The organism is Sphingopyxis sp., assembly GCF_036675685.1.
In the GTDB taxonomy this organism is placed as follows: Bacteria; Pseudomonadota; Alphaproteobacteria; order Sphingomonadales; family Sphingomonadaceae; genus Sphingopyxis.
Genome location: NZ_JAKFEM010000016.1, coordinates 1 through 57,671, shown reverse-complemented (window position 1 = coordinate 57,671; position 57,671 = coordinate 1). Strand labels below are relative to the sequence as shown.

The 57,671-nt window shown below is 65.2% G+C and carries 44 protein-coding genes (1 of these 44 running past the window's edge); 24 read left to right on the top strand and 20 right to left on the bottom strand.

Translation table 11 applies throughout. The annotated features are described in order from the left end of the window. On the top strand, nt 1-57 hold the final stretch of the coding sequence (locus V6M50_RS07210; protein WP_332817874.1) for a hypothetical protein. 549 nt of this gene lie to the left of the window's left edge; the window shows 57 of its 606 coding nt (coding positions 550-606); its start codon lies off the left edge, out of view; its stop codon occupies nt 55-57. A gap of 49 nt (nt 58-106) precedes the next feature. Here the strand turns inward: V6M50_RS07210 and V6M50_RS07205 are convergent, their stop codons facing one another. Beyond that, nucleotides 107-499 carry a DoxX family protein gene (locus V6M50_RS07205; protein WP_332817873.1) on the bottom strand — a complete coding sequence of 131 codons (393 nt, stop codon included), beginning with the start codon at nt 497-499 and terminating at the stop codon, nt 107-109. A 68-nt stretch (nt 500-567) separates the two neighbouring features. Here V6M50_RS07205 and V6M50_RS07200 point away from each other — a divergent pair, with 68 nt between their 5' ends. Continuing rightward, nucleotides 568-720, top strand: coding sequence for a MerR family DNA-binding transcriptional regulator (locus V6M50_RS07200; protein WP_332817872.1), 153 nt, complete (start codon nt 568-570; stop codon nt 718-720). Nucleotides 721-732: 12 nt separating this feature from the next. Continuing rightward, nucleotides 733-1,032 carry a redox-sensitive transcriptional activator SoxR gene (gene soxR / locus V6M50_RS07195; RefSeq protein ID WP_332817943.1) on the top strand — a complete coding sequence of 100 codons (300 nt, stop codon included), beginning with the start codon at nt 733-735 and terminating at the stop codon, nt 1,030-1,032. Nucleotides 1,033-1,063: 31 nt separating this feature from the next. On the opposite strand, the gene V6M50_RS07190 is transcribed toward soxR, so the two are convergent. From V6M50_RS07190 to V6M50_RS07180, 3 genes are read right to left on the bottom strand one after another with little or no spacing between them, the layout of a single operon-like run. Beyond that, complete coding sequence (locus V6M50_RS07190; protein WP_332817871.1) at nt 1,064-2,653, bottom strand: MDR family MFS transporter; 1,590 nt, start codon at nt 2,651-2,653, stop codon at nt 1,064-1,066. A 36-nt stretch (nt 2,654-2,689) separates the two neighbouring features. Beyond that, entirely contained in the window at nt 2,690-3,793 is a 1,104-nt protein-coding gene (locus V6M50_RS07185) for an HlyD family secretion protein (RefSeq protein ID WP_332817870.1), read from the bottom strand. Further along, nucleotides 3,793-4,239: a MarR family winged helix-turn-helix transcriptional regulator gene (locus V6M50_RS07180; RefSeq protein ID WP_332817869.1), complete on the bottom strand. Its 447-nt coding sequence runs from the start codon at nt 4,237-4,239 to the stop codon at nt 3,793-3,795. The genes V6M50_RS07185 and V6M50_RS07180 overlap by 1 nt, the downstream gene beginning before the upstream one ends. A 125-nt stretch (nt 4,240-4,364) precedes the next feature. On the opposite strand from V6M50_RS07180, the gene V6M50_RS07175 reads away from it, so the two are divergent. From V6M50_RS07175 to V6M50_RS07160, 4 genes are all read left to right on the top strand, one after another. Then, the gene (locus V6M50_RS07175) at nt 4,365-5,012 is read left to right on the top strand and encodes a 2-hydroxychromene-2-carboxylate isomerase (RefSeq protein WP_332817868.1); all 648 of its coding nucleotides are present in this window, start codon (nt 4,365-4,367) and stop codon (nt 5,010-5,012) included. Further along, on the top strand, nt 5,009-5,758 hold the full coding sequence (locus V6M50_RS07170) for an alpha/beta fold hydrolase (RefSeq protein WP_332817867.1): 750 nt from the start codon (nt 5,009-5,011) through the stop codon (nt 5,756-5,758). The genes V6M50_RS07175 and V6M50_RS07170 overlap by 4 nt, the downstream gene beginning before the upstream one ends. A 76-nt stretch (nt 5,759-5,834) precedes the next feature. Further along, nucleotides 5,835-7,658 (top strand): M2 family metallopeptidase, encoded by a 1,824-nt coding sequence (locus V6M50_RS07165; RefSeq protein ID WP_332817866.1) that lies wholly within the window; start codon nt 5,835-5,837, stop codon nt 7,656-7,658. Continuing rightward, nucleotides 7,655-8,488, top strand: a complete 834-nt coding sequence (locus V6M50_RS07160; RefSeq protein WP_332817865.1) for an arylamine N-acetyltransferase family protein — start codon at nt 7,655-7,657, stop codon at nt 8,486-8,488. The genes V6M50_RS07165 and V6M50_RS07160 overlap by 4 nt, the downstream gene beginning before the upstream one ends. A gap of 13 nt (nt 8,489-8,501) precedes the next feature. On the opposite strand, the gene V6M50_RS07155 is transcribed toward V6M50_RS07160, so the two are convergent. After that, nucleotides 8,502-8,831 carry an ArsR/SmtB family transcription factor gene (locus V6M50_RS07155; protein WP_332817864.1) on the bottom strand — a complete coding sequence of 110 codons (330 nt, stop codon included), beginning with the start codon at nt 8,829-8,831 and terminating at the stop codon, nt 8,502-8,504. Nucleotides 8,832-8,878: 47 nt separating this feature from the next. On the opposite strand from V6M50_RS07155, the gene V6M50_RS07150 reads away from it, so the two are divergent. Next, on the top strand, nt 8,879-9,361 hold the full coding sequence (locus V6M50_RS07150) for an SRPBCC family protein (RefSeq protein WP_332817863.1): 483 nt from the start codon (nt 8,879-8,881) through the stop codon (nt 9,359-9,361). A 78-nt stretch (nt 9,362-9,439) separates the two neighbouring features. Here the strand turns inward: V6M50_RS07150 and V6M50_RS07145 are convergent, their stop codons facing one another. Beyond that, complete coding sequence (locus V6M50_RS07145) at nt 9,440-9,877, bottom strand: winged helix-turn-helix transcriptional regulator (RefSeq protein WP_332817862.1); 438 nt, start codon at nt 9,875-9,877, stop codon at nt 9,440-9,442. A gap of 71 nt (nt 9,878-9,948) precedes the next feature. On the opposite strand from V6M50_RS07145, the gene V6M50_RS07140 reads away from it, so the two are divergent. From V6M50_RS07140 to V6M50_RS07120, 5 genes are all read left to right on the top strand, one after another. Then, complete coding sequence (locus V6M50_RS07140; protein ID WP_332817861.1) at nt 9,949-10,755, top strand: SDR family NAD(P)-dependent oxidoreductase; 807 nt, start codon at nt 9,949-9,951, stop codon at nt 10,753-10,755. A gap of 873 nt (nt 10,756-11,628) precedes the next feature. Further along, nucleotides 11,629-12,159: a hypothetical protein gene (locus tag V6M50_RS07135; RefSeq protein WP_332817860.1), complete on the top strand. Its 531-nt coding sequence runs from the start codon at nt 11,629-11,631 to the stop codon at nt 12,157-12,159. 152 nt (nt 12,160-12,311) lie between these two features. Further along, nucleotides 12,312-18,239, top strand: a complete 5,928-nt coding sequence (locus tag V6M50_RS07130) for a hypothetical protein (protein WP_332817859.1) — start codon at nt 12,312-12,314, stop codon at nt 18,237-18,239. A 101-nt stretch (nt 18,240-18,340) separates the two neighbouring features. Further along, a complete protein-coding gene (locus tag V6M50_RS07125; protein ID WP_332817858.1) occupies nt 18,341-18,721 on the top strand; it encodes a hypothetical protein in 381 nt (126 codons plus the stop codon). Between the two features lie 19 nt (nt 18,722-18,740). Further along, complete coding sequence (locus V6M50_RS07120; protein WP_332817942.1) at nt 18,741-19,271, top strand: OmpH family outer membrane protein; 531 nt, start codon at nt 18,741-18,743, stop codon at nt 19,269-19,271. A 217-nt stretch (nt 19,272-19,488) separates the two neighbouring features. Here V6M50_RS07120 and V6M50_RS07115 read toward each other — a convergent pair whose 3' ends face one another. From V6M50_RS07115 to V6M50_RS07105, 3 genes are all read right to left on the bottom strand, one after another. After that, nucleotides 19,489-20,973 carry an AMP nucleosidase gene (locus V6M50_RS07115; RefSeq protein WP_332817857.1) on the bottom strand — a complete coding sequence of 495 codons (1,485 nt, stop codon included), beginning with the start codon at nt 20,971-20,973 and terminating at the stop codon, nt 19,489-19,491. Nucleotides 20,974-21,064: 91 nt separating this feature from the next. Next, a complete protein-coding gene (locus tag V6M50_RS07110) occupies nt 21,065-23,920 on the bottom strand; it encodes a TonB-dependent receptor (protein WP_332817856.1) in 2,856 nt (951 codons plus the stop codon). A 183-nt stretch (nt 23,921-24,103) separates the two neighbouring features. Beyond that, the gene (locus V6M50_RS07105) at nt 24,104-24,586 is read right to left on the bottom strand and encodes a peroxiredoxin (RefSeq protein ID WP_332817855.1); all 483 of its coding nucleotides are present in this window, start codon (nt 24,584-24,586) and stop codon (nt 24,104-24,106) included. Between the two features lie 130 nt (nt 24,587-24,716). Here V6M50_RS07105 and V6M50_RS07100 point away from each other — a divergent pair, with 130 nt between their 5' ends. Further along, entirely contained in the window at nt 24,717-25,280 is a 564-nt protein-coding gene (locus tag V6M50_RS07100; RefSeq protein ID WP_332817854.1) for a YqgE/AlgH family protein, read from the top strand. Here V6M50_RS07100 and V6M50_RS07095 read toward each other — a convergent pair. After that, a complete protein-coding gene (locus V6M50_RS07095; protein WP_332817853.1) occupies nt 25,277-25,678 on the bottom strand; it encodes a hypothetical protein in 402 nt (133 codons plus the stop codon). The two genes, V6M50_RS07100 and V6M50_RS07095, sit on opposite strands and share 4 nt — an antisense overlap. Before the next feature lie 142 nt (nt 25,679-25,820). Here V6M50_RS07095 and V6M50_RS07090 point away from each other — a divergent pair, with 142 nt between their 5' ends. The 10 genes from V6M50_RS07090 to trxA all read left to right on the top strand — a co-directional run bounded on the left by V6M50_RS07090 (nt 25,821) and on the right by trxA (nt 42,599). Further along, nucleotides 25,821-25,967, top strand: a complete 147-nt coding sequence (locus V6M50_RS07090) for a hypothetical protein (protein ID WP_332817852.1) — start codon at nt 25,821-25,823, stop codon at nt 25,965-25,967. A 112-nt stretch (nt 25,968-26,079) separates the two neighbouring features. Continuing rightward, nucleotides 26,080-27,495 carry an adenosylhomocysteinase gene (gene ahcY, locus V6M50_RS07085; RefSeq protein WP_332817851.1) on the top strand — a complete coding sequence of 472 codons (1,416 nt, stop codon included), beginning with the start codon at nt 26,080-26,082 and terminating at the stop codon, nt 27,493-27,495. 214 nt (nt 27,496-27,709) lie between these two features. Beyond that, nucleotides 27,710-30,844: a TonB-dependent receptor domain-containing protein gene (locus tag V6M50_RS07080; protein ID WP_332817850.1), complete on the top strand. Its 3,135-nt coding sequence runs from the start codon at nt 27,710-27,712 to the stop codon at nt 30,842-30,844. A 236-nt stretch (nt 30,845-31,080) separates the two neighbouring features. Beyond that, nucleotides 31,081-33,438 carry a PAS-domain containing protein gene (locus tag V6M50_RS07075; protein WP_443030493.1) on the top strand — a complete coding sequence of 786 codons (2,358 nt, stop codon included), beginning with the start codon at nt 31,081-31,083 and terminating at the stop codon, nt 33,436-33,438. Continuing rightward, a complete protein-coding gene (tsaE, locus tag V6M50_RS07070) occupies nt 33,435-33,887 on the top strand; it encodes a tRNA (adenosine(37)-N6)-threonylcarbamoyltransferase complex ATPase subunit type 1 TsaE (RefSeq protein WP_332817848.1) in 453 nt (150 codons plus the stop codon). Before V6M50_RS07075 ends, tsaE begins: the two co-directional genes overlap by 4 nt. Further along, nucleotides 33,884-34,855, top strand: coding sequence for an aminoglycoside phosphotransferase family protein (locus V6M50_RS07065; protein WP_332817941.1), 972 nt, complete (start codon nt 33,884-33,886; stop codon nt 34,853-34,855). The genes tsaE and V6M50_RS07065 overlap by 4 nt, the downstream gene beginning before the upstream one ends. Then, nucleotides 34,852-35,583 (top strand): nucleotidyltransferase family protein, encoded by a 732-nt coding sequence (locus V6M50_RS07060; protein ID WP_332817847.1) that lies wholly within the window; start codon nt 34,852-34,854, stop codon nt 35,581-35,583. Before V6M50_RS07065 ends, V6M50_RS07060 begins: the two co-directional genes overlap by 4 nt. Nucleotides 35,584-35,702: 119 nt before the next feature. Next, nucleotides 35,703-38,714 carry a double-strand break repair protein AddB gene (addB, locus tag V6M50_RS07055; RefSeq protein WP_332817846.1) on the top strand — a complete coding sequence of 1,004 codons (3,012 nt, stop codon included), beginning with the start codon at nt 35,703-35,705 and terminating at the stop codon, nt 38,712-38,714. Further along, nucleotides 38,711-42,214 carry a double-strand break repair helicase AddA gene (addA, locus tag V6M50_RS07050; RefSeq protein WP_332817845.1) on the top strand — a complete coding sequence of 1,168 codons (3,504 nt, stop codon included), beginning with the start codon at nt 38,711-38,713 and terminating at the stop codon, nt 42,212-42,214. Before addB ends, addA begins: the two co-directional genes overlap by 4 nt. 64 nt (nt 42,215-42,278) lie before the next feature. Beyond that, entirely contained in the window at nt 42,279-42,599 is a 321-nt protein-coding gene (gene trxA / locus V6M50_RS07045) for a thioredoxin TrxA (protein ID WP_332817844.1), read from the top strand. 104 nt (nt 42,600-42,703) lie between these two features. Here the strand turns inward: trxA and argJ are convergent, their stop codons facing one another. The 10 genes from argJ to clpA form a co-directional block, all read right to left on the bottom strand. Then, nucleotides 42,704-43,930 (bottom strand): bifunctional glutamate N-acetyltransferase/amino-acid acetyltransferase ArgJ, encoded by a 1,227-nt coding sequence (gene argJ / locus V6M50_RS07040; RefSeq protein WP_332817843.1) that lies wholly within the window; start codon nt 43,928-43,930, stop codon nt 42,704-42,706. 110 nt (nt 43,931-44,040) lie between these two features. Beyond that, the gene (locus tag V6M50_RS07035) at nt 44,041-45,477 is read right to left on the bottom strand and encodes an aldehyde dehydrogenase family protein (protein WP_332817842.1); all 1,437 of its coding nucleotides are present in this window, start codon (nt 45,475-45,477) and stop codon (nt 44,041-44,043) included. Between the two features lie 176 nt (nt 45,478-45,653). Next, nucleotides 45,654-46,973, bottom strand: a complete 1,320-nt coding sequence (locus tag V6M50_RS07030) for a M20/M25/M40 family metallo-hydrolase (RefSeq protein ID WP_332817841.1) — start codon at nt 46,971-46,973, stop codon at nt 45,654-45,656. Between the two features lie 56 nt (nt 46,974-47,029). Continuing rightward, the gene (locus tag V6M50_RS07025) at nt 47,030-48,511 is read right to left on the bottom strand and encodes a PQQ-dependent sugar dehydrogenase (RefSeq protein ID WP_443030492.1); all 1,482 of its coding nucleotides are present in this window, start codon (nt 48,509-48,511) and stop codon (nt 47,030-47,032) included. Nucleotides 48,512-48,610: 99 nt separating this feature from the next. Further along, complete coding sequence (locus tag V6M50_RS07020; RefSeq protein WP_332817839.1) at nt 48,611-49,129, bottom strand: SRPBCC family protein; 519 nt, start codon at nt 49,127-49,129, stop codon at nt 48,611-48,613. Nucleotides 49,130-49,308: 179 nt separating this feature from the next. Further along, nucleotides 49,309-50,721 (bottom strand): type I glutamate--ammonia ligase, encoded by a 1,413-nt coding sequence (gene glnA, locus V6M50_RS07015; protein ID WP_332817838.1) that lies wholly within the window; start codon nt 50,719-50,721, stop codon nt 49,309-49,311. A 71-nt stretch (nt 50,722-50,792) separates the two neighbouring features. Then, nucleotides 50,793-51,131: a P-II family nitrogen regulator gene (locus V6M50_RS07010; RefSeq protein ID WP_037518110.1), complete on the bottom strand. Its 339-nt coding sequence runs from the start codon at nt 51,129-51,131 to the stop codon at nt 50,793-50,795. Nucleotides 51,132-51,359: 228 nt separating this feature from the next. Continuing rightward, nucleotides 51,360-53,543, bottom strand: coding sequence for a PQQ-dependent dehydrogenase, methanol/ethanol family (locus V6M50_RS07005; protein WP_332817837.1), 2,184 nt, complete (start codon nt 53,541-53,543; stop codon nt 51,360-51,362). A 213-nt stretch (nt 53,544-53,756) separates the two neighbouring features. Then, the gene (map, locus tag V6M50_RS07000) at nt 53,757-54,596 is read right to left on the bottom strand and encodes a type I methionyl aminopeptidase (RefSeq protein WP_332817940.1); all 840 of its coding nucleotides are present in this window, start codon (nt 54,594-54,596) and stop codon (nt 53,757-53,759) included. A 172-nt stretch (nt 54,597-54,768) separates the two neighbouring features. Beyond that, nucleotides 54,769-57,117, bottom strand: a complete 2,349-nt coding sequence (clpA, locus tag V6M50_RS06995) for an ATP-dependent Clp protease ATP-binding subunit ClpA (RefSeq protein WP_332817836.1) — start codon at nt 57,115-57,117, stop codon at nt 54,769-54,771. Nucleotides 57,118-57,671: the final 554 nt, after the last annotated feature.

Here is a 57,671-nt window from a genome sequence, read left to right as displayed (position 1 = left end):
GGCGATACGGCGAAGATCGATGCGCTCTTCGCTGGCGCCAACTGTTTCTTCCGTTAATGCCGGTCAGCGACCGGCCGGGAAAAGCGGAGCTATTGCTTTCGACCGGTTACGAAGCTGAACGCCCTCGATTCATGTTCCGCCTGACATCCTTTGTCGTGAACCCAATGCACCCGAAGAGGAGCAGCAGAATCACGGTGGGAGCGGCTGCATGTGAATATTCACCATGGAACAACAAGGTGCCAAAGGCTGCGCCCATTATCAGGCACCCCATCGCAGAGCCGATGAGCCTTGTCGCCGGGCGAACGATGAGGATAGCGACGATGAATTCCAGCGCGCCAGTTACATAGTGAAACCAGTCCGGATAACCCCAGCGTTCATAGTCCGCCTGCACATTATCCGGGGGGAAGATGTTTCCGATGCTTCCCGCGATGAAAAAGATCACCAATGCCCAGACAGTGACGAATTTGAGGATTTTCAGGGTGTCGGTTGCAATGTGCATGTCGGCTCCATCATTGGGCGGAACAGGGTTGCTCCGTCAGACCGACACGGCGCATACAACCTCAACAAATGTTGAGGTCAAGGGGAAAGTCGATGCAGCCGGGTCGGACACTCACCGTCGGGGAAGTCGCGAGGCGAAGCGGGGTCGCGGTCTCCACGATCCACTTCTATGAGCGACAGGGATTGATCGCGAGCTGGCGGACGCAAGGCAATCAGAGGTGATACGATCGCGCGATATTGCGCAGGATTGCGATCATTCGCGTCGCCCAAAAGGCTGGCATACATCTCAAAGCAATGAAGGACTTTCTCGAAACGATCCCGGCAGGATCTACACTGAATGCAGACGACTGGCGCCGCCTTACGCTTTCATGGCAGTCGATGATCGAGGAGCGTATCGAGGCTTTGCGGCAACTTCGGGATAAGCTCGGGAGCTGCATCGGATGCGGTTGCCTTTCTCTAACGGATTGTCCGCTTCGAAATGCGGCCGACCGCTTGGGAAGGGAAGGTCCCGGGGCACGCCTGCTGATACGATAGCCGACCCCGACCTGGCATTCGACCAGCAGCCCTAATGCCCCATATCCGCCGCCGACGCCCGCGGCCCACCCGGCTTCGGCGGGCGTAGCAGCAGCACCAGCGGCACCGACGCCAGCGTCACCCACATCATGGCCCAAAAATCATCGACATAGGCGACCATCGCCGCCTGCCGGTTGATCTCGGCATTGATCATTGCCATCGCCGCATCGCCCGCAACGCCGAAGCGGTCGGCGGTCGACGGGTCGAGCAGGCTCACCGAGCTGCTGGTGACGTGCGCCGCCAGGTCCTCGTGGCTCGTCTGGATGTTCGAACCGAGCAGCGTTGTGACAATCGAGATGCCGACCGACGCGCCGAGGCTGCGAAACAGGTTGAGCAGGCTCGATCCGTCGGTGCGATATTGCGGCTCGATCGTCGCAAAGGCCATGGTGTTGAGCGGGATGAAGATCAGCCCCATGCCGAGCCCCTGCACCAGCCCGCTGATGATCACCGGCTGCATCCCCATCATCAGCGACCAGTGGCTCATCTGCCAGAGCGAATAGGCAGCGATGAGGAGGCCGGTGCCGACCAGCCAGCGCGCATCGATCTTTCCGAGCAATTGCCCGGCGACCCACATGCTCGCGAGGATGCCGACGCCGCGCAGCGCGAGTACGATGCCGGTGTCGATCACCGGCCAGCCGAACAGATTCTGGAGCATCGGCGGCAGCAGTGCCATCGACGCGAACATCACGACGCCGATCACGACCATGAATCCCATCGCGGTGACGAGGTTGCGGTCGGCAAGCATCGCGCGGCTGAACAAGGGCGCACGCGCGGTGAGCATATGAACGACGAACATCCACAGGCAGGACAGGGCGACCCCCAGCTCGATCCAGATCTCGATACTCTCGAACCAGTCCTGATGCGCGCCGCGGTCGAGCATCAGCTGGAGCGCCGCGAGCCCCAGCGCGAGCATCGAAAAACCGAACAGGTCGAAGCGGCGGGTGATCGTTCGGGCCCTGGGCAGCAGTGCCCACATCATCGCGAGGGTGATGAGGCCGACCGGCAGGTTGACATAGAAAACCCAGCGCCAGTTGGCCGACTCGGTCAGCCAGCCGCCGAGAACGGGGCCGAGGATCGGGCCGATCATGATCCCCATGCCCCAGATCGACATCGCGCGCGCATGACGCTCGGGCGGGTTGATGTCGAGCATCACCGACTGCGACAGCGGCCCGATGAAGGCGGCGCTGATCCCTTGCAGGAAGCGGAAGGCGACCATCTGTTCGAGCGACTGCGCCGCGCCGCACGCCATCGAGGTGATGATGAACCCCGCGATCGCGGCGAGGAACAATTCGCGCCGCCCGATGCGGTCGGCGAGCCAGCCGGTGATCGGCATCGCGACTGCCGACGCGAGGATATAGCTCGTCAGCACCCACGTCACTGTCTCACTCGTCGCGCCGAGCGCCGACTGCATATGCGGGATGGCGACGTTGGCGATCGTCGTGTCGAGGATCTGCATGATCGATGCGCCCATCACCGCGACGGTCAAGAGGCCGCGATAACGCACCCGCTCGTGCAGCGGGATCGAATCGTCGTCGGGCAGCGCCGCGGCAGAGGGCCGGCGGGGGACGGCGTTAGTTGCCATGGCTAGCTGAAAGGAGGGGAAGGGCGGGCATCCGGGTTATTTCGTAAACACCCGGACATCAGCCGACAGCCCGGCAATCATGTCGCGCGACGGCTTCTCGTCGAAGGCGATGCGCACGGGAACGCGCTGAGTCACCTTGACCCAGTTGCCGGTGGCGTTCTGCGCCGGCAGCACCGAAAATTCGCTGCCGGTCCCCGCGCCGATCGTCAGCACATGGCCGCGCACCTTCAGCCCCGGATAGGCGTCGAAGCTGATTTCGGCGCGCTGGCCGACGCGCATGTCGGCGAGGTCGGTTTCCTTGAAATTGGCCTCGACCCACGGATGCCCGGTATCGACCAGTGTGACCGCGGGAAGCCCCGCGACCATCATCTGTCCGACCTGCAGCCGGTCCGACTGCGCGATGCGGCCGGCGCTCGGCGCGCGGACCGTGGTGCGGCCGAGATTGACCTCGGCCTGCGAACGCTGGACGCGCGCCGCCTCGACCTGCGGATTGATCCCGCTCGACGGCCCCGCGGCGAGCTTGGTGCGCGCTTCGACGGCGGCGGCTTCGGCCTGGCGCACGTGCTCGCGCGCTTGGGCGACCGCGTGGCGCGATGCGTCATAGGCGGCTTTGGTGGTGAAGCCTTTTTCCATCAACGCCGCCTGGCGACCGAAATTGACCTCGGCAAATTTGACGTCCTCGCGCGCCGCGGCGATGTCGACGCTCGACGTGTTCGCGCTCGCCGACAGATTTCCGACCTCGACCTCGGCCGCGTCGATCGCGGCCGCCGCCTGCGCGACGGTCAGCGCATAGGGTTCGCCGTCGATGCGGAACAGGAGCTGCCCCGCCGCGACCTGTTGGCCGTCGCGCACCGCGACTTCGGTAATCCGTCCGCCGACTTCGGCCGCGACCGACACCTTGTCCATCTGGACATAGGCATTGTCGGTCGACACCGATCCGCCGCTGGTCAGCCACCAGCCGGCGCCCCCGGCGACCAGCGCGAGCGGCAGGCCGAACATCAAAAGGCGCGAGCGCCAGCTCGCCTTCGGACTGGTCTCGGTCGGGGCCGCGGGTGTCGGCGGCAACGGATCGGCCTTCGGCGCCGCTTTGGGCGGCGTCACTTCTTCGGCTTTCGGGCGGGATGGCGAGAGCTGGTCCATCAGGCGGTCTCATTTTCTTTTTGGCAGATACGGCGGGAGAGGTTGGCGCGAACGCGTTCGACCAGGTCGATCAGCTGGTCGCACTCGGCGGCGCTCAGCCCCTCGGTCGCTTCGGCGGTGAGTGCGTCGGCGGTGCTGCGCATGCCGCTGAGCAGCTCGCCTGCGCGCGCGGTCAGGTATAGCTGCCAGGCGCGGCGGTCGGCCGGGTCGGCGCGGCGCTCGACCAACTCGGCTTCGACCAGCCGGTCGACCATCCGCGAGAGGGTGATCGGCTCGACCTCGATCAGCTCGGCCATCGGGCCCTGTCTTATGCCCTCGTGGCGCTTCAGATAGGTGATCAGCCGCCATTGCAGCGCGGTGATGCCGCTGCCCTTCGTGCGCGCATTGAACGCGCGGCGGAAGAGGCGCGCCGAATCGTTGAGCAGGAAGCCGATCGTTTCACTCATATCCTATGATATAATAGCAACTGCTACTATATTCAACAGCTCGTCGTACTGCCAACAATCTCGAATATGGTGTAAAATTTCTTTACACTGCTTGCGTCGGGCGTCTTTTTGGGCAGGATGGCGGCATGAGTCTCAACGCAGACCTCTTCTGGTCCTTTCGTTCGCCGTACAGCTATCTTGCGATCGGCCGTTACCGCGCCCTTGCCGCCAGCCACGACGTGACGATCAATCTGCGCCCCGTCTATCCGCTCGCGATCCGCCAGCCCGATTTTTTCGAGCGTAACCATCCCAACTGGATCAGCTACACGATGCGCGACATGATCCGCGTCGCGCAGTTCCACGGCATCCCCTTCGGCCCACCGCGTCCCGACCCGATCGTCCAGGATATTGCGACGCGCGCGATCGCGGCCGAGCAGCCCTATATCTATCGCCTGACCCGGCTCGGGCAGGCGGCATCGCGCCGCGGCAAGAGCCTCGCCTTCGCGCACGAAACGGGCCAGCTGATCTGGGGCGGCGCGCAGGATTGGCATCTGGGCGACCATCTGGCAGGCGCCGCGCGCCGTGCGGGGCTCGACCTCGCCGAACTCGATGCCGAGGCGGCGGCGGAAGCCGAAGTGCTCGATAATGAAATCGCCGCCAACCAGGTCGCGCTGGAGATCGCCGGCCATTGGGGGGTGCCGACGCTGGTGTTCGAGGGCGAGCCCTTTTTCGGACAGGACCGGATCGAGATGGCGAAGTGGCGCATGGAGCAGAAGGGGCTGCGGCCGCGATGAGCGACCCGCACACTTTCGAAGCGCGCGACGGCGTGCGCCTCGCTTGGCGCGAGCTGGGTGAAGGGCGCCCGCTGCTGCTGCTCCACGGCTTGTTTTCGAGCGGCGAGGTCAACTGGATCAAGTTCGGCACCGCAGCGCGCATTGCGGCGGCGGGTTACCGCGTGATCATGCCCGACCTGCGCGTCCACGGGTCGAGCGACGCGCCGCACGAGGAGGAGTTTTACCCTCCCGACATACTCGTGCGCGACCTCGAAGACCTGATCGCGTATCTGGGACTCAGCGATTTCGACCTCGGCGGCTTTTCGCTCGGCGCGCGCACCAGTGTGCGCGCGGTGGTGGCGGGGATGAAACCGGGCCGGCTGATTTTGGGCGGCATGGGGCTCGGCGGGCTCGCCGGCTGGCAAAAGCGCGGGCGGTTTTTCCAGCGCGTCATCGCCGAATATGAAACGGCGAAGCGCGGCGACGACACCTGGCTGTCGATCCAGTTCATGAAAACGATGAAGGTCGACCGCATTGCCGCGGGGCATCTGCTCGATAGCTTCACCGACACCCCGCCCGAGGCGCTGGCGGCGCTGACCATGCCGGTGCTCGTCGTGTGCGGCGCCGATGACCAGGACAATGGCTCGGCGCCCGACCTGGTCGCCGCGCTCGCCGATGCGCGGCTCGCGACGATCCCGGGTACGCATATGTCGAGCGTGACCCAGCCCGAACTGGGCGAGGCGATCGCGCTTTTCCTGACGGCTTGACCCGGCCCCCGGCGCGCGCCAATCTGCTGGCATCGCGCCGAAGAGCGCAGTCAGAACATTCCAGAGGACCCACCCCATGAAAGCCATGATTTCAAGCTTGTCGCTTGCCCTGTCGCTCGCCGTCGCGGCGCCAGTCGCCGCTCAGACGGCACCTGCTGCACCCACCGCCGCCGACGCCGATGCCTTCATCGCCGCCGCCGAGAAGGACCTGTTCGATTATACGGTCGAGGCGAGTCAGGTGAACTGGGTCAACAGCACCTATCTGACCGAAGATACCGATGCCATGGCGTCGCGGATCAACGCCGTGGGCACCGAGAAGTCGGTGAAATATGCGCTCGAAGCCGCCAAGTATAAGGATGTTGTGGGGCTGAGCGCCGACACCAGGCGCAAGCTCGACATCTTGCGCACCGGCCTTGTCCTGCCCGCGCCGACCAAACCCGGCGCGGCGACCGAACTCAACCAGATCGCGACCGACCTGCAATCGCAATATGGCAAGGGCCGCGGGACGCTGAACGGCAAGGAAATATCGGGCTCGGACATCGAGGCCGAGATGGGCAACCTCAAGAACACGCCCGCGCAGTTCGCCGAAATGTGGACGAGCTGGCACGACAATGTCGGCGCGCCGATGAAGGATGACTATGCCCGCATGGTCGGCATCGCCAACGAGGGCGCGAGGGAACTGGGCTTTGCCAACACCGGCGCGATGTGGCGGTCGGGTTACGACATGTCGCCCGAGGAGTTCGCCAAGACGACCGAGCGATTGTGGCAGGAAGTGAAGCCGCTCTACATGGCGCTCCACACCTACACGCGCTGGAAACTCAACGAGAAATATGGCGACGCGGTGCAGCCCAAGACCGGCCCGATCCGCGCCGACCTGCTCGGCAATATGTGGGCGCAGGAATGGGGCAATATCTACCCGCTCGTTGCGCCCGCGGGATCGGGCGACCTTGGTTACGACGTCGGGGACCTGTTGACCGCGCAGGGCAAGACCCCGCTCGACATGGTCAAGGCGGGCGAGAATTTCTATTCGTCGCTCGGCATGGCGCCGCTGCCCGAAACCTTCTGGAAGCGCAGCCAGTTTCTGAAGCCCGCTGACCGCGAGGTCATCTGCCATGCCTCGGCGTGGGATGTCGACAACAAGGACGATATCCGCATCAAGATGTGCATCAAGGTGAATGCCGACGACTTCACCACCATCCACCACGAACTCGGCCACAATTATTACCAGCGCGCCTATAACAAGCAGCCGTTCCTCTATCTGAACGGCGCCAACGACGGCTTCCACGAGGCGATCGGCGATTTCGTCGCGCTGTCGATCACCCCGCAATATCTTGTCGACATCGGCCTGCTCGACAAGGCGAAGGTGCCGAGCGCCGACAAGGACACCGGCCTGTTGCTGCGGCAGGCGATGGACAAGGTCGCGTTCCTGCCCTTCGGCCTGCTCGTCGACCGCTGGCGCTGGGGCGTGTTCGACGGCTCGATCAAGCCCGCCGATTACAACAGCGCGTGGACGCAGCTGCGCACGCAATATCAGGGCATCGTCCCGCCTGCCGCACGTCCGGCGAACGCCTTCGACGCGGGCGCCAAATTCCATATCCCCGGCAACACGCCCTACACCCGCTATTTCCTTGCGCGCATCCTGCAGTTCCAATTCTATGAAGCGGCGTGCAAGCAGGCGGGATGGAAGGGGCCGCTCCACCGCTGTTCCTTCTATGGCAACAAGGAAGTCGGCGCGAAGCTGAACGCGATGCTCGAAATGGGCGCGTCGAAGCCGTGGCCCGATGCGCTCGAAGCCTTTACCGGCAACCGCGAAATGTCGGGCAAGGCGATGGCCGACTATTTCGCGCCGCTCAAGAAATGGCTCGACGAACAGAATAAGGGCAAGCCGTCGGGGTGGTGAGCGAGACGCCGGCGGTGGGGTTCAATCGCGAGCGCTATCTTCGCCGGATCGGCGCCGCGGCCCCGGCCCGGCCCGATCTGGCGACGCTCGGCGTCCTCGTCCGCGCGCATCTGGCGCATGTTCCTTTCGAAAACCTCGATGTGCAACTCGGCCGGGTTCCGCCGGTCACGGTCGATGGCATCTTTGACAAGGTGGTCGACCACGGGCGCGGCGGCTGGTGTTACGAACTCAACACCCTGTTCGGCGTCCTGCTTGCCGATTTGGGCTATGCCGTCACCCGGCTGAGCGGCGACGTCCGGCGCGGCGGCGACGTACCCGAGCGTCGCGGCAACCATCTGTGCCTGCGGATCGATCTCGATCGGCCCTACCTCGTCGATGTCGGTTTCGGCGGGTCGTTGACGGCGCCGCTCGCGATCGCGGCTGGAAGCTGCATCGATGGACCCTATGCGATCAGCCTGGCGGACGTCGGGGACGATGGCTGGACCTTTGACGAAATGGTCGGCGACGGTGCGCCCTTCGGCTATGATTTTTCCACCGGACCTGCCGATGAAGGCGTCCTCGATGCCATGCGATCGGCGCTGGCGCGCGAAGACTGGTCGCCGTTCGTCCAGAATCTGGTGATGCAGGTGCGCCGCGGCGATGCGCACTCGACGCTGCGGGGCCGCGTGCTCACGCATCTGACGCCCGCGGGAAAAACGAAGCAACTGCTTGGCTCGGCCGACGAGATGGCGGTGGTCGGGCGCGACATTTTCGATATCGAAATGCCCGAGATCGATCGGCTGTGGCGCCGTGTCGTCGATCGCCATGACCAGCTGTTCGGGGGCGGCTGACCGGGCGAGGGCTTCAGCTCTTTGCTTCCACGGTCTGCTTGAAGCGGGCGAGCTTTGCGCTCGCCGCGGCGGCATGGGGACCGATCCAGCGGTCGTGGATATCCTGGATCGGTATCGCGTTGAGGTGGTTCCAGCGCTCGCGGCCGCGACGCTCGGCGATCAGCAGGCCGGCATCCTCCAGCACCTTTAGATGCTGCATCACCGTGCAGCGGTCGATGTTGGCGAAGTTGCCGCACAGCGTGCCGGTGGTGAGCGGCTGGTCCTTGAGCGTGTCGAGGATCTGACGGCGGATGTGCGATGCCAGCGCCTTGAAAACACGGTCATATTCTTCGTGGATTGACATGTTATAAATATATAACATAATGACGGGGAATCAAGTGGAGAGTGTCGATGGAACTGAAATTTCGAGTCGCGGCGCGGATCGCGAAGCCGGTGCATGAGGTGTTCGAGGCGGTCGCCGACCCCGACAAGCTGTCGCACTATTTCACCACGGGCGGCGCGAAGGGCCAGCTCGAAACCGGCGCCACGGTCGAGTGGGATTTTCACGATTTTCCGGGGGCTTTTCCGGTCTATGTGATCGAGGTGGTTCCCGACGAGAAGATCGTGCTCGAATGGCAGGCGTACGAGGGCGAGGCGCCGAACCTCGAGGGCGGCGAGCTGAAGGACAGCGACTATCGCACCAAGGTGACGATGAGTTTCAAGGAGCTCGACGACGGGCGCACGCTGGTCGAGATCGCCGAGGAAGGCTGGCGCGAGAATCAGGGCGCGCTCAGCGCCTCCTATGGCAATTGCCAAGGGTGGTCGCAGATGCTTTGCGCGCTGAAGGTGTGGGTCGAGCATGGGATCAATTTGCGCGAGGGGATGTATAAGTGAGGCATAGGGCCCTCACCCGCTGCGACTAGCGAGCAAGCTCGCAAGTCTCGCTGCCCTCTCCCCCAAGGGGAGAGGGTTTCAGTCGGGATATTCGAAGCGCAGCGGGCGCGAGCCGATCGGCGCGCCGGTGTTGGCGTCGACGACCACCGGCCGGACGACTCCGCCTGTCTTCACGTCGAAGTGCTGGCTGAGCGCGCCGGCGCCATTATATTTCCGCCCCCACGCGCCGATCGCCATCAGGATCGGCAAGAAGTCGCATCCCGCATCGGTCAGCACATATTCGTCGCGCGGCGGGCGCTGGCTGTAGCGCCTTTTCTTCAAGAGCCCCGCCTCAGTGAGCGCGGCAAGCCGCCGCGACAATATGTTCGGCGCGATGCCGAGGCTCGTGCGCAGCTGTTCATAGCGGGTCAGCCCACGCTCGACGTCGCGTAGCACGAGCATGCTCCAGCGGTCGCCCACGCGGGTCAGACCGCGGTCAACGGGGCAGGTGCCCAAAATTTCTTTCTCGCCGGTCATTGAAGTCATATGGGGCAGTCACTATCATTTTGCAAGCGACCCGCTCTTGGGCCGCTTGCAGGAGCAATGACATGACTTCTCCCAACCTTGGAACGGCCCTCATCACCGGCGCCTCGACCGGCCTCGGTGCCGTTTATGCCGACCGCCTCGCGAAGCGCGGCCACGACCTCATTCTCGTCGCTCGTAACGGCGCGCAGATGGAGGAGCTCGCCGCGAAGCTGCGCGCCGACACCGGCGTCGCGGTCGACGTGATCGCCGCCGACCTCACCAAGAGCGACGATGTCACCCGCATCGAACAGCGGCTGATCGACGACGCCGGCATCGCCCTGTTCGTGAACAACGCCGGCATGTCGCTGAACGGCGGCACGCTCGAAAACAGCGCTGCCGAGGTCCAGACGATCATCGCGCTCAACATCACCGCCGCCGCGCGGCTCGCGATCGCGGCGGGCAAGGCGTTCGGCGCGCGCGGCAAGGGCGCGATCGTCAACATCGCCTCGGTCCTCGCGCTTGCGCCCGAAGCCTATGAAGGCGTGTACAGCGGGTCGAAGGCGTTCCTGCTCAACCTTAGCCTTTCGCTGGCGAACAGCCTTCGCGAACAGGGTGTGACGGTGCAGGCGGTGCTCCCCGGCGCGACGCGTACCGAAATCTGGGAACGCTCGGGCAAGGATATCGACGCCTTCCCGGCCGAGATGGTGATGGACGCGGGCGATCTGGTCGATGCGGCGCTGCTCGGCTTCGACCGCGGCGAGGACGTGACGATCCCGCCGCTCGCCGACGAAGGCCAGTGGGATGCGTATCACGCAGCGCGGCTCGCGATGGGGCCGGGATTGTCGCGCCGCGACGTCGCCGAACGTTACCGGGTGACCGAAGCGGTTTGAAATCCCATTGGGTCCCCCGTGAAGGCGGGGAACCATATCGTGGTGTCGGATTTGGGGTGGACAATCAATCGACGTTCGACGCCGCCCTGGCATCATCCACACCCCGTTTTAATTACCCATGCGGGATGCGCAGCGGTACTGGCCGCGGAGCCGAAAAGCGGCCGGCCCCCGCCACCATCCGGTCGAGATCGGAAGGGCCGGTTGGCGTATCTGACAACACATTGGAAACGATAACAAAGTGACTTTTCACGCTCGATCCAATGTGTCACTATATCATCGCTATGATATCGGTAGCGGGGCGGCTGCGATGAGATCCCGAGAATATCTGGCGCAACCTTCTCTTCCGCATTTTCTCGACCGCATTTTTTGGAATTTGGCTGCACGGCGCGCGGACGCGTTGCGATGACGCGCGCTAGGACAAGGGCGTCAGGCACGGCACCGGCAAGGCGTCGCGCCGTACAGTTTCAATCGATAGAATAATAAGGATCAAGTTATGACGTAGCTATATTTTAGATAAACATTCAGATTTTGTCGATCCTTTATATAAAGGCGATATAACTCTTTAGCACTACTAGCTAAAGAATGGGAAATCTGTATTTATAGAGGAGTATTTTAAGTATATATTAAGTATCTTTTTTAAAAAATATATTTGACGGCCCCAATATCATTACATATCTCTATCTATATGAAATATCGTGATTCGATAATTTACAAGTATGTAAATTACACTTTTTTACAATTATGTAAATAGCTTGGTATTTCAGTAAAAATAGGGGTCGCGATATGAAATATGAGAGAGAGATCTATAATAGGCAGACAGGAAGCCGGACGCTTTCGGCGCGGAAGAGGCTGCATATTCTCATTGCGGGTCTGATGATCGCCTGTGTAGCGAGCGCGCCCGCGTCGGCGGCGCCCACTGCGCCCCCGCCGGCTCGGACGGCGCCCGACGCCGTGTCACCGGGCGCGCGCGTGTTCGCCGAACAGGCAGGAAAACTCGGGGCACAGAAGTGCGCGCGCCTTTATTCGGTGCTGGGCGACTTGGTGTCCCAGGGCGCCGATTATGCGGTTCGTACCGAAACCAATAAGCAAGCGCCCGACGCGCATCACATCCAAGGGGCGGTCGGGATGACCTATAATCTGCCCGATCTGAAGGGACAGGCGGCGGGTCTGGTCTTCGCCGCGCCCGTGGCGAACGGTTGTGAAGGCCATTTCGTGCGCATCGCGCCATTTCAGAAACCTTGCCAGCAGGTCGTGAAAGACCTGCCGGCGGGGAGCGTTGCCGCAGCCAATTTGTCGGGCGTTCCGGTCTACCAGCTCGGCGGCGGCCAGGGGCAGGCGCTGATGATCGCGAGCGGCGCAAGCTGCGTGGTCGTTACCGTCACGCCGGGTAGCGAGGCACTCTAGACAGAAGCCGTCAGCCAGCGCCTGCGGGCGCTGCTGCAGAATTCTTCAATCACACATTGCGGGCTCCGGACGTGCGTCACCGCGCGATGGTTCTCTGCACCTTTTCAGCACCCGATCCATGGATCGGATCGGGCCAGAGCAGGAGAAATATCATGGGCAATATCGAGACTGCATCGAACGGACGGCGCAACGCGGAATTGGCGCAAAACTGGACGCCGGGTGCGAATGGCATGGGCTGGTCGCAGCGGCGCCGGCTGATGGCGGTGCTGCGCCGCGCGCACCGCGTGTTGGGCATGAAGCGCGACACGCTGGGGCTGGGCGCGCTCGGCGGCGGCAGCCGCGCAGCGCTGCTCTCATCGGTCGGTCCTGCCGGCCTGATCGGCGGTCTCGCGGTGATCGCGGCGGGTGGCATAGTCGCGCCGGCCTTTGCGCAATATCAGGCCGGCGGCGGTTCGGCGACGGCTCCCAACTCCATCGCCATCGGCAACGCGTCGGCATCCGGATCAGGCTCGATTGCCGAGGGCGTCAACGCCAATGCCGGCGCCACCAACGCCGTCGCGATCGGCGTAGGGTCGATCGCATCGGAGGTCAACACGATCTATCTCGGCGCGCGCACGGTGCCCGGCACGGGTGCCACGGGGCCCGGAGCTATCGCAATCGGCACGGACGTAACAGCAAGCGACTCATGGGCCGTTGCGATCGGGCTTCAGAGCGCAGCCTCAGGCCCGGGCGCTGTAGCACTGGGCCGCCTCAGCATAGCGTCAAACAGTGCCGCCACGGCCGTTGGCAACCGCGCCCAGGCGACGGGGAACAGCGCGACCGCACTCGGTGCGGAGGCCTTGGCCATTGGTACAAGCACCGTTGCCGTGGGCCAAGGTGCCGGCGCCGGATCTACCACTGGCAATGCCAGCTCCGTTGCGGTTGGCATTGCTGCCGGCACACTCGTTCAAGGCGCGCAGAATACCGCGTTGGGCGGTGGCATCGCCAGTGTGATGCGAGGCGCCGGTTCCGGCGTCACGGGGACGCGCAATATCGCCCTCGGGACCGGCGATGGCACCGTTGCCTACGATGCTAGCCTGTCGGCCTCCGCAGGCAGCCTGGTTACGGGCAGCGACAATGTCGCGATCGGAACCAATGCCGGCATCGGCGTCGCCGCCAACGGCACGACATCGATCGGCCACAATGCCCTGGCCAGCCAGACTAATGGCACTGCCATAGGCTTTGGAGCAACCGCTACAGGCGTGAACGCCGTGTATCTGGGCGGGCGCACTGGCGCCGGAACGGGTGCTCTCGCTCAAAGCGCCATTGCCATCGGGACAGACGTGACGGCAAACGTGGCCGACGCCACCGCGATCGGACGCCAAAGCGTGGCATCGGCGCAGTTCGCCGTTGCGATCGGGGTAAATTCCCGTGCGTCGGGCATAAGCTCGTCAACACTCGGTCCCAATGCAAATGCTTCGGGTAACTTCGCGCTGGCGCTGGGCAATGCTGCTGTGTCGAGCGGAATTGGCTCGATCGCGATCGGGTCGGGCGCCGAAGGTACGGACATCGCCGCTGTAGCGCTCGGCAATGGTACCCGTGCGACCCTCGCGCGATCGACCGCGCTGGGGGTTAGCGCTTTGGCGAGCGGGGCGAGCGCGCTGGCCATGGGCGACACCGCGAATGCGAGCGCCCAGAATGCGATTGCTGCCGGAACGAACGCCGTCGCCAATTCCGCGGACTCGGTCGCCATCGGCACCAACACCACGGCCACCGGCGGCAAGGCGGTGGCGATCGGCGCCGGCAACGTCGCCAATGGCGACGGTGCCGTGGCGATCGGCGACCCCAGCACCGCGACCGGCGACGGCGCGATCGCGCAGGGCAAGGATAATACCGCCACCGGCAATGGGTCGGTCGCAATGGGTAATACCAATATGGTCGGTGGCGGCGGACAGGCAATCAGCACGCCCGGCACGGCGGCGCAGGGCGCGGTCGGCATCGGCTATCAGAACACCGTCATCGGTCAAGGCTCGGTCGCGATCGGCAGCACCAGCAGCGCACTGGCGGCGGGCGCGGTGGCGTTCGGCGACACGGCGGTCGCAAACAATGCCGGCGACGTGGCGCTGGGCTCGGGCAGCGTGACCGACGTAGCGGTTGCGACAACGAACACCACGATCAACGGCACCAACTATGCCTTCGCCGGCACCACCCCGACCAGCACGGTGAGCGTGGGCGCGGCGGGTACCGAGCGCACGATCACCAATGTCGCGGCGGGCCGGATTAATGGCGGCTCGACCGATGCGATCAACGGCTCGCAGCTCTTCGCGACCAACCAGGCGGTCAGCACGTTGTCGAACACGCTCAACGCGACCGCCATCCACTATCTCAGCATCAACGACGGCGGCGTCACTGGCGGCAATTTCAACAATAACGGCGCGACCGGGCTGAATTCGATCGCCATGGGCGTGAATGCGGCTTCGCAGACGACGAGTAGCGTCGCCATCGGCAATGGTGCCTTCAACCAGCTTCCGGGGGCGGGAGCCGCCACCGATCAGATTGCGATCGGCACATCGGCGCGCACTTTCAGCGGTAACTCGATCGCCATCGGTGGCCAATCCTCCTCGCTCGGCTCGAACGCGATCGCGCTCGGCGCGGCGGCGTCGGGAACCACCTCCTATGCCATTGCCATCGGCTCCGGGCCGGCGGCCGGCGCCAGCGCAACCGGCATCGGGGCCATCGCCATCGGTGGCGGTGGCGGAACGGTGCCGACCGGTACTCCAGCCTCCGCAACCGCAGCACGCGCGATCGCGATCGGGCAGAATACGACTGCCGGTTTCACGAATTCGGTCGCCGTGGGCAACCGGTCCACGGTCGGCAGCGCCTCCTCGGTGGCTTTGGGTGACACCGCCAGCACCGGCGCTACCGGCGCAAACGTCGCCATCGGTAATCTGAGCACCGCCAATGCCGGCACTGCCGCCGGCGGCGCGGTGGCGATCGGACGCTCCAACACTGCGTTCGGCGACGGCGCGGTGTCGATCGGCGATCCGAGCTTTGCCAGCGGCACCGGAGCCTTCACCGGCGGCGCGAACAACATCGCCAACAGCGACGGAACCGCGACGGCCACCGCCGCCAACCAGGCCAGTGGCGCAGTCGCGATCGGCAACAACAACCGCGCGATCGGCCAGGGCAGCGTCGCGCTCGGCAACGGCTCGACCGCCGGCGCGGCCGGGCTCGCCGGGAATGTCGCGCTTGGCAACGGCGCGACCGCCACGGCAAGCGCGGGCGATGTCGCGCTCGGCTCGGGCAGCACGACGCTGGCCGCCGTGGCGACCACCAGCGCCACGATCAACGGCACCAACTACGCTTTCGCAGGCACCGCACCAACGAGTACGGTGAGCGTCGGCGGCGCTGGCACCGAACGGACGATCACCAACGTCGCCGCCGGACGGATCAGTGGCGGGTCGACCGACGCGGTCAACGGCTCGCAGCTGTTCGCGACCAACCAGGCGGTGGACAGCCTGGGCACCCAAGTGAACCAGAATACCACCGATATCACCAATCTCGATGGCCGCGTCACGACGGTCGAGGGCGATGTCACCAACCTCAACAACATGATCACCAACATCAACACCGGCGCGGGGATTAAATATTTCCACGCCAATTCGGCGCTGGCGGACAGCCAGGCGCTGGGGACGGATTCGGTGGCGATCGGCCCGAATGCGGTCGCCAACAACGCCGGGGATGTCGCCCTGGGCAATGGCTCGACGACCGACGTTGCGGTGGCAACCACCGGAACGACGATCGGCGGAACCAACTACGCCTTCGCGGGCGTAGCGCCGACGTCGACGCTGAGCATCGGCGCGCTGGGTGCCGAGCGCACGATCACCAATGTGGCGGCGGGCCGGCTTAATGGAAGTTCGACCGATGCGGTGAACGGATCGCAGCTGTTCGCGACGAACACGCAGGTGACCCAGAACACGACCGACATCGCCAACCTCGATGGCCGGGTGACAACGGCAGAAGGCGATATCACCAATCTCGACGGACGGGTGACCACGGTCGAGGGCAGCCTCACCAATCTCGGCGACGCGATCACCAACATCGCCGGCGATACCTCGACCGCTTACACCGACGCGAATGGCGATGGCATTCGCTATGCGCGCACCAATGAAACCGGCCTCGCGGAAACCGATGCCTTCGCACAAGGGGTCGGTTCGACCGCGCTCGGCTATCAGGCGGCCGCTACCGGCGCGAATACGGTCGCACTCGGCCGTGACAGCCAGGCCACCGTCGATGGGTCGTTGGCGCTCGGTTCGGGCTCGGTCGCCGACCGCGCGATCGCGCCGGTCAGCGGCACGATCCCGGCGGGCATCGGCTTCGTGCCCTATAATACCACCGACGCGACCCTGTTGGGCGCGGTCTCGGTCGGCAATGCGGCGACGAACGAATATCGCCAGATCACCAATGTCGCCGACGGCACGGCGGCACAGGACGCCGTAACGCTGCGCCAGCTTCAGGGTGCGATCTCGTCGGTTTCGGTGACGCCGATCCAATATTTCCACGCCAATTCGAGCGCCGTCGACTCGCTCGCGGCGGGCGCGGAATCGATCGCGGTCGGCCCGACCACGGTGGTCAATGGCGACAATGGCATCGGCATCGGCAATGGCGCGATTGTCGACCAGACCGCACCGGGAGGTACGGCGATCGGCCAGAACGCCCGGGTCAGCCAAGCCGACGGCATCGCCTTCGGCACCAACTCGATCGCAAACGGCATCCAGTCGATCGCGATCGGCCCCGGCGCCAACGCGAGCTTTGCGGGCAGCGTCGCGCTCGGCGCGGGCGCGACGACGAGCGTTGGATCGCGGACCGGCTATGCGGGTTATGGCCTCGCCGCGCCGCAAAACTCGGCGGGCGAGGTGTCGGTGGGCAGCGCAGGGGCGGAGCGGCAGCTCACCAATGTCGCCGCGGGCTCGGCGCCGACCGATGCGGTGAATGTCAGCCAGCTCAACCAGGTGGCCCAGAATACCGCCACTAGCCTGGGTGGCGGGGCATCCTATGATGCGACCACCGGAGCCTATACGGGGCCCACCTATAATGTGGGCGGAAACACCTACAATAATGTCGGCGATGCGCTCGGTGCGCAGACTACGGCGGTCACCAATCTCGATAATCGTGTGACCGTGGTTGAGGGCAACGTCACCAACCTTGGCGACAGCGTGGCGGCCGGTCTGGGCGGAGGATCCACCTATAATTCGACCACCGGAACGGTGACGACCGCGCTGAATGTCGGCGGCAACACCTATGGCAGCGTCAACGATGCCCTTCAGGCGCTGAATACGACGGCCAGCGCGGGCTGGAATATCTCGGCGAATGGCGGCCCGGCGACGAACGTCCCGTCGAACGGCACGCTCAACGTATCCGCGGGTTCCAACACCGTAGTGACGCTGAACGGTAATCAGCTGCAGATCGCGATGGCGGACAATCCGACGTTCAGCGGGGTCGTCAATGCCAATGGCGGCCTGACCGTCGGCGCCAACACCAGCGTCAACATGGGGGGCAATGTCGTCCAGAACGTCGGAGCGGGCGCGGTGAACGCCACCTCGACCGATGCGGTGAACGGCTCGCAGCTCTACCCGATCCAACAGCTGGCCAGTAATTCGGTGCAATATGATGCGGCCGGCAACTCGGTCACGTTCAATCCGGGCGGATCGGCCACCACACTGCACAATGTCGCGGCCGGCGTCGCCCCCACCGATGCCGTCAATGTCCAGCAGCTTGGTGACGGTCTCGCCGAGACGCTTGCCTCGGCCAATGCCTATACCGACTCGCGGCTTGTAGGCATCGAGTTCGACTTGACCCGGGCGCGGCGCGACGGCTTCGCCGGGACGGCGGGCGCGCTTGCCGCCGCGGGGCTTCCGCAGGCCTTCGAACCCGGTCGCGGGATGCTCGCCTTCGGCGCCGGAACCTACCGCGGGCAATCGGCATTCGCACTCGGCTTGTCGCGAGTGTTGGATGACGGCCGCACCGTCATCAAGGCCGGAGCGACCTACGACACGCAGCAGCGCGCCGGCGCCAATGTGGGCGTCGGGTTCCAGTTCTGATTTCGTTCCTCATCGATCGCTCTTTCCTCAAGGAGGATGTTATGAAAACCAAGTTTTTCGCTGCCCTTTGCCTTTCGGGCGCATGTTTGACGAACCCGGCCGTGGCTTCTGAAGATAGCCCTTCGCCCGCATCGTCCGCTTCAACCTATCAGGCGACGGTCGATCCCGCAGCCTTTCGGCCGGTGGTGCTGGAGCACAAGAAGCTGGGCGTCACCACCACCCCGGCCACGATCCGGCTGATCACGCCCGGCGTCGACAAATTCAGCATCTATCCGTTGATCGGCGCGCCGCATTTCGCGGAAGGGATCACGCGGCGATGGAATTACGTTCTTTTCTTTCCCGCCGCGCCGGGAAGCACGGAACGGGTGCGTTGCCGCATGGAAATCCGTTTCGAGCGCCCGCGCGGTCACTATAGCGTCGTGGTGTCCGAAGTCGTGTGGCAGGACCAATCCTGCGCGGACCGGGTTGCGGCAGCAAGCTGATTGGGCAAGAGGTGGCGTCATGCGCATAATCATTCTGTTCGCCGCCTCCGCTTTCACCTTCGCCAGCGTCACAGCGTCGGCGCAGACCTTCGGTCCAGCGATCCAAGGCCTTTGTCTGCTCTCGCGCAATGGCGCCATCGGTGCATCCCGCGCGGGCCAGTCGATGCAGGCACAGCTCAAGCAGATGCAGGGTGCGCTATCGGGCGATCTCGCCCGACAGCGCTCCTCAATCGATCAACAACGCCGAACGCTTGAGGCGCGGCAGAATTCGACGGCGCCGATCGAATATCAGCGTCAGCTTTCCGCGCTCAACCAGCAGGCCCAGGCGATTGAGCAGCAGCAAAATGTGCGCTTCATCGCCGCGCAGACGCGGGGCCAGCAGCAGATCGACCAAGCGCTGGGCACGGCGCTGGGCCGCATCGTCACCCGCGCCAATTGCAGCGTCGTGCTCGAACGCGATAATTCTTATGGCTGGAATAACGCGATGGACATCACGCCTATCGTCGCCCGGGAAATGGACAGTTTGCTTCAAAGCGTCACGCTGCAATGACCGGCTTGCAGCCATCGTTGGCGTTGAATCCCGTCAGCTTTAGGCATCCGCATCGCTCAACGCTGCATGCCACCCGGGCGCCAGCTTCAGCATAGCTAGATCGCGATTTCAAGCGAGTTAACCCAGTGGCAACGTCAGCTCGCTGGGTCCCCGCTTTCGCGGGGATGACGATGTAGGAAGTGGCGCGGCTACCGCTGGCCGAAAGCGGCGGCCGTCATCAGCGGAATGGCGGCTCATTAAACGCGCGCAGCTTGCGGCTGTGGAGTTTGGCGCCCTCGTCGCGCATCGTCTCGCAGGCGCGGATACCGATCTGAAGGTGGGCGGCGATCGCTTCTTCGTAAAAGCGGTTCGCCTGGCCGGGTAGCTTGAGTTCGCCGTGGAGCGGCTTGTCGCTGACGCAGAGCAGCGTGCCGTAAGGCACGCGGAAGCGGTAGCCTTGCGCGGCGATCGTGGCGCTTTCCATATCGATACCGATCGCGCGCGACTGCGAGAAGCGGAGCGCCGAGTCGGTGTAGCGCAGTTCCCAGTTGCGGTCGTCGGTGGTGACGACGGTGCCGGTGCGCATGCGTTTCTTGAGGTCGGCGCCGGTGGCGCCCGACACGCCTTCGGCAGCGCTGGCGAGCGCCTGCTGGACTTCGGCGATCGGCGGGATCGGGATTGCGACCGGCAGTACCGCGTCGAGGATATGATCGTCGCGAAGATAGGCGTGCGCGAGCACATAGTCGCCGATGCGCTGGCTGGGGCGGAGTCCGCCGCAGTGGCCGATCATCAGCCACGCCTCGGGGCGCAGCACCGCCAGGTGATCGCAGATCGTCTTGGCGTTCGAGGGGCCGACGCCGATGTTGACGAGCGTGATGCCGCCGCCGTCGGGGGCGATCAGGTGATAGGCGGGCATCTGGTGCCGCCGCCATGCGCTGTCGGCGACGAGTGCGCTCGCGTTGACCCCCGGCTGGTCGACGTAGAGGCCCGCGGCGCCGGCGAGCGCGGTGTAGCGGCCCTGCCCGACCTGCGATCCCGCCCAGGCGACGAATTCGTCGACATAGCGATGATAGTTGGTGAACAGGATATAGCGCTGGAAATGCTCGGGCGCGGTGCCGGTGTAATGGCGGAGGCGCGCGAGGCTGAAGTCGGTGCGCAGCGCGTCGAACAGCGCGAGCGGCTGCGCCGCCGACGGATCGGCGCCGAACAATCCGTCAGCCAACTCGTCGCCGATGTCAGCGAGCTCGGTCGTGGGAAAGTGGCGCGCGAGTTCGAGCGGCGTGACCCCGCCCATGTCCGATCCGTCGCTGGCGTCGAGCACATAGGGGAAGGGGATTTGCTGTCCCGTACGCGTGACCTCGAGCGTGATGTCATAATGCCGCGCGAGAAGGGTGAGCTGGTCGCGCAGATAGTCGGCGAACAGATCGGGGCGGGTGACCGTGGTGACGAACTCGCCTGCGCGCTCGAAGCGGCCGAAGGACAGATTATGTCCCTTCTGGCCTTCGCGCTGTTCGCCGGTGGTCGTGAGACGGATTGCCGGATAGTCGAACAGCCCGGTCGCGGCCGCGTCGGCGGGGGGCAGCGTGCGGTCGTGAACATAGGCGGCGATCGCGGATTTGAGCGCGGTGACCGAGGCGCGGAACTTGGCTTGCAGTTCGGCGATGACGCCCTCGACGAGAGCGGTAGGGTCGGCGATGTCGGGTTGATTTGATGATGATGTCATCGCGTCGCTGTTGCACGAAATTATGACAAAAGGGAAGGGGACGCGGAATGATGGCGGCGCGGCCTTTCGGGCCGCGCCGCCTCCCCTTTTGTTACATCTTGAAACTGGCGCGGACGTAATAATAGCGTCCGGGCAGATCATAGGCGGTCGGATCGAAATTATTGATGTCGCAGCTGATGCAGCCCGGCGCCTTGACGTTGAACAGATTGTTCACGCCGAGCGCGAAGCCGAAGGCCTCGGGATCCTCGGCCGGGAACCAGCGCAGCTGGAAGTCGGTGTAGAAACGCGCCTTCAGCCTGTTGTCGTCGGCCAGCGGCTCCCTGATCGCCGAAACATAACGGCCGGTCAGCGTCGCGCCGATCGACGTGCCGTCCCAATCGAGGATGCCGACCGACTTCCATTTGGGGAAGGCCTGGCTGGGACTGCCCTGTTCGGTCCCCTCGCGGCTGACGACCAGCGGGCCGTCGGCGGTCGGCACGATCACGTCATACTGGGTGAGGAAGGTGTTGTTCCAGGTGAAGCCGAACCGGCCGGCGGAGGTTTTCTGTGTCCGGTAGGTCAGGTTGGCGTCGATGCCCTTGGTACGGATGCCGGCGATATTCTGGAGCAGCCCCTCGACGAAGGTCAGCTGTCCTCCGCCCGCGCGGGTGACCAGCGCGCAGGCGTCGGCATCATTCTGCGCGACACACTGGCCCAGCGTGATTTCGGCATTCACCGACTGGATCGCCCCCTTGATCTTGATGTCATAATAATTGGCCTCGATCGACAGGCCGGGGATGAAGGCGGGACTGTACACGCCGCCGAAAATCCAGCTCTTCGAACTTTCGGCCGCCAGATCCTCATTGCCGCCGACGAGCACCGAGATCTGCGGATTGGCCTGGGCATAACCGGCCGCGGGAACCCCTTGCGCTATGCAATTGGCGCGGATCGTCGTGTTGTTGTTCCAGTTCTGGCCCGTGGTCGTCGACGTCGAGCAGGGATCGTTGATCTGCTGGTCGAAGCGCGACTGGGTGCCGAACAATTCGCCGATCGACGGGGCACGGAAGCCCTCGGCATAGGAGGCGCGGAGGCGCAGATCCTGGATCGGCTTCCAGTTGACGCCCCCCTTTAGCGTCGTCGTCGAGCCCGAGGTCGAATAGTCCGACCAGCGCACCGCGCCGGTGAATTCGAGCAGGTCGATGAAGGGGATGTCGGACAGCACCGGGGCACTGAGTTCGGCATAGGCTTCCTTGACGTTATAGCTGCCGCGCGTCGGCAGCGCCGGAATGTCCGAGCTGAAACCCGCGGCGACGATCGGGTCGGGATCGAAGCTGCCTTTAAGCTTGCGATATTCGACCCCGACCGCGATGCCGAGCGGTCCGCCCGGCAGGTCGAACAGGCTGCCGGTGACGTTGGCCGAGGCGCTGAAGGTCGACTGGCGGCTGCGGTCGCGCTGGGTGAACATGACATAGTCGAGCATCGGCTGGGTGATCGACCCGACCCCGCCGAAGATGTTGAACGGCACGCATTCGCCGGTGCAGGCGGCGACCGGGCCGAGTGCCTGGCGCAGGCGATCGGAGTTGATGTTGCCGAACATCGTCTGCTTGGCCTTGTTGCGGCCATAGGCGGCGTTGATGTCCCAATACCATTTACGTCCGCCGCCGATGTCGAAGCTGCCGTCGAGCGTCGCGACGCCATAGATCGTCGTCACCGTCTGGTTGAAGCGGCGCGGGCCGCCCTCGATGAAGCGGCGATAGACCAGATCGGTATTGCTCGCGTCGAGCGTCACCCCGAACGGGTTGAAGGGGTTGGTGGCATCGACGGTGATCGCGTCGAGCACCGGGGTCAGCCCCGCGGCGGGGCCGAAGCCGAACGGCAGCGGCGCGGCCTGGTTTTTCGATTTGCGCTGGTTCCAGATCCCGCGAACCGAGAAATTGATGCTGTCGGAGATTTCCTGCCGGGCGTTGACGAAGGCGCCATAGCGTTCGACCGGGATCTGCAGATAGTTGAACGGGCCGAAATTGAAGCGGTCGGCGGTGCCGAAGGCCTTGAAATCGCTCGCCGGATCGGTCGGATTGCCCGCGTTATACACGGGATTGCGGCCGATCACCGGGCCGCGCAACGTCAGGTCGTTGCCGAAGACGATAAAGCGCCCGAGCGGTACGAAGCCCGAGCAGCCGCCGTCGAGACAGGTGTTCGAGTAGGGCGCGGGAAAGCGCGAAATCGCGCGGCTGCCCGCCAAAACGCCGTCCTGCTGGACATAGTTGGCGCCGACGACGATCTGCGTCGGGCCGCGGCCGTTGCCCCAGCTGACCTGCGCGCTCTTGGTAAAGCCGTCGCCCTGGCCATAGCCGCCGACCTGCGCGCTGGCGCGGAGCCCTTCCTGGCTTTTCTTGGTGATGATGTTGACGACGCCGGCAATCGCGTCCGAGCCGTAAATCGCCGATGCGCCGTCTTGAAGCACCTCGATGCGCTCGATCGCGCTTTCGGGAATCGAGTTGAGGTCGGTCGAGCCGGGCACACCGCTCGCCGAGGCGCCGTTCACATAGCGGATGCCGTCGACGAGCACGAGCACGCGGCGCGAGCCGAGATAGCGCAAGTCGATTTCCGCCGCGCCCGCGCCGACGCCGCCGCCGTCGGGCGGATTGCCGAGGTTGCCGCTATTGTTGAACTTGCTGTTGAGGCCGCCGCCCGAGCTCGGCAGGCGCTGGAGCACGTCGTTGACCGACGCGAGGCCGGTTTTTGCGATATCGTCCTGGCCGACATAGACGATCGGTGCGTCCTGATCGAGCGGGTCGCGGCGGATGCGCGAGCCGGTCACGACGATGGTTTCCCCGGACGCCTCCGCCGCGCTGTCCTGCGGCGCTGGTTCCGATTGCTGCGCGTGGCCGGGCGCGGCGCTTACCAATGCCGCCGCGATGGCGATGCCGGCCGTTCCCGAGCGGGCAAAAAGCTGGAATTGGGTCATAATCCTCTCCTCCTGTTATTTTTCAGGCATATGCGAGCGGCCGCCGGACCGAGTCCGGCGGCCGCATCTGCAACGCTTCGAAAAACAATTAGGATGAAAGGAAAGCGCCCTCCGGACGATTATGCTGCGGCACTGTGACCTTACGGCCACAGGCCTGAGCACGGCGAAGGGCGGAAAAGCGCCTTACAGCTGTTCGAGCATATGATCGGCGCTCGACACCTTGAATTCGCCCGGCGCTTCGACGTTGAGCTGTTCGACGACGCCGTCGTTGACGATCATCGAGAAGCGCTGGCCGCGCTTGCCCATGCCGAACGCCTTGCCGTCCATGGTCAGACCGACCGCTTCGGCGAAGTCGCCATTGCCGTCGGCGAGCATGGTGACGCTGGCGCTGGCGCCCGCGTTCTTGCTCCATGCGCCCATGACGAAGGCGTCGTTGACCGCGGTGCAGACGATTTCGTCGACGCCCTTGGCCTTCAGCTCTTCGGCCTTGTCGACGAAGCCCGGCAGATGCTTGGCCGAGCAGGTCGGGGTGAAGGCGCCGGGGACCGAGAAGAGCGCGACCTTGCGGCCCTTGAAATAATCGGCAGTGCTGACCTGTTCAGGGCCGTTTTCGGTGACCTTCACAAAGGTGGCGTCGGGCAATTTGTCTCCGGTCTGGATCGTCATGGTCGGCATCCTTTTCTTGAGGGGATTTTGGTGGCGGTGACATTGGGTTGCAGACCCGCCGAGTCAAGCGCGCGAGGGTCGATTCATCGAAATGCTGGACCACGCTGGCCCACCGCGCCATGATGGCGCGATGGACACAGACCCCACCTGGTTCACTGGCCAGCTGTTGCTCGCGCTGCCCGGGATTGGCGATCCCCGCTTCGAGCATTCGGTGATCGCGATGATCAGCCACGACGAAGATGGCGCGATGGGGATCGGCATCGCCGAACCGATCGGCGGCATGACTGTCGGCGCGGTGCTCGACCAGCTCGAGATTGCGCATGACGCCCCGCTGGAACAGCCCGTTTTCCTCGGGGGTCCGGTCGAACCGTCGCGCGGCTTCGTCCTCCACAGTCTCGACTGGGGCGGTCAGGAGGCAGTGCAGGTGAGCGATCGCTGGATGGTGTCGAGTTCGCACGACATCTTGCGCGCGATCGGCGAGGGCCGCGGCCCGGCCCAGTGGCTTGTGGCATTGGGTTATGCGGGGTGGTCGCCCGGCCAGCTCGAGGGCGAGATGGTCCGCCACGGCTGGCACGTTACCCCGGGCAGCGACGCCTTGCTGTTCGACACGCCGCCCGCCGAACGATGGCAGGCGGCGTTTGCCGAAGCGGGAGTGGACGCCCGCTTGCTGACAACCGAAGGCGGCGAGGCTTAGCGCGCGAGCGCGAGCAGCGGACGGCCGGCGCCGAGATTGGCGCGCGCGGTGCGTGCGGCCCAACGCGAATCCATATAGCGGCCACTCGCGAGTTCGAGATCGTAGCGGATCGGGCTGGCGATCGCAGCGTCATAGGCGGCGGCGGCATCGGCGGTGCGGCCGAGCCGGGCATAAGCGGTGCCAAGGTTGATAAGCCGCGACGGGTCGCGCGCATCGAGAGTGGTTTCGCCGGTCAGCTTTTCCACCGCGGCGTGGTTCTCGCCGGCCTTGAGTTCGGCGAACGCGACCGGAAGAATATCCGAATCGCCGGCCTGCGGTCCGGTGACGACGATGATCGACTGGGCCGCGGCAGGGCTCGCGAAGGTGAGGGCGACGAACGGCAGCAGATATTTTTTCACTCTGGTATCTCCCCGAAAACTTGAGATGATTTTCTCGCGCATTCGAAAAAAAGTCAATGTTTCGGGGCCTTTGTAACACTGGTGTCACAAAGGCAAATTAGGCTAATCGCAAGGCGCATTATAAGTCAGGATTTTCAGAATCTTGGCGATCGCGACTCGTTGTCACAAAATCGTGGCCGCGATTGTCACAATTGCGCCCGCCGAAAATTATTTTCGCAGCCCGGTGCATTTTGCGCTGCCGATTCGTGCGTCCGGCATCCGGGCGGGCGGTGTCGATATTGCGATATAAAGAAAAGTTTATATTTGATCGGCGACGCCATTTCGTCTAGGGCGCCGGGCATAATTACCTGACTTTTCGGGGCCGCTCGCCTGCGGCCGAACTCGCCTACAGGAGACACACCGTGGCCACTCTCGCCGCCGATACCCGTGATTATGTGATTGCCGACATCGCTCTTGCCGACTTCGGTCGCAAGGAAATCAACATCGCCGAAACCGAAATGCCGGGCCTGATGGCGCTGCGCAGCGAGTTCGGCGCATCGCAGCCGCTCAAGGGCGCGCGCATCGTCGGTTCGCTGCACATGACGATCCAGACCGCGGTGCTGATCGAGACGCTGACCGCGCTCGGCGCCGAGGTCCGCTGGGCGACGTGCAACATCTTTTCGACGCAGGACCATGCCGCCGCCGCGATCGCCGCGACGGGCGTGCCGGTGTTCGCGGTGAAGGGCGAAAGTCTCGCCGATTATTGGGACTATGTCGGTCGCATCTTCGACTGGGGCGTGGAAGACGGCACGACGTGCAACCTGATCCTCGACGATGGCGGCGACGCGACGATGTTCGCGCTGTGGGGCGCGAAGCTCGAAGCCGGACAGGAAATGCCGGCGCCCGAGAATGAAGAAGAGATCGAAATGCAGCGCGCGCTGAAGGCGTTCGTCGCGGCGAACCCCGGCTATCTGACCAAGACGGTCAAGGCGATCAAGGGCGTGTCGGAAGAAACGACCACCGGCGTCCACCGCCTGTACCACATCGCCAAGAAGGGCGAGCTGCCCTTCCCCGCGATCAACGTCAACGACAGCGTCACCAAGTCGAAGTTCGACAACCTCTATGGCTGCAAAGAGTCGCTCGTCGACGCGATCCGCCGCGGCACCGACGTGATGCTCGCGGGCAAGGTCGCGACCGTCGCGGGCTTCGGCGACGTCGGCAAGGGCTCGGCCCAGTCGCTCCGCAACGGCGGCGCGCGCGTGCTCGTCACCGAAATCGATCCGATCTGCGCGCTGCAGGCGGCGATGGAGGGCTTCGAGGTCGTGACGATGGACGAAGCCGTCAAGCGTTCGGACATCTTCGTCACCGCGACCGGCAACGCCGACGTGATCACCGCAGACCATATGGCGGCGATGAAGAATATGGCGATCGTCTGCAACATCGGCCACTTCGACAGCGAGATCCAGATCGCTGCGCTCGCCAACTACAAGTGGACCGAAGTGAAGCCGCAGGTCGACCTGGTCGAATTCCCCGACGGCAAGCAGATCATCATCCTGTCGAAGGGCCGCCTCGTGAACCTCGGCAACGCGACGGGTCACCCGAGCTTCGTGATGTCGGCGAGCTTCACCAACCAGACGCTCGCGCAGATCGAGCTGTGGACGCGCAGCGAGCAGTATAAGAACGACGTCTATGTCCTGCCCAAGCATCTCGACGAAAAGGTCGCGGCGCTGCACCTCGACAAGCTGGGCGTGAAGTTGTCGAAGCTCAGCCAGAAGCAGGCCGATTATATCGGCGTGCCGGTCGCCGGCCCGTTCAAGCCCGACCATTATCGTTATTGATCGGTTGCGGCGGCGATAGTGTCGCCGCCGCAACAACCCCTGTCAAATGAGACGGGTCGAGCCGCTTTTTAATAGAAATTTGGGCTTTGAATCCTACGCTCGCCGTATGTGGAGAGGTTAACCTCTTCCGCAAACGGGGAGTTTTGCAATGGTCAAGGTCTCAAAAGCTGCTTTCAGCGTCTGTGTTTCCACGCTTGCATTAACGATTTCGGCCATGCCCGCCCATGCGCAGGCCAGTGCCGATTGCACGAATATCGGCAATGAAAGCGAGCGCGCGGTTTGCGAGGCGCGCGCTGAAGCCGGCGACAGCGAGCAGGTGATCATCGTGACCGGTTCGCGCATCGCGCGGCCGAATTACGACACGGTCGAACCGGTGCTCGTCGTCGGATCGCAGGACATCGAAGCGCGCGGCTTTTCGACGCTGGGGCAGGCGCTGAACGAGCAGCCCGCTTTTGGCGTTCCGGGCGCTTCGCCCGTCGGCGCCCAGTCGTCGTTCGGGCCCGGCCAGAATTTCGTCGACTTCTTCAGCCTGGGATCGCAGCGCACACTGACGCTGGTAAACTCGCGGCGCTTCGTCGGCTCGAACACCTCGTCGATCTTTGGTCCGACGGGTTCGGGCGGCAGCCAGGTCGACCTGAACATCATTCCGACCAAGCTGATCGATCGTGTCGAAACGATCGCGGTCGGCGGCGCGCCGATTTATGGCTCGGATGCGATCGCAGGCACGGTCAACGTCATCATGAAGCGCGATTATCAAGGCTTCGAGCTCGACGGCCAATATGGCATTTCGTCGCGCGGCGACGCCGAGGAATATCGCGTTCGCGGCCTGGCGGGTTTCAATTTCGCCGACGGACGCGGCAACATCGTCGTGTCGGCCGAATATAGCAAGTCGGCGGGCCTGCTCGCCACCGATCGGGCGCTGACGTCGACCGGGGGCTTTTTCGCCGACAGCGCCGATCCCGCCGATACGTTCCTGCGACGCATCTTCCCCGACCGCCGGATTCCCTCGATTGCGGAAACGGGCATTCCGATGGTCGGCGGGGCGGCTTTCGGCGCCGATTTTCCGTTCACCTCGACCCAGGCGGCCGCCCTTTTCGGCGACCCGACCGTCAACTTCGGCGTCAACGGCGCCGATCCGTCCTCCTATCTGAAATTCGACGCCAACGGCAATCTGATCCCGATCGATTTCGGCAACCCCACCGGTCTTCCGAGCGATTTCAATATCGATTTTTCGGGCGGCAATGGGTTCAGCCTGGTCCCGCTCACCAACCTGTTGTCCAGGATCGAGCGCATCAATGCGATTTCGCTGGCGCAATTCCAGGTGACCGACAATGTCCGCGTCTTTGCCGAAGGCTGGTACAGCCGCAGCAAGGGCACCAACCTGCGCGACCAGCCCGAATATAATTCAGCGCTGTTCGGCGCGGCGGGCTCGTCGTCGGGGAACTTCATCCTGAGCGTCGACAATCCCTTCCTGACTCCGGCTGCGCGCCAGTCGATCATCGATTCGATCAACAATAATCCGTACAGCGACCAGAATCTCTTCGGTACGCCGCAGGACTATTTCTACCTTGGCCGCGCCAACACCGACCTGGTCACCGGCCGCAGCGTCGGCCGCAGCGAGGTTATTCGCGGCGTTCTCGGCCTCGATGGCGATTTCGACTTCAACGGCCGCGCGCTCAACTGGGAAGTCGTCGGCGTCTATGGCCGCGCGAAGACCAAGGCGCGCAACACCGCTCTGGCGACGCAGAATCTGTTCAACGCGCTCGACGCGGTCGACGAAGGTCTGTTCAACGGCGGCCCCGCAAACGGCAACATCATCTGCCGCCCGGGCGCGCCGGCCAGCACCGCGCCGACGATCAGTTCGACGTGCGCACCGCTCAACCCCTTCGGCCTGAACCAGGCGTCGCAGGCGGCGCGCGATTATATCACGGGCATCGCGACGCCGGTGGCGCTGAACCAGCAATGGACGATCACCGCCTCGCTCGCCGGCCCGCTGGTGTCGCTGCCGGGCGGCGACCTCGCGTTCGCGCTCGGCTACGAACATCGTTATGAAAGCCAGAAATTCGATCCGGGCGATTTCTTCCGCGGCGGACCCGACAACACGCCGCTTGTCGATGAAAATGGCGACGGCGATCCGACGAACGATCCCAGCCCCTATGGCCAGACCGTTCCAATCATCGGCAGCAACGCGAACTTCAACACCGATGAAGTGTTTGGCGAAATTCGCGCCGACCTGATCGGGCCCGACCAGAATATCCCGCTGATCCACACGCTGGAGTTCAAGGGCGCGGGCCGTTACGTCGACCACAGCTTCTCGGGCGGGGATTTTACCTGGACGCTCGGCGGCCGCTGGAAACCCTTCGAGGACGTGACAATCCGCGGCAACTTCACCCGCGCGATCCGCTCACCCTCGATCACCGAGGCGATCAATCCGGCGCAGAGCTTTTTCGGCTTCGCGGTCGATCCCTGCGATGTCGACGAAGTTGGCAATGGTCCCGACCCGGCGACGCGGCGGGCCAATTGTATTGCGGCGGGTATCGACCCCGATACGTTCAGTTCGCTGTCGAACCAGCGGTCCTTCCCCGGCGCAGTCGCCGGCGACCCCAATCTGTCGGCGGAGAAATCGAACAGCTGGACGATCGGTGTCCAGTTCCAGCCGACCTTCCTGCGCCGCTTCAATGCGTCGGTCGACTATATCGACATCAAGGTCAAAGACGTCATCACCGATTTCACCGCCGAGCAGGTGCTGGAAGCCTGTTATGATTCGCCCGACTTTCCGGCGAACCGCTTCTGCGATCAGGTCCAGCGTGATGCGACGGGACAGCTGTCGTTCGTCCAGACGGGTTACGCCAACCAGGCGGAACTGCGTTACAAGGGGATATTGGGGAGCGCCGATTACACCTTCGATACGCCGTTCCTGAGCGCAGACGGCCGCATCAACCTGTCGGCGGAATATCAGTATCTCGATACCCTCTCGAACCGTGCGGGCGCGGGCGCCGCGACCAATACCGCCGGGGAAATCGGGCTGTCGCGTCACAAGGCGCTGGTCAAAGCGACCTATTCGGATGACGATTTCAGCGCGCTGATCTCGGCCTCCTATTTCGGCAAGGCGAAATATGACGTGAACGAGGCCGATAATTTCCGGACACCCGACGGCGTCGGCGATGTTATGTTCGTCAACACGGCGGTTTCGTTCAATATCGACGACCGCTTCCAGCTTCGCTTCGTCGTCGACAATCTGTTCGACACCCGTCCGCCGTCGCCGTCGCCGATCGGCGGCGGGACAATCACCTATTTCCGCGGCGTCCTGGGGCGCTATTTCCGCGTCGGTGCGTCCGCCAGCTTCTGATCATATCGCTATCGGATAGACGAAGGCCCGCCGCAACCGGCGGGCCTTTTTCATTGGGCCGGTGTCGTCGGCCGATATTGCAACGCCGCACGTGGTCTGAGCGCTGTCATCTTTTGGTCGCAATGCTTGCCGCGACTTGACGCCGGACGATTGTATCGGCGTCCTACAGTCGATAGTGGCAGCAGAATGCTGTCCGGCGATTGCCCCACATATCCCGCCCGATCGGCGCAATGGCCATGATGCAATCGTCGGGGGCATTGTTCGCCTTGGGCCTGTTCGCCGCGCTCTGGTTGCTCGCCGGATTGTGGGCGGTCGGGCGCGGGATTGCGATGCAGCGCCGATCGGCCTTCGCCGCCGGGCAGGCCGAGCGGCTCGCGAGCCTCGTCGAGGCGTCGCCCCAATTGCCCGTCATCGTAAAGGCCGACTGGCGCATCGAGGCGAGCGAGCGGCTGGGGCGCTGGCTGGGTCTCGAGCACGGGCCGCGCAATTTCGATGAGCTGCGCGGGCTGGGGGGCGGGCTCGACCCGGACGGGCATGATGCGCTGCGCCAGGCGATCCTCGGTGCGCAGCGTGGTGCCAAACCCTTTGTTCTGAGCCTGCGGCCGCAGGGGAGCGGCCGGACCGTCGTCATTCATGGTGCTGCGGCGCCGCAAGCGGTCGGCGGACCGGGCGGCGTGCTCCTGTGGCTCAGCGACGCGACCGACGGGCAGCTGGCGCTGGCGCTGGCGCGCGGCGAGCGCGACGAGGCGATGGCGGCGTTCGAGGCCTTGTCGGGGCTGATCGAAGCCGCGCCTTTCCCGATGTGGTTTCGCGATACCGACCTCCGCCTCGCGCTCGTCAACGGCGCCTATGTCCGCGCGGTCGAGGCCGCGAGCCCGGCCGCGGTGATCGATGGCGGCATCGAACTGTGCGAGCCCGTCGCGGGGCTCAGCGCCGCCGAGGCGGCCGACCAGGCGCGCACCGCCGGATCGGCGCAGATCCGCACGATCCCGGTGACGATCGAGGGCGAACGGCGGATCATGCGCGTCGTCGACGTGCCGCTGGTCCCCGAGGGCGGCCGGATGATCGGGATTGCCGGCTATGCGATCGACATCCAGGAGCTGGAAAGCGAACGCGGTGCGCACCGCCGCTTCGTCGATACCCAGCGCGAGCTGCTCGACCGGCTGTCGGCGGCGGTCGCGCAATTCGGCCCCGATCAGGGGCTGAGCTTCGCCAATCTCCCTTTCCGCCGCCTGTTCGCGCTCGAGGCCGAGGATGTCACCGAGGCGACGCCCTTCGCGCGGCTGCTCGACGCGTGGCGCGAGGGTGGGCGGACCCCCGAGGTGCGCGATTATCCTGAATGGCGGCAGGCGCATGTCGACTGGTTCGCGCGCGCCGAGGCAGGCGAAGAGGACTGGCTGCTGCGTGATGGCACGCATCTACACATCGTCGCCCAGCCGACGCCCGACGGCGGGCTGCTGCTGATCGCCGAGGATCGCACCGAACAGGTGCAACTCGCGGGCGCGCGCGATACGCTGCTGCGCGTCCGCACCGCGACTTTCGACAATCTGTTCGAAGCGATTGCAGTCTTCGCCCCCGACGGAAGGCTGCACCTGTGGAACCAGCGCTTCCGCCGGCTGTGGGGTATCGACGAGCCGACGCTTGCGGCGCATCCGCGGGTCGATGCGCTGATGGGCGGGCTCGCCGACCGGCTGGTGAAACCGAACCAGATCAGCATCGTGCAGGAAGTCATCCGCGCCGCGACATTGGAACGGCAACAGCGCGGCGGCGAAATCGGTTTTGCCGATGGCCGCCATTTCGATTTCGCGTCGATCCCGCTGCCCGATGGCAACGCGCTGCTGATCATGCTCGACATCTCGGCGAGCCGGAAGATGGAGGATGCGCTGCGCGATCGCAACGAGGCGCTGGTGGCGGCCGACCAGGTCAAGACCGCCTTCCTGTCGCGGATGAGTTATGAACTCCGCACGCCGCTGACCTCGATCGGCGGCTTTGGCGAGATGTTGCAGGCGGGTTATGCCGGCAAGCTTGGCGACCAGCAGCAGGCCTATATCGACGCAATCATGGACTCGGTTGCGGTGCTCGGGCGCCAGATCGACAATGTGCTCGACCTGGCGCAGGGCGAGGCCGGGACGCTCGCGATCGAGCGCGCGCCGGTCGATGTCCGCACCTTGCTCGAAGGCGCGCTCGCCGACGCCAAAGTCCTTGCCAAAGCCGAGAAAATCGAGCTTGTCGGCAATCTGGCGGACGACCTCGGCAGCATCGAGGGCGATGCGCCGCGGCTGTCGCGGCTTGTCGCCGGGCTGCTCGACAATGCGGTGCGCTATACCGTTCCGACACGTCGGACGGGCGGGCGCGTGCTGCTCCACGCCGCGGGCGATGCGCGCGGGGTCGACATCATCGTCTCGGACAATGGCCCCGGCATGCCCGAGGCGGTCGCGGCGGTCACCAAGGGCGAGCAGGCGGGAACCTCGTCGGGCGGCATCGGCCTCGCGCTCGCGCGCCAGCTTGTCGCGGCGCATGGCGGGACGATGGAAGTGGTGAGCGAGCAGGGGCAGGGCACGCTCGTGCGGATCAGCCTGCCGCGCGGCGCATGACGACATATAGCTATAACTATGGCCTCGACGACGCCGATCGGATCGGCGCGGCGATCGGGGCGGCGCTGATGCCCGGCGATGTCGTCGCGCTGTCGGGTGATCTGGGCGCGGGCAAGACGACGCTGGCGCGCGCGATGCTGAAGGCGCGCGGGCTCGCGGGCGAGGCGCCGAGCCCGACCTTCGCGATCGTCCAGCCCTATGCGCCGCCCGAGGTCGACCTGCCCGTCGCGCATGTCGATCTCTACCGGATCGAGGATGCGGAAGAGCTGATCGAACTCGGTCTCGACGATTATCTCCATGATGGCGCGTTGCTGATCGAATGGCCCGAGCGGCTCGGCGATCGCGGGTGGCCCGACACGCTGCTGTTGTCTATTTCCGGCGATGGCGACGCGCGCGTCTTGACAGCATCGGTGCCGCCCGCTTGGGAAGCGCGATGGTCGCTCCGATGATTCCGCCCGCCCATGCGCGCATATTCCTTGCCGCGCATGGCTGGGGCGATGCCCAGATTTTGCCGCTCGCCGGCGACGCGTCTTTTCGCCGCTACTTCCGGGTGGTCGACGGCACGCGGCAAGCGGTGCTGATGGACGCGCCGCCACCGCACGAGGACCCGCGGCCCTTTATCGCGGTCGCCGAATGGCTGTGCGAAAGCGGGCTCAACGCGCCGACGATCATCGCGCGCGATCTGGACCTAGGCCTGCTGCTGATCGAGGATTTCGGCGATGTGCGGCTGCGCGAAACGGTCGACGAAGCGCCGCATACCGAAGCCGACTATTACGCCGGCATCACCGATCTGCTCGTTCATCTGCACCGCCAGCCGGCGATGGAAGGGCTGCCGGTGCACGGGCTCGAGCACTGGCTCGACGAGGTCATGCTGTTCACCGACTGGTATTGCCCGGCGTTCGGTCTGGAGGTCGATCGCGATGCGTTTCGCGCCGCATGGGCCGAGGTGCTGATGCCGGTCGAGCGTGACGGTCTGCCGCGCGTCACCGTGCTGCGCGATTATCATGCCGAAAATATCATGCTGGTGCCGGGCAAGGACGGCATCGCGCACTACGGCTTGCTCGATTTCCAGGACGCGCTGATCGGTCACCCCGCCTATGACCTCGCCTCGGTGCTCGAGGATGCGCGGCGCGACGTCAGTCCCGCGGTCGAGGCGGCGATGCTGGCGCGTTATCAAGCCGTGACCGGCCGCGACATCGAGCACGCCTATTGGGCGCTTGCCGGGCAACGCAACACGCGCATTTTGGGCGTCTTCGTCCGGCTGTGGAAACGCGACGGCAAGCCGCATTACAAGAGCTTCCAGCCGCGTATGTGGGGTCTGCTCGAACGCGATCTCGCGCATCCGGCGCTCGTCCCGGTTCGGCAATGGTTCGACGCCAATGTCCCCGTCGGGAAGCGGGCAAAGGCGTGGCAATGACAACCGAAAAACCTGTGAAGATCGAAAGCGCGATGGTGATGGCGGCCGGGCTCGGCAAGCGCATGCGCCCGCTGACCGCGACTCGGCCCAAGCCGCTGGTGCGCGTCGCGGGCAAGCCGCTGATCGACCATAGCCTCGACCGCATCGAGGCGGCGGGGGTTGAGCATGTTGTCGTCAACGTCCATTATCTCGCCGACGCGCTCGAAGCGCATCTGGCGGCGCAGAAACGCCCGTTCAGCATCGCAATTTCGGACGAGCGCAAGCAATTGCTCGAAACCGGCGGCGGGATGGTCAAAGCGCTGCCGCAGCTCAAGGGCGACCCGATCCTGATCGTCAACAGCGACAATATCTGGACCGACGGGCCAGAGGACAGCATCCGGCATCTTGCGCGCCACTGGGATGGCGCAAAGATGGATGCGCTGCTGCTGGTCATTCGCCAGGCGAGCGCGACGGGACACGGCGGCCGCGGTGATTTCCATATGGACCCGGCGGGGCGGCTGTCACGGCGGAAGCCCGGGCGCGTGGCGCCGTTCGTCTATACCGGCATCCAGCTCATCTCGCCGCACCTGCTCGACGGCGCGCCCGAGGGGCCCTTCTCGACCAATATCCTCTGGGACCGCGCGATCGCGGCCGGGCGGCTCTATGGCCTGTCGCACATGGGGCAGTGGTTCGACGTCGGCACCCCGGCGAGCATCGCGCCGACCGAAGCCGCGCTGAGTGAGGTTTGATTAATGCGTCATCCCGGCGAAGGGTGTTCCGGGGTACGTGACTCGGATCACGATCTCGCCGGTGCGCGGAAACGATACGGAGAGATCCCGGCCTTCGCCGGGATGACGAAGAGAGTGTGATGACGGCGACAAGCCACCCCACCCTATTCTCCATCCCCGTCCAGCGGTCCTTCGCCGATGCGCTTGCCGCCGGACTGATCGCCCGCTTCGCCGACGGCGCGCTCGGGCTTGCCGAAGGATTGATCCTGCTCCCGAGCAACCGTGCGCGCAGCGCGATGCAGGCGGCGTTCGTGCGCGCGGGCGGGGCGGGGCTGTTGATGCCGCGACTCGCGGTGATCGGCGACGCCGATCTGGATGAGAGCGTGGCGCTCGCGCTCGACGCGATCGACGACGCCGAACCGATCGCGCCCGCGATCGATGCGCTGAAACGGCGGTTGATGCTCGCGGGCCTGATCGAAAAGCACAACCCGGCCGGCGAGGAGCCGATCACCGGCGCCGCTGCCTTCCAGCTTGCCGAAGGGCTGGGGCGCGTGATCGACCAGCTGCATTATGAGGAGGTCGCACCCGCGCGGCTCGCCGATATCGAAAGCGCGCTCGGCGACCTTGCCGGGCATTGGCAGGCGTCGTGGCGCCGCTTGTCGCTGCTCGTTGACCAGTGGCCGAAGATGCTGGCGGCGACGGGACATATCGACCGCGCCGCCCGCCGCAATCGCCTGCTCGGCCTGGTGAGCGCGAGCTGGCGCACGGCGCCGCCAGCGCGCTTCGTTGTGGCGGCGGGCGTCACGACCGTGGCGCCCGCGATCGCGGGGCTGCTGCGCACCGTCGCCGATCTGCCGCAGGGGATGGTGGTGCTGCCGGGACTCGACCTCGGCATGGCGGGTGAGGAATGGGAGGCGTTGGGGCCGGTGAAGGCCGACCCCGAAAAGCCCGGAGACCGCCGGCTCGAAACGCATCCGCAATATCATCTGAAGCTGTTGCTCGGGCGCATGGGTGTGTCGCGCGACGAGGTGAGCGAATGGGACGCCGCGTCGCCCTTCGACGGTCCCGATGCGCGCACGCCCTTCGTCTCGCTGCTCTTCGCGCCCGCGGCCTACACCGCGCGCTGGCAGCAGGCGGGGGATTTGAGTCCGGGCATCGCTGGGGTTACTGCCGCGGTGTTCGCCGACGACGGACAGGAGGCGCAGGGGATCGCGCTGATGATGCGCGCCGCGCTGGAGATTCCGGGACGAACCGCGGCGCTGGTCACGCCCGATCGCGCGCTCGCGACGCGCGTCGCGGCGGCGCTCGCGCGCTGGGACATATCGGTCGACGACAGCGCCGGACAGCCGCTCGGGCAGACGCCGCCCGGCGCGCTGCTGCTCGCGCTCGCCGAATTTGCCGCGGCGTTCGACCCGGTGCGATTGATCGCGCTGCTTGGTCACCCGCTTGCGCGCGCGGGCGCGGCGCGGCTCGCATGGCTCGACCAGGTGCGGCGGCTCGATCTTGTGCTGCGCGGGCCGGGGCTGGTGCCCGGCTGGGAAGGCGTGACGGCCCGGATTGCTGCGCGTGCCGCCGATCCGAAAGCGCGCGGCCATGGCGAGGCCGAGCTGATCGGTGAGTGGTGGGCCGATGTGGCGGCGGGGCTGGGTGCGACGCTCGCGCCTTTCGCGGCAGGCGCTCCCGCCCCGCCATCGGCCTTGCTCGGCGCATTGCAGGCGGCGCTCGGCTGGTTGACCGGCGATGGGGCATGGACGGGGCACGCCGGACGCGCGCTGTCCGAAATCTTCGACCGCTGGGCGCTCGCGAAGGGCGATGGCCCGGCGCTCGTTGCGCCCGTCGACTTCCCGGCGATGCTCGCCGACCTGCTCTCGGGCGAGAGCATCCGGCCACCCTATGGCGGGCACCCGCGCCTGTTCATCTGGGGTCTGCTCGAAGCGCGATTGCAGCGCGCCGACATAATGATTCTCGGCGGGCTCGACGAAGGCCGCTGGCCGCAGCAGCAGAGCCCCGACCCCTGGCTCGCGCCGGGCATCAGACGAATGCTCGGCCTCGCGGCGCCCGAGCGCCAGCAAGGCGCGGCGGCGCATGATTTTGCAGGTGCTTTCGCGGCGCGCGAGGTGGTGGTGACGCGCGCGCAGCGCAGCGGCGGCGATCCCGCGGTCGCTTCGCGCTTCTGGCTGCGGCTCGCGGCGCTGGCGGGGGATCTGCCGGAAGCGCGGCTGGACGGGCAGCCGGTGGCGGCACTCGCGGCGATGCTCGACGTGCCACCGGGCGACAGCGCCCCAGTCGACAAGCCGCACCCGGCGCCGCCGCCCGCGGCACGGCCGGACCGGATCAGCGTGACCGGGGTCGACCAGCTCGCGCGCGATCCTTTTGCCTTTTATGCGGCAAAGATATTGCGGCTGAGCGAGCTCGATCCGCTGAGCAGCGGCCCCGACGCGAAATGGTTCGGCATTCGCGTCCATAAATTCCTGCAGGACTGGCAGACGGCGGGGCTGACCCGCGATGCTTTCGAGGCGGAACTGGCCGCGCTTCGCACCGATCCGGCGCTCGATTCGCTGGCAAGCGCCTTCTGGCTGCCGCGCATCGAGCCGTCGCTGCGCTGGGCGGCGGAGCGCGTATGGGCGTCGCGCGACGAGCGCTGGCCGGTCGCCAACGAGGTCAGCGGCAAGTTGCTGGTCGATGGCATCCTGCTGCACGGGACCGCCGATCGCGTCGATCAGGCGGCGGACGGCACCCTCGCCATCGTCGATTACAAGACCGGCGCCGCGCCATCGGGCAAGTCGACCGGCGACGGGCTCAACAGCCAGCTTGGCTTGCTTGGCCTGCTTGCCGAAGAGGCGGGTCTGGGTGACCTTGCGCCCGAACCCGTCGGCGCGTTCGAATATTGGGAACTGAAGCGCGACCGGAAAAAGGGCGTCGACGGTGCCGTCAAGACCATCCGCGGCCAAAAGCCCAAACCCGCGACCGCGGCGGCGGTTATCGAGCGCGCGCGCGAAGCGCTCGCCGACCTCACCGCGTCCTATCTGCTGGGTCAGGCGCCTTTTGTTCCCGGCGATGCGGGCCGGCGCTACGCCGACTTCGATCAGCTGATGCGCCGCGACGAATGGTTCGGGCGCGGTGAACCCGATAACGGCGAGGGGCCGGCATGATCGATCCCGACAAGCTGCTCAAAATGCTCGACATCGGGCAACGCGCCGCGGCGCAGCCCGACGACCATGTCTGGCTGGGCGCGTCGGCGGGGACCGGCAAGACGCAGGTCCTGTCGGCGCGCGTGCTGCGCCTGATGCTGGACGGCGTGTCGCCCGAGGCGATCTTGTGCATCACCTTTACCAAGGCGGGCGCGGCCGAAATGGCGCACCGCATCCACGAACGGCTGGCGATGTGGGTGCGGATGGAAGACGGCGACCTGCGCACCGAGCTCAGGGCGCTGGGACTGGATCTGGAGCTGATCGGCTATGATCGCGGCGTCCCCGTGTTGATGGAGCGCGCGCGGTCGCTGTTCGCGACCGTCATCGACAGCCCCGGCGGGGCTGTCCGCGTCCAGACGATCCACAGCTTTTGTCAGACTTTGCTCGCGAGCTTCCCGCTCGAGGCGCGGATATTGCCGGGTTTCCGTGCGCTCGAAGACAGCGAGGCGAGCGCGCTGCAGCGCGACGTGCTGGGCAAGCTGCTGGCGCAGCAGGGCGACGACGGCGATATGATGCGGACCATCGCCGCGATGCTGTCGCGGCGGCTGGGGCAGGATGCCGCGATCGCCTTCCTTGCGCGCTGTGCGAGCAGCTTTACGGCGGCGAATGCGCCGCGCCTTGCCCCGAAGGCGCACGACCTGCGCACCGCGCTTGGTCTGCCGCAGGGCGATCCCGCCGAATGGCAGGCGGCGGCGCTGGCCGATGGTGCCGTCGCCGACGCCGACATCGCGGCCGTAGCTCTCAGTGGCCGCGACTGGGGCACCAAGACCGGCGATGCACGCGCCGACGTCATGGACGACTGGCACCGCGCCGATTTCCACGGACGCGCGGCGATGCTGGCCGCGGTCCGCACTTGCTTCCTCACCGGAACGGGTGAGCTGCGCGCCGATTACACCAAGGAAAAGGGCGCGATGCGCGGCTGTCTTGGCGCTGCGGAACGGATCGTTGCCGCCACCGGCGATTTGCTGACGACCGCCACCGCGATGCAGGTCGCCGACGATCTGGCGGCGGCCTGGGATCTCGGCAGCAGCTTTGCCGAAGCCTATGCGCTCGCCAAGCGCGACCGGGGTTTCGCCGATTTCGACGATCTGATCAGCATCGCGGGCCACCTCCTCGCCATCGGCGATTTCGGCGACTGGGTCCGGTTCAAGCTCGACCAGCGCACCGACCATATCCTCGTCGACGAGGCGCAGGATACCAACGCGCGCCAATGGGCGATCATCCTGTCGCTGGCGGCCGAGTTTTTCGCCGGGCTGGGAGCGAAGGACGAGCGCACGCGCACGATGTTCACTGTCGGCGACCGCAAGCAGGCGATCTTCGGCTTCCAGGGCACCGAGCCCGCGGCGTTCGAGGCGGCGCGTATCCGGTTTAGCGAACGGGCGGCGGCGGGTGGCAAGCCGTTCGAGGATGTCGATCTCGACACCAATTACCGGTCGAGCCCCGCGGTGCTCGATGTCGTCGATGCCTGGATCGGGGCGGGGGCGCCCGAACTGATGGGGCTCGACAGCGACGAGCCGCCGCATATTCCCGCCGATTTCAACCGCGACCGCGCGGGGCGGGTCGAACTGTGGGAACCGTTGCCGGTCGGCAAGGCGCTCGACGCCGATGCCGACGAAGCGAGCGACAGCGACGATGGCGACGAGGATGCCGCGAGCGGCTCCGGCGAATCCTCTACGGCAGCCAGCGATCCCGCCAGCCTGCGTCTGTCGCGCGCGATCGCCGACGAGGTGCGGGACTGGATCCTGCACGGCAAGGATGGTCGCAGCGTCGCGCCGGGCGATATATTGATCCTCGTCCGCCGCCGCCGCGATCTCGCGGCGCGGATCGTCGCGCGGCTGCAATCGCTGCATGTGCCCGTCGCGGGGGTCGATCGTTTTTCGCTGACGCAGTCGCTGGCGGTGCAGGACCTGCTTTCGGCGATGCGTTTCGCGGTGCAGCCGCTCGACGACCTCAATCTGGCCGGTCTGCTCGTCTCGCCTTTGTTCGGCTGGACGCAGGACGATCTGTTCGCCTTTGCCCATCGCCGGCCCAAATCGCTGTGGGAGGCCTTGCGCGAGCGGGAGGAAAGGGCGCCGCCCGAAACCATGGCGGCGCTGCGCCGGCTGCTGGGCATGGCCGACTTCACCACGCCGTTCCGCTTCCTCGACGCCATCCTGTCGGGGCCGATCGACGGACGGCGGAAGCTGTATCGCCGGCTGGGCCGCGAAGCCCGCGATCCGATCGATGAATTGCTGGGGCAGGCGCTGGCCTTTGAACGGCAGGAGGCGCCGTCGCTGCTCGGCTTCCTCGCGCACATCGCGGCGAGCACGGCGGAGATCAAGCGCCAGACCGAGGCGCGCAGCGACGTCGTGCGGGTGATGACGGTGCACGGGTCGAAAGGGTTGCAGGCGCCGATCGTCATCCTCGCCGATGCGACCGACGATCCACGCCCCCGCCGGCTGACCTTCGACCTGTCGGTCGCGGCGTGGGATAAATTGCCGGTGTTCGCGCTGGGCAAGGACGAACGCCACGGACCCGTGGCCAAAGCCCATGACGACAAGGAAATGGCCGAGCGGCAGGAGCATTGGCGACTGCTCTATGTCGCGATGACACGCGCCGAGGAATTGCTGGTCGTCGCGGGTATCACGAAGACCGCCGACCGCGCGCTGCCCGAAAACAACTGGCACAGCGCGGTTGATGCGGTGATGGCCGATATGGGTGCCGATTGGCAGGACGCCGGGCCGCGCTGGGGCCGCAAGCGCGTCCATGCGGTGCAGCCCGGGAAATGGGCGCGGCCCGCAAAGGACAAGGCGCGGCAGACGCTGCTGCCGGTGGCCGTGCCGCCGTGGGCGCTGAAGTCCGCCCCCGAAGAGGCACGCCCGCCGCGCCCGCTCGCGCCATCGGCTCTCGGCGAGGACGATGTGGCATCGCCGCCGCAGGGCTCGGGCCGCGCCGTGGCGGTCGAGCGCGGGTTGATGCTCCACGCGCTGTTCGAGCGATTGCCGCCGGTCGCGCCCGAAAAGCGGCGCGCTGCGGCGATGCGCTGGCTCGCGGTGCAGGCGCCGCAGTTCGACGAAGCCGCGCGCGGGGCGATGGTCGCCGAAGTGCTGGCGGTGCTCGAAGATCCCGCACATGCTGCGCTTTTCGGCTCCGGATCGCTCGCCGAGGTGCCGCTTTCCGCCGTTGTCGACGGTGTGGTCGTCGCGGGGATCGTCGATCGGCTGCTGGTCACCGCCGATACGGTGACGGTGATCGATTACAAGACGGGGCGACACGTTCCGGCGACCGCCGCCGAGGTCGCGCCCGCCTATCTGCGCCAGATGGCGGCGTATCGCGATGCGCTGGCGGTGATTTTCCCGGGACGGCGGATCGAGGCAGCGCTGCTCTATACGGCCGGGCCGCGGCTGATCGCGCTCGACGACGTCGTACTGGCGGCGCACAAGCCGGGCTTGGCGGGAACCAAGGCGAATTTGGGCGGATGAGGCCTTGAGCCGGAGGCTTCGACCTCTTAGTTTGTAGGCCAAGAGACATTCAGGAGTTCAAGATATGGGTACCAAGGCAATCAGCGACGACAGCTTCCAGGCCGATGTCCTCGACAGCGACACCCCCGTGCTCGTCGATTTCTGGGCCGAATGGTGCGGCCCGTGCAAGATGATCGGCCCGGCGCTCGAGGAAATTTCCGACGAACTCGGCGAAAAGGTCGTGATCGCGAAGCTGAACATCGACGATCACCCGAACGCCCCCGCCAAATATGGCGTGCGCGGCATCCCGACGATGATCCTGTTCAAAAATGGCGAGATCGCCGACACCAAGGTCGGCGCGGCGCCGAAGAGCGCGCTCAAGGGCTGGCTGGAGAACGCACTGTAAGCTCCTAACCCCGTCACCCGGGCGAAGGCCGGGGTCTCAACATCGCGAGATGACGCACCGAGGAGATCCCGGCCTTCGCCGGGATGACGGTTTGGGGTTGGAATTCAGCTCCGGTAATCGGCGTTGATGCTGATATATCCATGCGTGAGGTCGCACGTCCAAACGGTCGCGCGGCCTTCGCCGAGGCCGAGGTCGGCGCCGACGCGGATTTCAAGCCCTTTGAGATGCGCCGCAACCGGCGCTTCGTCATAACCATCGACGGGCAGGCCATCCTTGGCCACCCAGTGATCGCCGAAGCGGATCGCGAGCCGGTCGCGGTCGGCGGGTTCGCCCGCCTTGCCCACCGCCATCACGACGCGGCCCCAGTTCGCGTCCTCGCCCGCGATCGCGGTTTTCACCAGCGGCGAATTGGCGATCGCGAGCGCGACGCGCTTGGCGCTGTCGTCGCTGACCGCGCCCGACACCTGCACCTCGATGAACTTCGACGCGCCCTCGCCGTCGCGCACGACCTGCTGCGCGAGGTCGAGTGCTACCTGGCGGATCGCGGCGTAAAGCGCGTCGGCGCCGGGATCGTCGCGGGTGGCCAGCGATGCATTGTCTGCCTGTCCGGTCGCGAACAGCAGCACCGTGTCGCTCGTCGAGGTGTCGCTGTCGACGGTGATGCTGTTGAAGCTGCCGCCGGTCGCTTCGCCCAGCATCGCCTGCAGGAGCGCGGGCGCGACCGCGGCGTCGGTGAAGATATAGCCGAGCATCGTCGCCATGTCGGGGGCGATCATGCCCGAGCCCTTGACGATTCCGGCGACATGCACGGTCTTGTCGCCGATAATCGCGCTCGCATGCGAACCCTTGGCGAAGGTGTCGGTGGTGCAGATGGTTTCGGCGGCGGCTTCCCATGAGCAGGGTTCGGCGGCGAGGGCGGCCTCGACCCCGGCGCGCGCCTTGTCCTTGGGCAGCGGCACGCCGATCACGCCGGTCGAGCTGACGAAGACTTCGCTCGCCTCGCAGCCGAGATGACCCGCGACCTGCGCCATGATCGCCTCGACCGCTTCGCGGCCGCGGTAGCCGGTGAAGGCGTTGCTGTTGCCGGCGTTGACGATCAGTGCGCGGCCGATGCCGCCCTTGACCTGCTCGCGGCCGAGCTCGACTTCGGACGAGCAGCAGACGTTGCGCGTGAACATGCCGGCGACGGTAGTGCCGGGTGCAAGCTCGATATAGGTGAGGTCGCAGCGGTCCCAATTCTTGTACCGCGCGCGCGCGACGCGGCGCGTCACCCCGGCGATCTCGGGGAGGGCGGGGAAGGCGGTGGGGGCGAGGGGCGAGCGGGTGGTCATGGGAAGGCGCTTAATCGCTATCGGCCCAAAGCAAAACCCCTCCCGCGAACGGGAGGGGCTTGATGATCTTCACTCCTTCGCGGGAGCGACGGCCATTCCTAATGGCGAACTTACCCCGGAATGCCGCTGATCGACTTCACTTCCATGAAATCCTTGAGCCCGAACAGGCCGCCTTCGCGGCCGTTGCCCGATGCCTTGTAACCGCCGAACGCCGCGCCCGGGCCGGGACCCCAGGCGTTGACCGCGACCATTCCGGCGCGCAGCTTCGGCGCTACGGCGGCAGCCTTCGCGGGATCGCCCGAGATCACCGCCGACAGGCCATATTCGGTGTCGTTGGCAATATCGACGGCCTCGTCGAGATCGCCATAGGCCATGATCGTCGCGACGGGACCGAAGATTTCCTCGTTGGCGATGCGCATGTCACGTGTGACGCCCGAGAACACCGTCGGCTTGATATAATAGCCGCGGTTGACGTTCGAGGGCAGGCCGGTGCCGCCGGTTTCGAGCGTCGCGCCCTCGTCGATTGCCGACTGGATCAGACCCTGGATCTTGTCGAACTGCGCCTTGTTGACGACGGGGCCGATATGGCCGCCTTCGCTCATCGGATCGCCGACCGAGGTGCCGTCGAACATCGCCTTGATCACGCCGACCGCTTCGGCCTCGCGCTCTTTCTGGACGAGGATGCGCGTCGGCGCGATGCAGCTCTGCCCGGTGTTGACGAGCACGCCCTGCACCGTCGGCGGCAGCACTGCGGCGAAATCGGCGTCGGGCAGGACGATGTTCGGCGACTTGCCGCCGAGTTCCTGATGGACGCGCTTGACGGTGTCGGCGGCGGCCTTGGCGACGAGGATGCCGGCGCGGGTCGATCCGGTGAAGCTCACCATTTCGATGCCGGGGTGCGACGAGATCGCGTTGCCGACGGTCGGGCCGTCGCCCTGGACGAGGTTGAACACGCCCGGCGGCACGCCCGCGGCGTCGAGGATTTCGGCGAAGATCGTCGCGTTGCCGGGGCATTCCTCGGACGGTTTCAGCACCATCGTGTTGCCGCCGGCGAGCGCGGGCGCGACCTTCAGTGCGATCTGGTTCAGCGGCCAGTTCCACGGTGTGATCATGCCGACGACGCCGATCGGTTCATAGGCGATAACGCCCGCGGCATATTTTTCGGTGAAGCTGAAATCCTGCAGCGCGGCGATGGTGCCGAGGAAGCCGCCGATCCCCGCGCCGACCTGTGCGGTGCCCGCGAAGCTGACCGGGGCGCCCATTTCGCTCGCCATCGACTTGGCGAGATCGGGGGCGCGCTTCTTATATTCCTCGACGATGCGGTTCAGGAGGGCGAGGCGTTCTTCGCGGGTGGTCTGCGACCAGCTCTTCAGCGCTTCGCGCGCCGCGGCGACGGCGTCGTCGACGTCGGCGGCGGTGCCGAGGACGATCGTCGAGGCGGCTTCTTCGGTTGCCGGGTTGATCACGTCGTGGGGCTTGCCGCCCTTGCTGTCGACCCATTGGCCGCCGATGTAGTTCTGCTTGAGGTGCGTTGCGGTGTCGCTCATTTCCTGTCTCCCATCGGCGGTGGTTTCCGTCTCGGATTGCTACCTAATCACTGTGGCGGATGAATCAAGCGCCACTCCCCTCTTTCGTCATGCCGGACTTGATCCGGCATCCATTCCACGGCCGAGGCATGGACCCCGGATCAAGTCCGGGGTGACGAAGTGAGTAAAAAACCGGCTCAGCGCTTTTCAGCCGAAAGTCGTGACATCAATATGGCAGCGCGCGTCGCCTGCCGCGCAATGCTGGGGATGTCGACTGCCTCGCCGGGCGCATGGTCGCCGGTGCTGTACGGCCCGAGTCCCGCGATCCCGTCGACGTCGGCGGCAACAAAGCTGATGTCGCCCGCGCCGCGCTTCAGCGGGTCGAGCGGCGCCATTTCGGCGAGGCCGAGGTCGCGGTTGACCCCGTTGAGCTTGGCCAGCAGCGCGCGGTTGCCGTCGGTCGGCGCCATCGGCGGATAGCCGCCGGGATCGAAGTCGAGCTTTGCATCGGTGACCGGCGCATGGTCGGCGACAATCGCCGCCATCTTCGCCTTCACGCGCGCCGCCTGGTCGCCCGATAGGGTGCGCAAATCGCCGCGCGCGATCGCGATCGGCGCGATGATATTGGTCTTGCCATTGGCGGTGGCGCGGATGCCACCCGCGTCGAGCTCGGCCTGCTGCCCGCCCGCGATCAGCCCGACGTTGAAGGTCAAATTGGGTTCGGGCAGTTCGGTGCGGAAGCGGTGGATGATGCGTGTCAGCTCGTAAATCGCGCCGTCGCCCGCCGCGGCGCTGAAGATGCCCGAGCTGTGTGCGCTCTTGCCCGTCGCGGTGACGGTCCAGCTTTCCGACGAGCGCCGCGCGACCGAACCCATGTCGGCGCCGTTATCCCGCACGAGGCCCTCGAAATCGAGCGCAACGTCGCTGCGCTTGCCCGCGGCGATCAGGTCGGCGCGCGCCTTCTCGATCGGGCTCCCCGAATCCTCCTCGTCACCGGTCATGTGGATTTCGATATTGGCGTCCTTCAGCGTGCCCGCGGCCTGCATTGCGCGAAGCGCCGCGACGATCACGACCATCCCGCCCTTGTCGTCGCCCGCGCCGGGCCCCTCGCCCCATTCACCACGCTCGCCCTTCCGGGTGAATTTCTGGAACGGCGAATCGGGTTCGAAGACCGTGTCGAGATGCGCGATGAGGAGCAGGCGTTTGGTATCGGGCTTGCCGGCATGCGTCGCGATCAGGTGCCCCGCGCGGCCGGTGTCGGTCATCGGCTTCCACTCGACCTTGAAGCCCAGCGGTTCGAGTTCGGCGCGCATCATCTGCCCGACCTTCTCGACCCCTTCGAGGTTCAATGAGCCGCTGTTCTGGTTGACGAGTTTTTCGAGCAGCGCGAGCGAGCGTGGCTGCTCGGCCTCGACCGTTTTGGCCATCGTGCTTTCAGGTTTGGAGAGCTTGGCTTCGGCGGCGGGCGCGAAGGCGAGCTGGAGGGCGACGAGAGCGGCAAACGGTAGCGATTTCATGGGGGACTCCTCTGGACGTCCCCCTTGTGCCGCCTTCGCTGCATCCCGGCAAGCGGTCAGCCTGGACGTACCATGAAGATGTCGCCGCCGATGCTGACGATGAAGAGATTGCCCGCGCTATCCTCGCCGAAGGAGGCGATGTTGGCGAGCGTTCCCGCATCGGGGGCGAAATCCTCGTTCCGCCGCGCGAAACGCGACGAGGCGAGGGTCTGGCCGGGGACGAAGCTGGTGAAAGGCACCGACCAGATATTGCCCGAAACAAAGTCGGCGAAGACATATTGGCCCTGCAAGGACGTCACCGGACCGCGATAGACATAGCCGCCGGTGATCGAATTGCCCTGCCGCGGGCCGCTGCCATGACCATATTCGGCGACCGGGTCGGTGAGGCCCCCGGGTGCGGTTCCCGAAAAGGGTTGTGTTCCTTCCTTGAAACGCCAGCCGAAATTGAGCCCCGGTTGCGTCGTTGTGACCAGATCGACCTCTTCGACGGCGCCTTGACCCACGTCGCCGATCACCAGCGTCGAGCCGCTGAACGACGCGCGGAACGGATTGCGCAGGCCAAGTGCATAGACATAAGGATCACCGCCGCCGCCGATATAGGGATTGCCCGGTACGGGCTTGAAGAAAACCGCCGAGGCACCGGCATAGGGATCGGCGACGACCTCGATCCGCAATATCTTGCCGAGCCGCGAATTGGGATTCTGGGCATTATTGCCGGGATCGCCCGAACCGCCGCCGTCACCCACCCCGGCATAGAGAAAGCCGTCGGGTCCGAAGGCCATCGAGCCGCCGTTATGGTTGCTGGCTCCTGGATGCGGAATCGAAAGGGCATCCAGCAGCCGCGGCGGGACTCCGGCGGCGCTAAATCCATATTCGCGAATCTCGATATGGCCGGCAGCATTGGTGCAGTAGATCATGAAGCGATCGGAATTCGCCGGGTTGGGCAGCAGCGCCATGCTGAGCAATCCGCGCTCGCCGTCGGTCGATAGATCGCCGATCGTGAAGAGCAGGGTCTTCGCGCCGGTCGAGGGGGTCAGGCGATAGACCTTGCCGGCCTTTTCCAGCACATAAACATCGCTGCTGCCCGGAATGCCGAGAACGAAGGTCGGCTGGTCGAAGCCCGCGCCGACGCGCGCGACGGCGATGCCTTCGCGGCTGTTGGTGACGGTGATGTTGACCATCTGCGTCGCGCTGGCGCTCGCGTCGCTGACGCGAAGCTGGACGGTATAGACATTGTCGCCATTGGCGTCGCCGGGCAGGTCGTAGTCGGGCGCCTCGTTGAAGCGTAGCGCGCCCGCCGTGGTGATCGAGAAGCGCGCTGCGTCGGCGCCGCCGTCGATAGCGAAGGTCAGCGCGTCGCTGTTCGGGTCGCTCGCCGTCGCCTGATAGGCGGCGGACGTGTTTTCGGCCACACTGGCGGTCTGGAGCGAGGTGAATGTGGGAGGGGCGTTTGTGGTGGGAGGCGTGCCGCCGCTGCCGCCTCCGCCGCCGCAAGCGCTCAGGAGTAGGGGCGCAAGGAGAAAGACGCGTATCCGCATGATCGAGAACCTTTTTTGCGACCTATATACTCGGGGCAAGGTGCCACTCGCGGGCAAGGGGCGCAACCCCGCTACCCACCATGTCGCAATGGCAGCGCCTCAGGCTGGCTCTTTCACCTCGTCGAAATCGTCGAGTTTTTCGAGCGCGTCGCGGGCGATTTTCGCCAGCGCGAAGCGATTGACCGCCAGGCCCTTCGCGCCATCGCCCGTCAGGTCGTCGATGGTGAAGGCAACGCGGGTGCGATCCGGCGCCAGCTCCTCGAAGGTGAATTTCAGCCCCGTGGCCAGCGCGCCATCGTCGACGCTGTAGATCAGATGCGCCTCGCGCGGGATTTCCATCGCGACCGCGATCTTGACCTTATACGCCTCGGGCCGTTCGTCGGGCACGAGCTTCTGGAACTCGGGATCGCCCTTTTCGGCGACCAGCTCGTACAGGCGCGTCGAGCCACCGTTGGTGACGAGCGGCAGGCTGGCAAAATCGCTGTCGTCGCCGAACATTTTCGCGAACACCTCTTCGCGCGGTGCGGCGACCGTCCGCGTCTGGTTCGCAAGCTCGGCCACCTTGCCGCAGCCGGTCGCGAGCAGCATCGCGGCAATCAGGATCGTTATGCGCAACATCCAGCGTTCCTCGCGAAAAAGCTGGCCGAAAAGACTGGCCGAAAAGATCTGTTTGCCCTTAGCGCGAACGGTTTACCAAAGCGTAATTGCCGCGTCGTTTCGAACCGCCAACCAACAGGAAAGGGCGCCCGGTTCCCCCGAACCGGACGCCCTTCCTTCGCGTTGCTGATCCTGGTGGATCAGGCGCTGTAGTACATGTCGAATTCGACCGGGCTCGGGGTCTGCTCGAAACGATAGACCTCGTCCCACTTCAGCTCGACATAGGCTTCGATCTGATCCTTGCTGAACACATCGCCCTTGAGCAGGAAGTCATGGTCGGCGAGCAGGCTGTCGAGCGCTTCGCGCAAGGACGCGCAGACGGTCGGGACTTCGGCCAGTTCCTCGGGCGGCAGGTCATAGAGATTCTTGTCCATCGGGTCGCCCGGGTGGATCTTGTTCTGGATGCCGTCGAGGCCCGCCATCAGCAGCGCCGAATAGCAGAGATAGGGGTTTGCCATCGCGTCGGGGAAGCGGAACTCGACGCGCTTCGCCTTGGCGCCAGCGCCGTAAGGGATGCGGCACGAGGCCGAACGGTTGCGGCTCGAGTAAGCGAGCAGCACCGGCGCTTCGAAGCCCGGGACGAGGCGCTTGTAGCTGTTCGTCGTCGGGTTGGTGAAGGCGTTCAGCGCCTTGGCATGCTTGACCACGCCGCCGATGAAATAGAGGCACATGTCCGAAAGGCCGGCATAGCCGTTGCCGGCGAAGAGCGGCTTGCCCTTTTCCCAGATCGAGATGTGGGTGTGCATGCCGCTGCCGTTATCGTCCTTGATCGGCTTCGGCATGAAGGTCGCGGTCTTGCCGTAAGCGTGGGCGACCTGATGCACGACGTACTTATAGATCTGCATGCGGTCGGCGGTTTCGGTCAGCGTGCCGAAGGTCAGGCCCAGCTCGTGCTGCGCGGCGGCGACTTCATGGTGATGCTTGTCGCACGGCAGGCCGAGTTCGAGCATCGTCGAGACCATCTCGGCGCGGATGTCGACCGCGCTGTCGACCGGCGCGACGGGGAAATAGCCGCCCTTGGCGCGCGGACGGTGGCCGAGGTTGCCGCCCTCGTAGCTGCGACCGGTGTTGGTCGGCAGCTCGATGTCGTCGATCTCGAAGCCCGACTTGTTGTATCCGGTTTCGAAGCGGACGTCGTCGAACATGAAGAATTCGGCTTCGGGGCCGACATAGACGGTGTCGCCGATGCCGGTCGAGGCGACATAGGCCTCGGCGCGCTTTGCGGTGGTGCGCGGGTCGCGGGCATAGCCTTCGCCGGTCGCGGGCTCGACGATGTCGCAGAAGATGACGAGCATCGGGGTGGCCGAGAAGGGATCGTCATAGACCGCGTCGAGGTCGGGCTTGAGGATCATGTCGCTCTCGTTGATCGCCTTCCAGCCTTCGATCGACGAGCCGTCGAACATCAGGCCGTCTTCGAGCGCGTCCTCGTCGATCACCCCGGCGACCATGGTCAGATGCTGCCACTTGCCCTTGGGGTCGGTGAAACGCAGGTCGACCCACTCGATGTCGTTTTCCTTGATCCGCGCGATGATGTCCTTGGGCTTCGTAGCCATGGTCTATGCTTCCTTCTTGCGAAATGGTCCGGCGTGCCGGGGTTTGTTGAGGTCTGTAAAAGTGCGAGAGATTAAAGCGCATCCTCGTTGCGTTCGCCGGTGCGGATGCGCAGCGCGGTTTCGACCGGGATGACGAAGATCTTGCCGTCGCCGATGCGGCCGGTCTGCGCGGCGGCGGCGATCGCCTCCACGACGCGTTCGGCCATGCTGTCTTCGACGATGACTTCCAGCTTCACCTTGGGCAGGAAGTCGACGACATATTCGGCGCCGCGATAGAGTTCGGTATGACCCTTCTGCCGGCCGAAACCCTTGGCTTCGGTGACCGTGATGCCGCTGACACCGACCTCGTGCAGCGCTTCCTTCACTTCGTCGAGCTTGAACGGCTTGATGATCGCCTCAATCTTCTTCACGCTTTTCGTCCCCCTTTGGGCTGGCCGCCGCCCCTTGCGCGCAAAGCCGGATCAGGTCCGCCTGGTCCGGTCTGCCGTCGAGTCGGTGCGGTGTCCCGCCATCTTGCACCAATCAAAAGCCGTGCCAATTGGCGAATCGCGGGCTTTCGGTAAGATTTGTGACAGGAAATTGCGCCGTTGCCCAAGAGGCGGGCAACGGCGTCAATCTGGTGCACAAAAATTGTGCAGTCAGCGCCCCATCGGCGCCGAGGAGTCGGCCAGATTGGCCTTGGTCCAGTTCGATCGCTCGATGACATAGGCGCGAATCGCCTCGGCATCGGCGGGCGTCAGCACATTGGCGAAGCTCACCATGCCGCGGTCCTTGAGCGCGCCGCCGATCACGACGCCCTTCCACGCGTCGGCGTTGGCGAGCGTGCCCGAGACGCGCAAATCGGGGGTGAAGCCGTTGCCGATCGCGCTGTCGCCGTGACACACCATGCAATAGCGCCCGAAATGCGCCTTGCCCGCGGCGACCTGCGCCGGCGATGCGGTCATCGGCGGCGGGTTCCACGCCATCGCGGCCATCGAGGGCGGGGCGGGCAGCTTGGCGGTGCCGCCGATCTTGAGCACGACGAGGCGCGGGATGTTCGGTATCTTGCGCGTCGCGCCGCCGGCGACCCCGGCGACGAGCGGGAAGGCGCCGCCCTTGCTCGTCATGAACGCCACATATTGCACGCCGCCGACGCGGAAGGTCGAGGGTGCGCTGACGATTCCCGACTGCATGTCGAGGTCGAGCAATTGCTTGCCGGTGTCGGCGGTATAGGCGCGGAAGCGGCCGAGGCTGGTGCCCTGGAACACGAGGTTGCCCGCGGTGGTCATCGTGCCGCCGTTCCACGCCGCGGGATGATCGACCGCCCATGCGACCTTGCCGGTGCGCGGATCGAAGGCGACGAGGCGGCCGGTGGTCGCGGCGACCGCGGCGCGGAACGCCGCCTTGTCGTCGGGGAGCATCGTGCCGGTCAGCGTCGTGCCGATGTTGAAGCCGACGACCTTGCGCCGGTCGAGCTCGGTCATGTCGGCTAGATAGCCCTGCGGGATCTGCTGCGCGGGGATATAGACGAGCCCGGTCGCGGGATTGTAGCTCATCGGATGCCAGTTGTGCGCGCCGAGTGCACCGGGGATTGCGATGAAGGGCTTGCCGGTCTTGTAGAAGCGCGCCTCGGGGTTCTCGATCGGGCGGCCGGTCGTCAGGTCATAACCGGTCGCCCAGTTGATTCCGTCGACGAAGGGCTTGGCGTCGATCAGCTTGCCGTTCGACCGGTCGATGGTGAAGAAGAAACCGTTCTTCGGCGCGTGGTACAGCACCTTCGTCGGCCTGCCGTTCACCGCCTGCTCGGCGAGGATGATCGGCTGGGTCGCGGTATAGTCCCAGGTTTCGGCCGGGGTCTCCTGATAATGCCATTTATAGGCGCCAGTCGACGCGTCGAGCGCGACGATCGAGGAGAGGAACCAGTTGTCGCGCTCGCCATTCGAACGCGTGCCATGGTTCCACGGGTTACCGTTGCCGACGCCGAGATAGATTTGGTCGAGATCCTTGTCGTAAACGATCGCGTCCCACACGGTGCCGCCGCCGCCCGAGGTCTGCCATTCGCCCTTGTCGGACCAGGTCGCGTTCGCCTTGCTCGCGAAAATGTCGTCGGAGGCCGCGCCGTCCTTTGCCTTGGTCGGGTTGGGTGCAGTGTAGAAGCGCCAGCGTTCCTTACCGGTGTCGGCGTCGTAAGCGGTGACATAGCCGCGCACGCCGAACTCGGCGCCGCCATTGCCGATCAGCACCATGTCCTTCACGACGCGCGGGGCGCCGGTGATGGTGTAAGGTTTCGACGTGTCGAAGGTCTGCGTCGACCACAGCTCCTTGCCGGTCTTGCGGTCGAGCGCGATCAGGCGGCCGTCGAGCGCGCCGACGAAGAGTTTGTCGCCCCACACCGCGACGCCGCGGTTGACGACGTCGCAGCAGGCGCTCACCGCGCGCTCGCCGGGGACCTTGGGATCGAACTTCCACAGCGGTTTGCCCGTAGCGGCATCCCATGCGCTGACCTTCGACCAGGCATGGGTGACGTACATGACGCCGTCGACGACGACCGGCGTGGCTTCCTGCCCGCGCGCATCGTCGAGGTCGGCGGTCCACGCGATGCCGAGCTCACCCACATTCTTGTCGTCGATATCGGTCAGCGGGCTGAAGCGTTGCTCGTCATAGCTATAGCCGATGGCGCCCCAATCGTCGCCGTTGCCGCCGGTCTTGAGCAGGGTCTCGCTGGCTTTCTCGGCGGCGTCGAGATGGCCGCCCGATATGCTGTCATTCTTCGACGCGTCGCATGCCGCCAATGCCAGTAGCGCGCCGCCCAGCAGCGCGGCCTTCAAGACCCGTTTCGCCATTCCATGCTCTCCCGTTCGACGCCTATGCTTGACGTTAACGTCAAGACTGCGCGCGAAGGGGGGCGGGTGCAAGCGGGAAAATGGGGGTGGGAGCGGGGGGCTCCCTTTTCGTCACCCCGGACTTGATCCGGGGTCCACGAAGGCCGGCGTTGCCTTGGAAGTCATGAATCCCGGATCAAGTCCGGGATGACGAAGTGTAAACAGCTGTGTCGATCAGGCCCAAGGCGGCGCGTTCAAACCCGTTGGGCTCGCGGTGAAAATCTCGCAGCCGGTTTCGGTGATCCCGATGCTATGCTCGAATTGCGCCGACAGGCTGCGGTCGCGGGTCACCGCGGTCCAGCCGTCATTGAGCATCTTCACCGCATATTTGCCGGTATTGATCATCGGCTCGATCGTGAAGAACATGCCGGGGCGCAGCTCGGGACCGGTGCCGGGGCGGCCGGCGTGGACGACCTCGGGGGCATCGTGGAACATCTGGCCGAGGCCGTGGCCGCAGAAATCGCGGACGACCGAATAGCGGTGGCGCTCGGCGTGGCTCTGGATCGCGTGCGCGACGTCGCCCATGCGGTTGCCGGGCTTCGCCTGCTCGATGCCGAGCATCAGGCACTCATAGGTGACTTCGACGAGCCGCTTCGCCTTGATCGGCACATCGCCGACCAGATACATGCGGCTGGTGTCGCCGTGCCAGCCGTCGACGATGCTGGTCACGTCGATGTTGACGATATCGCCCTCGCGCACCGGCTTGTCGTCGGGGATGCCGTGGCAGACGACATGGTTGATGCTGGTGCAGCAGCTATGCGTGAAGCCGCGATAGCCCAAGGTCGCGGGGATGCCGCCGCCCTCCAGCATCATCGTGCGGACAAGGTCGTCGATCGCCGCCGTGGTCACGCCCGGCTGGACGAAGGGGACGAGTGCATCGAGGATTTCGGCCGACAGCCGCCCCGCCTTGCGCATGCCGGCAAAGCCGGCTTCGTCGTGGAGCTTGATCGTGCCGTCGCGCACGGGGGTGGGCGCGCCTGCGTCGGCGGTGGTTACGGAGACATAGTCGTACATGTGGTTCATATAGTCGGTGGAGGCTCAAAAAGCGAGGGGCGGTAAAAAGCCCCTCCCGCTTGCGGGAGGGGTTTGGGGAGGGGCTGTAGCGTTGCCGGGCCCTCCCCGCTGCGGCTAGCGGGCAAGCCCGCAAGCCTCACTGCCCCTCCCGCAAGCGGGAGGGGATATATCCCTACTCGGCCGCCTTCCTCGTCTTGTCGGCTTTCGGCTTGGCTTTGGCCTTGCTCGCCTTGGGCGGGGCCGAGACGATTTCGAAGGCGAGCGGATTGCCGACCTTGGCGTCGTCGCCGGTCTTCATCTTCACCTTGACCTCGCCGCCATGGACGAGCTTGCCGAACAGCAGTTCCTCGGCGAGCGGCTGCTTGATCTTTTCCTGGATCAAACGGCCCATCGGACGCGCGCCATAGAGCTTGTCATAGCCCTTGCCGGTCAGCCATTCGCGCGCCGCATCGTCGAGCTGGATGTGGACGTTGCGGTCGGCGAGCTGCAGCTCGAGTTCGAGGATGAACTTGTCGACGACGCGCGCGACGACTTCGGGCGGCAGATAGCCGAAGGGCACGATCGCATCGAGGCGGTTGCGAAATTCGGGGGTGAAGAGATTCTTCACCGCTTCTTCCTGCACATCCTCGCGCGTGAACTGGCCGAAGCCGATGCCCTCGCGCGCCATGTCGCTCGCGCCCGCATTGGTCGTCATGATCAGGATGACGTTGCGGAAATCAACCGTCTTGCCGTGATGATCGGTCAGGCGGCCATGGTCCATCACCTGCAACAATATGTTGAACAGGTCGGGATGCGCCTTCTCGATCTCGTCGAGCAGCAGCACGCAATGCGGATTCTGGTCGATCGCATCGGTGAGCAGGCCGCCCTGATCATAGCCGACATAGCCCGGAGGCGCGCCGATCAGGCGGCTCACCGAATGGCGTTCCATATATTCGGACATGTCGAAACGCTGGAGCGGGATGCCCATGATCGACGCGAGCTGCTTGGCGACCTCGGTCTTGCCGACGCCGGTCGGGCCGCTGAACAGATAATTGCCGATCGGCTTTTCGGGATCGCGCAGACCCGCACGGCTGAGCTTGATCGCCGACGACAGCACCTCGATCGCGGTGTTCTGGCCGAACACGACGCGCTTGAGGTCGGTCTCCAGGCTGGCGAGCGTCGCCTTGTCGTCGCTCGACACCGATTTGGGCGGGATGCGCGCCATCGTCGCGATCACGGCCTCGATCTCCTTGGCGGTGATCGTTTTCTTGCGCTTCGACGGGGCGACGAGCATCTGCATCGCGCCAACCTCGTCGATCACGTCGATCGCCTTGTCGGGCAATTTCCGGTCGTTGATGTAGCGCGCGCTCAGCTCGACCGCGGCGTTGATCGCGTCGGGGGTGTAGCGTACCTGGTGGTGCGCCTCGAACGCGCTGCGCAGTCCCGCGAGGATCTTCTTCGTGTCCTCGAGCGTCGGTTCGACCACGTCGATCTTCTGGAACCGGCGGAGCAGCGCGCGGTCCTTTTCGAAATGGTTGCGGAACTCCTTGTACGTCGTCGAGCCGATGCAGCGGATCACGCCGCCCGAGAGGGCGGGCTTCAGGAGGTTCGACGCGTCCATCGCGCCGCCGCTCGTCGCGCCGGCGCCGATGACGGTGTGGATCTCGTCGATGAACAGGATCGCGTGCGGCAGGCCTTCGAGTTCGGTCACGACCTGTTTCAGCCGCTCCTCGAAATCGCCGCGATAGCGCGTGCCCGCGAGCAGCGCGCCCATGTCGAGCGAATAGATGACCGCGGGCAGCAGCACCTCGGGCACGTCGCCCTCGATGATCTTGCGCGCGAGACCTTCGGCGATCGCGGTCTTGCCGACGCCGGGATCGCCGACATAGAGCGGGTTGTTCTTGCTGCGGCGGCAGAGGATCTGGATCGTGCGGTCGACCTCGGCATTGCGGCCGATCAGCGGGTCGACCTTGCCGACCTTGGCCTTCTCGTTGAGGTTGACGGTGAACTGGTCGAGCGCGGTTTCCTTCTTGTTCTTGCCGCTGCTTTCCTTGTCCTTCGTCTCTTCCTTTTCCTCGGGCTCGGCCTGCGGCGAGGGCTTGCCGCCCTTGCCGACGCCGTGGCTGAGGTAGGAAACCGCGTCGAGGCGCGTCAGATCCTGCTGCTGCAGGAAATAGACCGCATAGCTTTCGCGTTCGGAGAAGAGCGCGACGAGGACGTTGGCGCCGGTCACCTCGTCCTTGCCCGACGACTGGACGTGCAGGATCGCGCGCTGGACAACGCGCTGAAAGCCGCTCGTCGGCGAGGGGTCGCTGTGCCCCTCGACCTTCAAACTGTCGAGTTCGGTATCGAGATAGTGGACGACCGCCGATTGCAGGTCGTCGAGCGCGACGCCGCAGGCGCGCATCACTTCGGCGGCATGATCGTCGTCGATCAGCGCGTAGAGCAGATGCTCGAGCGTCGCATATTCGTGGTGACGCTCCGAAGCGGCCTTCAAAGCGTTGTGTAGAGTCTTTTCGAGGCTTTCCGAAAAGGACGGCATGGTCTTCATCTCCTTGCGGGGACCAGGCCGGGGAGAGCGGCCCCCTTAGGAACACAACGTGGCGATGCCGCCGCCCCGCCGCAAGGGAAAAGCGGATGGCTTTGTGAAATTACGATGACGGGGGTTGCGGTATGGTTAACGAGGCGTTGAGAATTTGGCGCAAGTCGCTTCAATCCACCTCGTTACCCGGTTGGATCGGGTATCCGGTTGGCGCAAGGACGGCTAACAATTCCAAAGTTCAGGAAAGTTCAGCCCTATGCGCCCCCGCTTTGGACATCCCGGCGTGCCGGACGCGCGCGCCGTGGCCGCACCCGCAAGCCGGACAGCGACCGCTTTCGTTCACCAAATGAAAGAGCCGGATGAAGGCTGGCATAGCCGAATAATGTAGGAAAGGACTATTTGAGGCGACGTCGGCTTAGGGGTGGAGAGCTGCCATGGCCTTCTTTCGTCATCCCGGGTTGGATCCGGGATCCGGTCGGCGCAAGGGCTGCGTAATATTCCAAAGTTCAGGAAAGTTCAGCCCTATGCATCCCCCCGATTTGGACCTCGCGGCG

What these genes read in the sequence shown, in the direction of transcription:
- V6M50_RS07205 (WP_332817873.1), bottom strand. Translation starts at nt 499, where the DNA reads ATGCACATTGCAACCGACACCCTGAAAATCCTCAAATTCGTCACTGTC.
- V6M50_RS07200 (WP_332817872.1), top strand. Translation starts at nt 568, where the DNA reads ATGTTGAGGTCAAGGGGAAAGTCGATGCAGCCGGGTCGGACACTCACC.
- V6M50_RS07190 (WP_332817871.1), bottom strand. Translation starts at nt 2,653, where the DNA reads ATGGCAACTAACGCCGTCCCCCGCCGGCCCTCTGCCGCGGCGCTGCCC.
- V6M50_RS07185 (WP_332817870.1), bottom strand. Translation starts at nt 3,793, where the DNA reads ATGGACCAGCTCTCGCCATCCCGCCCGAAAGCCGAAGAAGTGACGCCG.
- V6M50_RS07180 (WP_332817869.1), bottom strand. Translation starts at nt 4,239, where the DNA reads ATGAGTGAAACGATCGGCTTCCTGCTCAACGATTCGGCGCGCCTCTTC.
- V6M50_RS07175 (WP_332817868.1), top strand. Translation starts at nt 4,365, where the DNA reads ATGAGTCTCAACGCAGACCTCTTCTGGTCCTTTCGTTCGCCGTACAGC.
- V6M50_RS07170 (WP_332817867.1), top strand. Translation starts at nt 5,009, where the DNA reads ATGAGCGACCCGCACACTTTCGAAGCGCGCGACGGCGTGCGCCTCGCT.
- V6M50_RS07165 (WP_332817866.1), top strand. Translation starts at nt 5,835, where the DNA reads ATGAAAGCCATGATTTCAAGCTTGTCGCTTGCCCTGTCGCTCGCCGTC.
- V6M50_RS07155 (WP_332817864.1), bottom strand. Translation starts at nt 8,831, where the DNA reads ATGTCAATCCACGAAGAATATGACCGTGTTTTCAAGGCGCTGGCATCG.
- V6M50_RS07150 (WP_332817863.1), top strand. Translation starts at nt 8,879, where the DNA reads ATGGAACTGAAATTTCGAGTCGCGGCGCGGATCGCGAAGCCGGTGCAT.
- V6M50_RS07145 (WP_332817862.1), bottom strand. Translation starts at nt 9,877, where the DNA reads ATGACCGGCGAGAAAGAAATTTTGGGCACCTGCCCCGTTGACCGCGGT.
- V6M50_RS07140 (WP_332817861.1), top strand. Translation starts at nt 9,949, where the DNA reads ATGACTTCTCCCAACCTTGGAACGGCCCTCATCACCGGCGCCTCGACC.
- V6M50_RS07135 (WP_332817860.1), top strand. Translation starts at nt 11,629, where the DNA reads ATGATCGCCTGTGTAGCGAGCGCGCCCGCGTCGGCGGCGCCCACTGCG.
- V6M50_RS07130 (WP_332817859.1), top strand. Translation starts at nt 12,312, where the DNA reads ATGGGCAATATCGAGACTGCATCGAACGGACGGCGCAACGCGGAATTG.
- V6M50_RS07120 (WP_332817942.1), top strand. Translation starts at nt 18,741, where the DNA reads ATGCGCATAATCATTCTGTTCGCCGCCTCCGCTTTCACCTTCGCCAGC.
- V6M50_RS07115 (WP_332817857.1), bottom strand. Translation starts at nt 20,973, where the DNA reads ATGACATCATCATCAAATCAACCCGACATCGCCGACCCTACCGCTCTC.
- V6M50_RS07110 (WP_332817856.1), bottom strand. Translation starts at nt 23,920, where the DNA reads ATGACCCAATTCCAGCTTTTTGCCCGCTCGGGAACGGCCGGCATCGCC.
- V6M50_RS07105 (WP_332817855.1), bottom strand. Translation starts at nt 24,586, where the DNA reads ATGACGATCCAGACCGGAGACAAATTGCCCGACGCCACCTTTGTGAAG.
- V6M50_RS07100 (WP_332817854.1), top strand. Translation starts at nt 24,717, where the DNA reads ATGGACACAGACCCCACCTGGTTCACTGGCCAGCTGTTGCTCGCGCTG.
- V6M50_RS07080 (WP_332817850.1), top strand. Translation starts at nt 27,710, where the DNA reads ATGCCCGCCCATGCGCAGGCCAGTGCCGATTGCACGAATATCGGCAAT.
- V6M50_RS07075 (WP_443030493.1), top strand. Translation starts at nt 31,081, where the DNA reads ATGATGCAATCGTCGGGGGCATTGTTCGCCTTGGGCCTGTTCGCCGCG.
- tsaE (WP_332817848.1), top strand. Translation starts at nt 33,435, where the DNA reads ATGACGACATATAGCTATAACTATGGCCTCGACGACGCCGATCGGATC.
- V6M50_RS07065 (WP_332817941.1), top strand. Translation starts at nt 33,884, where the DNA reads ATGATTCCGCCCGCCCATGCGCGCATATTCCTTGCCGCGCATGGCTGG.
- V6M50_RS07060 (WP_332817847.1), top strand. Translation starts at nt 34,852, where the DNA reads ATGACAACCGAAAAACCTGTGAAGATCGAAAGCGCGATGGTGATGGCG.
- addB (WP_332817846.1), top strand. Translation starts at nt 35,703, where the DNA reads ATGACGGCGACAAGCCACCCCACCCTATTCTCCATCCCCGTCCAGCGG.
- addA (WP_332817845.1), top strand. Translation starts at nt 38,711, where the DNA reads ATGATCGATCCCGACAAGCTGCTCAAAATGCTCGACATCGGGCAACGC.
- trxA (WP_332817844.1), top strand. Translation starts at nt 42,279, where the DNA reads ATGGGTACCAAGGCAATCAGCGACGACAGCTTCCAGGCCGATGTCCTC.
- argJ (WP_332817843.1), bottom strand. Translation starts at nt 43,930, where the DNA reads ATGACCACCCGCTCGCCCCTCGCCCCCACCGCCTTCCCCGCCCTCCCC.
- V6M50_RS07035 (WP_332817842.1), bottom strand. Translation starts at nt 45,477, where the DNA reads ATGAGCGACACCGCAACGCACCTCAAGCAGAACTACATCGGCGGCCAA.
- V6M50_RS07030 (WP_332817841.1), bottom strand. Translation starts at nt 46,973, where the DNA reads ATGAAATCGCTACCGTTTGCCGCTCTCGTCGCCCTCCAGCTCGCCTTC.
- V6M50_RS07025 (WP_443030492.1), bottom strand. Translation starts at nt 48,511, where the DNA reads ATGCGGATACGCGTCTTTCTCCTTGCGCCCCTACTCCTGAGCGCTTGC.
- V6M50_RS07020 (WP_332817839.1), bottom strand. Translation starts at nt 49,129, where the DNA reads ATGTTGCGCATAACGATCCTGATTGCCGCGATGCTGCTCGCGACCGGC.
- glnA (WP_332817838.1), bottom strand. Translation starts at nt 50,721, where the DNA reads ATGGCTACGAAGCCCAAGGACATCATCGCGCGGATCAAGGAAAACGAC.
- V6M50_RS07005 (WP_332817837.1), bottom strand. Translation starts at nt 53,543, where the DNA reads ATGGCGAAACGGGTCTTGAAGGCCGCGCTGCTGGGCGGCGCGCTACTG.
- map (WP_332817940.1), bottom strand. Translation starts at nt 54,596, where the DNA reads ATGTACGACTATGTCTCCGTAACCACCGCCGACGCAGGCGCGCCCACC.
- clpA (WP_332817836.1), bottom strand. Translation starts at nt 57,117, where the DNA reads ATGCCGTCCTTTTCGGAAAGCCTCGAAAAGACTCTACACAACGCTTTG.